This window comes from Chryseobacterium rhizosphaerae (assembly GCF_003385455.1).
Lineage (GTDB): Bacteria > Bacteroidota > Bacteroidia > Flavobacteriales > Weeksellaceae > Chryseobacterium > Chryseobacterium rhizosphaerae.
This window is the reverse complement of the sequence record NZ_QNUF01000004.1, coordinates 115,344-173,014: the sequence shown is the minus strand read 5'-3', so window position 1 is coordinate 173,014 and position 57,671 is coordinate 115,344. Positions and strand designations below refer to the sequence as shown.

At 36.3% G+C, this 57,671-nt stretch carries 52 protein-coding genes and 1 riboswitch (2 of these 53 cut by a window edge); of the genes, 31 read left to right on the top strand and 21 right to left on the bottom strand.

Features of this window, described 5'->3' with window-relative positions; translation table 11 throughout:
• From DRF57_RS05085 to DRF57_RS05055, 7 genes are all read right to left on the bottom strand, one after another.
• Nucleotides 1-563 carry the 5' portion of a phosphoribosylanthranilate isomerase gene (locus DRF57_RS05085; RefSeq protein WP_115917221.1) on the bottom strand. It extends 121 nt beyond the left edge of the window, so the window shows 563 of its 684 coding nt (coding positions 1-563); its start codon is at nt 561-563; the stop codon falls past the left edge of the window.
• Between the two features lie 50 nt (nt 564-613).
• Nucleotides 614-1,393, bottom strand: coding sequence for an indole-3-glycerol phosphate synthase TrpC (trpC, locus tag DRF57_RS05080; RefSeq protein ID WP_115917219.1), 780 nt, complete (start codon nt 1,391-1,393; stop codon nt 614-616).
• A 54-nt stretch (nt 1,394-1,447) separates the two neighbouring features.
• On the bottom strand, nt 1,448-2,434 hold the full coding sequence (gene trpD / locus DRF57_RS05075) for an anthranilate phosphoribosyltransferase (protein WP_115917323.1): 987 nt from the start codon (nt 2,432-2,434) through the stop codon (nt 1,448-1,450).
• Nucleotides 2,435-2,472: 38 nt separating this feature from the next.
• Nucleotides 2,473-3,075 (bottom strand): anthranilate synthase component II, encoded by a 603-nt coding sequence (locus DRF57_RS05070; RefSeq protein ID WP_084086042.1) that lies wholly within the window; start codon nt 3,073-3,075, stop codon nt 2,473-2,475.
• 72 nt (nt 3,076-3,147) lie between these two features.
• Nucleotides 3,148-4,572, bottom strand: a complete 1,425-nt coding sequence (locus DRF57_RS05065; RefSeq protein WP_047485499.1) for an anthranilate synthase component I family protein — start codon at nt 4,570-4,572, stop codon at nt 3,148-3,150.
• A 255-nt stretch (nt 4,573-4,827) separates the two neighbouring features.
• The gene (locus DRF57_RS05060; protein ID WP_084086040.1) at nt 4,828-5,472 is read right to left on the bottom strand and encodes a hypothetical protein; all 645 of its coding nucleotides are present in this window, start codon (nt 5,470-5,472) and stop codon (nt 4,828-4,830) included.
• A 78-nt stretch (nt 5,473-5,550) separates the two neighbouring features.
• Nucleotides 5,551-6,006 carry a cupin domain-containing protein gene (locus tag DRF57_RS05055; protein ID WP_047485496.1) on the bottom strand — a complete coding sequence of 152 codons (456 nt, stop codon included), beginning with the start codon at nt 6,004-6,006 and terminating at the stop codon, nt 5,551-5,553.
• A gap of 191 nt (nt 6,007-6,197) precedes the next feature.
• Here DRF57_RS05055 and DRF57_RS05050 point away from each other — a divergent pair, with 191 nt between their 5' ends.
• The 6 genes from DRF57_RS05050 to DRF57_RS05025 all read left to right on the top strand — a co-directional run bounded on the left by DRF57_RS05050 (nt 6,198) and on the right by DRF57_RS05025 (nt 15,975).
• On the top strand, nt 6,198-6,416 hold the full coding sequence (locus tag DRF57_RS05050) for a hypothetical protein (RefSeq protein ID WP_115917217.1): 219 nt from the start codon (nt 6,198-6,200) through the stop codon (nt 6,414-6,416).
• Entirely contained in the window at nt 6,416-6,790 is a 375-nt protein-coding gene (locus DRF57_RS05045; protein ID WP_047485492.1) for a c-type cytochrome, read from the top strand. The genes DRF57_RS05050 and DRF57_RS05045 overlap by 1 nt, the downstream gene beginning before the upstream one ends.
• Before the next feature lie 3 nt (nt 6,791-6,793).
• Complete coding sequence (rlmF, locus tag DRF57_RS05040; RefSeq protein ID WP_115917215.1) at nt 6,794-7,750, top strand: 23S rRNA (adenine(1618)-N(6))-methyltransferase RlmF; 957 nt, start codon at nt 6,794-6,796, stop codon at nt 7,748-7,750.
• Nucleotides 7,751-8,019: 269 nt separating this feature from the next.
• Nucleotides 8,020-9,717: a lysine--tRNA ligase gene (gene lysS / locus DRF57_RS05035; RefSeq protein WP_047485488.1), complete on the top strand. Its 1,698-nt coding sequence runs from the start codon at nt 8,020-8,022 to the stop codon at nt 9,715-9,717.
• A 292-nt stretch (nt 9,718-10,009) separates the two neighbouring features.
• Entirely contained in the window at nt 10,010-14,539 is a 4,530-nt protein-coding gene (gltB, locus tag DRF57_RS05030; protein WP_047485486.1) for a glutamate synthase large subunit, read from the top strand.
• The gene (locus DRF57_RS05025; protein ID WP_115917213.1) at nt 14,539-15,975 is read left to right on the top strand and encodes a glutamate synthase subunit beta; all 1,437 of its coding nucleotides are present in this window, start codon (nt 14,539-14,541) and stop codon (nt 15,973-15,975) included. The genes gltB and DRF57_RS05025 overlap by 1 nt, the downstream gene beginning before the upstream one ends.
• A 181-nt stretch (nt 15,976-16,156) precedes the next feature.
• Here the strand turns inward: DRF57_RS05025 and DRF57_RS05020 are convergent, their stop codons facing one another.
• Together DRF57_RS05020 and DRF57_RS05015 are read right to left on the bottom strand one after the other, a co-directional pair.
• Nucleotides 16,157-17,161: a cytochrome d ubiquinol oxidase subunit II gene (locus tag DRF57_RS05020; protein ID WP_047485481.1), complete on the bottom strand. Its 1,005-nt coding sequence runs from the start codon at nt 17,159-17,161 to the stop codon at nt 16,157-16,159.
• Nucleotides 17,158-18,501, bottom strand: coding sequence for a cytochrome ubiquinol oxidase subunit I (locus DRF57_RS05015; protein ID WP_047485739.1), 1,344 nt, complete (start codon nt 18,499-18,501; stop codon nt 17,158-17,160). The genes DRF57_RS05020 and DRF57_RS05015 overlap by 4 nt, the downstream gene beginning before the upstream one ends.
• A gap of 233 nt (nt 18,502-18,734) precedes the next feature.
• Between DRF57_RS05015 and gyrB the strand changes: the two genes are divergently transcribed.
• The 6 genes from gyrB to DRF57_RS04985 all read left to right on the top strand — a co-directional run bounded on the left by gyrB (nt 18,735) and on the right by DRF57_RS04985 (nt 27,165).
• Nucleotides 18,735-20,669: a DNA topoisomerase (ATP-hydrolyzing) subunit B gene (gyrB, locus tag DRF57_RS05010; RefSeq protein ID WP_047485479.1), complete on the top strand. Its 1,935-nt coding sequence runs from the start codon at nt 18,735-18,737 to the stop codon at nt 20,667-20,669.
• Between the two features lie 95 nt (nt 20,670-20,764).
• The gene (locus DRF57_RS05005; protein WP_047485477.1) at nt 20,765-21,187 is read left to right on the top strand and encodes a DUF5684 domain-containing protein; all 423 of its coding nucleotides are present in this window, start codon (nt 20,765-20,767) and stop codon (nt 21,185-21,187) included.
• A 319-nt stretch (nt 21,188-21,506) separates the two neighbouring features.
• A complete protein-coding gene (locus tag DRF57_RS05000) occupies nt 21,507-23,399 on the top strand; it encodes a DUF3857 domain-containing protein (RefSeq protein ID WP_115917211.1) in 1,893 nt (630 codons plus the stop codon).
• A gap of 2 nt (nt 23,400-23,401) precedes the next feature.
• Nucleotides 23,402-25,345, top strand: coding sequence for a transglutaminase-like domain-containing protein (locus DRF57_RS04995; RefSeq protein ID WP_115917209.1), 1,944 nt, complete (start codon nt 23,402-23,404; stop codon nt 25,343-25,345).
• Nucleotides 25,346-25,442: 97 nt separating this feature from the next.
• On the top strand, nt 25,443-26,270 hold the full coding sequence (locus tag DRF57_RS04990) for an RsiV family protein (protein ID WP_115917207.1): 828 nt from the start codon (nt 25,443-25,445) through the stop codon (nt 26,268-26,270).
• Nucleotides 26,271-26,274: 4 nt separating this feature from the next.
• On the top strand, nt 26,275-27,165 hold the full coding sequence (locus DRF57_RS04985) for a diacylglycerol/lipid kinase family protein (RefSeq protein WP_373866349.1): 891 nt from the start codon (nt 26,275-26,277) through the stop codon (nt 27,163-27,165).
• Between the two features lie 8 nt (nt 27,166-27,173).
• Here DRF57_RS04985 and DRF57_RS04980 read toward each other — a convergent pair whose 3' ends face one another.
• Nucleotides 27,174-28,454 (bottom strand): dicarboxylate/amino acid:cation symporter, encoded by a 1,281-nt coding sequence (locus DRF57_RS04980; RefSeq protein WP_084086302.1) that lies wholly within the window; start codon nt 28,452-28,454, stop codon nt 27,174-27,176.
• Nucleotides 28,455-28,676: 222 nt separating this feature from the next.
• Nucleotides 28,677-30,365 carry a gamma-glutamyltransferase gene (gene ggt / locus DRF57_RS04975; RefSeq protein ID WP_115917205.1) on the bottom strand — a complete coding sequence of 563 codons (1,689 nt, stop codon included), beginning with the start codon at nt 30,363-30,365 and terminating at the stop codon, nt 28,677-28,679.
• A 621-nt stretch (nt 30,366-30,986) separates the two neighbouring features.
• Between ggt and DRF57_RS04965 the strand changes: the two genes are divergently transcribed.
• Together DRF57_RS04965 and DRF57_RS04960 are read left to right on the top strand one after the other, a co-directional pair.
• Nucleotides 30,987-31,952, top strand: a complete 966-nt coding sequence (locus tag DRF57_RS04965; RefSeq protein ID WP_115917321.1) for an NAD-dependent epimerase/dehydratase family protein — start codon at nt 30,987-30,989, stop codon at nt 31,950-31,952.
• A gap of 84 nt (nt 31,953-32,036) precedes the next feature.
• Nucleotides 32,037-32,789: a polysaccharide deacetylase family protein gene (locus tag DRF57_RS04960; protein ID WP_115917201.1), complete on the top strand. Its 753-nt coding sequence runs from the start codon at nt 32,037-32,039 to the stop codon at nt 32,787-32,789.
• A gap of 163 nt (nt 32,790-32,952) precedes the next feature.
• On the opposite strand, the gene DRF57_RS04955 is transcribed toward DRF57_RS04960, so the two are convergent.
• Nucleotides 32,953-34,158: a metallophosphoesterase gene (locus DRF57_RS04955; protein WP_115917199.1), complete on the bottom strand. Its 1,206-nt coding sequence runs from the start codon at nt 34,156-34,158 to the stop codon at nt 32,953-32,955.
• 74 nt (nt 34,159-34,232) lie between these two features.
• Nucleotides 34,233-35,300: a 3-oxoacyl-ACP synthase III family protein gene (locus DRF57_RS04950; protein ID WP_084086026.1), complete on the bottom strand. Its 1,068-nt coding sequence runs from the start codon at nt 35,298-35,300 to the stop codon at nt 34,233-34,235.
• 101 nt (nt 35,301-35,401) lie between these two features.
• On the opposite strand from DRF57_RS04950, the gene DRF57_RS04945 reads away from it, so the two are divergent.
• From DRF57_RS04945 to DRF57_RS04890, 12 genes are all read left to right on the top strand, one after another.
• A complete protein-coding gene (locus DRF57_RS04945) occupies nt 35,402-35,971 on the top strand; it encodes a hypothetical protein (protein ID WP_084086025.1) in 570 nt (189 codons plus the stop codon).
• 3 nt (nt 35,972-35,974) lie between these two features.
• Nucleotides 35,975-36,706 (top strand): bifunctional demethylmenaquinone methyltransferase/2-methoxy-6-polyprenyl-1,4-benzoquinol methylase UbiE, encoded by a 732-nt coding sequence (gene ubiE / locus DRF57_RS04940; RefSeq protein WP_047485460.1) that lies wholly within the window; start codon nt 35,975-35,977, stop codon nt 36,704-36,706.
• 3 nt (nt 36,707-36,709) lie between these two features.
• On the top strand, nt 36,710-37,492 hold the full coding sequence (porT, locus tag DRF57_RS04935; protein ID WP_047485458.1) for a type IX secretion/gliding motility protein PorT/SprT: 783 nt from the start codon (nt 36,710-36,712) through the stop codon (nt 37,490-37,492).
• A gap of 139 nt (nt 37,493-37,631) precedes the next feature.
• Nucleotides 37,632-37,934 carry a hypothetical protein gene (locus DRF57_RS04930; protein ID WP_047485456.1) on the top strand — a complete coding sequence of 101 codons (303 nt, stop codon included), beginning with the start codon at nt 37,632-37,634 and terminating at the stop codon, nt 37,932-37,934.
• The gene (locus DRF57_RS04925) at nt 37,934-38,221 is read left to right on the top strand and encodes a cell division protein ZapA (protein WP_047485454.1); all 288 of its coding nucleotides are present in this window, start codon (nt 37,934-37,936) and stop codon (nt 38,219-38,221) included. Before DRF57_RS04930 ends, DRF57_RS04925 begins: the two co-directional genes overlap by 1 nt.
• A gap of 230 nt (nt 38,222-38,451) precedes the next feature.
• Nucleotides 38,452-40,017, top strand: a complete 1,566-nt coding sequence (rny, locus tag DRF57_RS04920) for a ribonuclease Y (RefSeq protein ID WP_174772349.1) — start codon at nt 38,452-38,454, stop codon at nt 40,015-40,017.
• Nucleotides 40,018-40,090: 73 nt separating this feature from the next.
• Nucleotides 40,091-41,332 carry an MFS transporter gene (locus DRF57_RS04915; RefSeq protein ID WP_115917195.1) on the top strand — a complete coding sequence of 414 codons (1,242 nt, stop codon included), beginning with the start codon at nt 40,091-40,093 and terminating at the stop codon, nt 41,330-41,332.
• Between the two features lie 162 nt (nt 41,333-41,494).
• Nucleotides 41,495-41,974 (top strand): DUF4280 domain-containing protein, encoded by a 480-nt coding sequence (locus tag DRF57_RS04910; RefSeq protein ID WP_115917193.1) that lies wholly within the window; start codon nt 41,495-41,497, stop codon nt 41,972-41,974.
• A 10-nt stretch (nt 41,975-41,984) separates the two neighbouring features.
• A complete protein-coding gene (locus tag DRF57_RS04905) occupies nt 41,985-44,306 on the top strand; it encodes a T6SS phospholipase effector Tle1-like catalytic domain-containing protein (RefSeq protein ID WP_047485446.1) in 2,322 nt (773 codons plus the stop codon).
• Between the two features lie 48 nt (nt 44,307-44,354).
• The gene (locus DRF57_RS04900) at nt 44,355-45,413 is read left to right on the top strand and encodes a DUF2931 family protein (protein WP_081988906.1); all 1,059 of its coding nucleotides are present in this window, start codon (nt 44,355-44,357) and stop codon (nt 45,411-45,413) included.
• Nucleotides 45,406-46,455 (top strand): DUF2931 family protein, encoded by a 1,050-nt coding sequence (locus tag DRF57_RS04895; protein ID WP_167449347.1) that lies wholly within the window; start codon nt 45,406-45,408, stop codon nt 46,453-46,455. The genes DRF57_RS04900 and DRF57_RS04895 overlap by 8 nt, the downstream gene beginning before the upstream one ends.
• 296 nt (nt 46,456-46,751) lie before the next feature.
• Entirely contained in the window at nt 46,752-46,937 is a 186-nt protein-coding gene (locus DRF57_RS04890; protein ID WP_047485441.1) for a hypothetical protein, read from the top strand.
• A 93-nt stretch (nt 46,938-47,030) separates the two neighbouring features.
• On the opposite strand, the gene DRF57_RS04885 is transcribed toward DRF57_RS04890, so the two are convergent.
• From DRF57_RS04885 to DRF57_RS04865, 5 genes are all read right to left on the bottom strand, one after another.
• Nucleotides 47,031-47,966, bottom strand: coding sequence for a YeiH family protein (locus DRF57_RS04885; protein WP_115917189.1), 936 nt, complete (start codon nt 47,964-47,966; stop codon nt 47,031-47,033).
• A 163-nt stretch (nt 47,967-48,129) separates the two neighbouring features.
• Nucleotides 48,130-49,008 (bottom strand): LysR substrate-binding domain-containing protein, encoded by an 879-nt coding sequence (locus DRF57_RS04880; protein ID WP_115917187.1) that lies wholly within the window; start codon nt 49,006-49,008, stop codon nt 48,130-48,132.
• Nucleotides 49,009-49,166: 158 nt separating this feature from the next.
• On the bottom strand, nt 49,167-50,474 hold the full coding sequence (locus tag DRF57_RS04875; protein WP_174772350.1) for a voltage-gated chloride channel family protein: 1,308 nt from the start codon (nt 50,472-50,474) through the stop codon (nt 49,167-49,169).
• Between the two features lie 30 nt (nt 50,475-50,504).
• Nucleotides 50,505-50,573: riboswitch (Fluoride riboswitch) on the bottom strand.
• A 69-nt stretch (nt 50,574-50,642) separates the two neighbouring features.
• Entirely contained in the window at nt 50,643-51,479 is an 837-nt protein-coding gene (locus tag DRF57_RS04870) for a GLPGLI family protein (RefSeq protein ID WP_115917185.1), read from the bottom strand.
• A gap of 89 nt (nt 51,480-51,568) precedes the next feature.
• A complete protein-coding gene (locus DRF57_RS04865; RefSeq protein ID WP_047485434.1) occupies nt 51,569-52,036 on the bottom strand; it encodes an acyl-CoA thioesterase in 468 nt (155 codons plus the stop codon).
• 120 nt (nt 52,037-52,156) lie between these two features.
• Between DRF57_RS04865 and DRF57_RS04860 the strand changes: the two genes are divergently transcribed.
• The 3 genes from DRF57_RS04860 (at nt 52,157) to DRF57_RS04850 (ending at nt 53,862) form a co-directional block, all read left to right on the top strand.
• Nucleotides 52,157-52,513, top strand: coding sequence for an arsenate reductase family protein (locus DRF57_RS04860; RefSeq protein ID WP_047485432.1), 357 nt, complete (start codon nt 52,157-52,159; stop codon nt 52,511-52,513).
• Between the two features lie 116 nt (nt 52,514-52,629).
• A complete protein-coding gene (locus tag DRF57_RS04855; RefSeq protein WP_047485430.1) occupies nt 52,630-52,818 on the top strand; it encodes a hypothetical protein in 189 nt (62 codons plus the stop codon).
• Between the two features lie 315 nt (nt 52,819-53,133).
• A complete protein-coding gene (locus tag DRF57_RS04850; protein ID WP_143330501.1) occupies nt 53,134-53,862 on the top strand; it encodes a hypothetical protein in 729 nt (242 codons plus the stop codon).
• A gap of 79 nt (nt 53,863-53,941) precedes the next feature.
• Here the strand turns inward: DRF57_RS04850 and gcvT are convergent, their stop codons facing one another.
• From gcvT to idi, 3 genes are read right to left on the bottom strand one after another with little or no spacing between them, the layout of a single operon-like run.
• Nucleotides 53,942-55,018: a glycine cleavage system aminomethyltransferase GcvT gene (gene gcvT / locus DRF57_RS04845; protein ID WP_047485426.1), complete on the bottom strand. Its 1,077-nt coding sequence runs from the start codon at nt 55,016-55,018 to the stop codon at nt 53,942-53,944.
• A 7-nt stretch (nt 55,019-55,025) separates the two neighbouring features.
• Complete coding sequence (locus DRF57_RS04840) at nt 55,026-55,496, bottom strand: hypothetical protein (protein WP_047485424.1); 471 nt, start codon at nt 55,494-55,496, stop codon at nt 55,026-55,028.
• A gap of 2 nt (nt 55,497-55,498) precedes the next feature.
• The gene (gene idi, locus DRF57_RS04835; RefSeq protein ID WP_115917183.1) at nt 55,499-56,014 is read right to left on the bottom strand and encodes an isopentenyl-diphosphate Delta-isomerase; all 516 of its coding nucleotides are present in this window, start codon (nt 56,012-56,014) and stop codon (nt 55,499-55,501) included.
• Between the two features lie 382 nt (nt 56,015-56,396).
• On the opposite strand from idi, the gene DRF57_RS04830 reads away from it, so the two are divergent.
• Together DRF57_RS04830 and DRF57_RS04825 are read left to right on the top strand one after the other, a co-directional pair.
• Complete coding sequence (locus tag DRF57_RS04830; RefSeq protein ID WP_047485420.1) at nt 56,397-56,807, top strand: LNS2 domain-containing protein; 411 nt, start codon at nt 56,397-56,399, stop codon at nt 56,805-56,807.
• An 85-nt stretch (nt 56,808-56,892) separates the two neighbouring features.
• Nucleotides 56,893-57,671 carry the 5' portion of a D-2-hydroxyacid dehydrogenase gene (locus tag DRF57_RS04825; protein ID WP_047485418.1) on the top strand. The gene runs 181 nt beyond the window's last position, so only the first 779 of its 960 coding nucleotides appear in the window; it begins with the start codon at nt 56,893-56,895; the stop codon falls past the right edge of the window.

Here is a 57,671-nt window from a genome sequence, read left to right as displayed (position 1 = left end):
GGTTTTTGATGCAGAAATTTAATATTTTCTATATTTTCTTCCGAAATACCACCACTTAAAAAATAAGGAAGAGGGATTTCAAATGCATTCAATACTGTCCAGTCGAACTGTTTTCCAGTTCCTCCAAAGGCTTTGCTGTCGGTATCAAATAGCAAATAATTGAGAGTGGAGAGTGGAGAATTGATGATCTGCTGTATTTTATTCCTGTTTTCTGCAGCGTCATGACCAATTCTTATGACTTTAATGATTTTAATTTCCGGACTTAATTTTTTTCTCAATTCAATGGTGAAGTCCTGGTTTTCATCGCCGTGAAGCTGAATGTAATTTAAATGGGCTTTCTCAGCTATTTCTACAATTTGATCAATTTCTTCATTCACAAAAACACCTGTTTTTCCTGAATGTTCGATGTTTGCAATATCTTGAAGACCCAGCTGATTCAGCACATATCTCGGGGATTTTTCATAAAATATAAAGCCGAGAAAATCTGCTTTCATACCAATCAGCTCCTGGATCTGTTCAGTTTTTGTTAAGCCACATACTTTGAGGTGAGGGTGCAGGTTCATTCAGTATATATTTTGTTGTTACTCATTTATTCTCAGATTATCAAATAACCTTATTGGCTGATTTCAACGCTGAACTCTTCAAATGCTTTTGCAGGATCAGGATTCTTCATAAAATATTCACCCATCAGGAAGGCGTCAAATCCTTTTTCTTTTAAATAGGTGAAATCTTCAAGGCTGTAAATGCCGCTTTCAGCGACAGATAAAACGTCTTTTGGAAGTAAATTCTTTAACTGTACGGAATGTTGCAAATCAACTTTGAAATCTTTCAAATTTCGGTTATTAATTCCTACCAGATCAATATTTGAATGGAAATGTTTCAACTCTTCCTCAGTGTGAATTTCCAGCAAAACCTCCAGACCAAGATCATGAGCCAATTCTGTGAACTCCTGGACCTGACTGGTTGAAAGACAGGATGCAATCAGCAAAACAACATCCGCTCCAATGCTTTTTGCTTCGTAGAACTGATACTCATCAACCATAAAATCTTTCCTCAAAATAGGGATGTTGATCTGATTTCTTACGGTCAGAATATCACTGAGGTCGCCTCCGAAAAAATCTTTATCTGTAAGGATAGAAATTCCACTCGCCCCGAAATTTTCATAGGCAGAAACTACATGTAAAGGAGAAATGCTATTATTGATAATTCCTTTTGAGGGAGATTGCCTTTTAAATTCAGCAATAATTCCGTTTTTATTTTTTACAGATTCTTTCAGAGAATACGTCTTTCTTCCAAAAAACTCGGCCTCTTTTAAGCGATTAACGGAAATTCCTGATTTTGCAACACCAATCTCTTCTTTTTTCCTTTCAATAATTTTATCCAGTATAGTCATTTTTGTTTTTTTAATAATAGAAATTACAATGGTTCTTAAACTGCTTTATAACTGTTAGCTCATTAAAAGTTCAAAACTCTTCAGTGCTTTTCCGCCTTCCAAACTTTCTTTAGCCAAAAGAAGACAGTCTTCATAAGATCCAAACTTATTGGTATGATGAAGCGATACGGAAGCATTGGCAAGCACTACAGAATTCTGATGTTCTGTACCTTTACCCTCCAGGATATTTCTGAAAATTTTTGCCGTTTCCTGAGTTGTCTCACCCGCCTTAATATCTTCCAGTGTTACCGGATTAAAACCTAAATCTGCTGCAGAGTAGATGCTTTCACCATTTTTAGTGATAATCTTAGTGTCATCAGTCAGGCTGATCTCATCATAACCATCTAATCCGTGAACGAGCATGAAATCACGATCTTCTTTTTGTAGGAGATACTGATATATTCTTGCAATTTCCAGATTGTATACTCCAATGACAGAATATTGAGGTTTGGCAGGATTTACCAAAGGGCCCAGAAGATTGAAAAAAGTTCTCAATCCCAATGATTTTCTCAATAATCCAACAGATTGAAGGGCAGGGTGGAAGTAAGGAGCATGTAAAAAACAGATATTGGCCTTTTCAAGGTCTTCATTCAGCTGATCTGAATTATTTTTAAACTCATATCCAAGTTCTTCCAGTACATTGGATGAGCCTGTAGTGGTTGAAGCACCATAATTTCCATGTTTTGTTACCTTCTGCCCGGCTCCGGCCACTACAAAGCTGGCCAATGTTGATATATTGATTGTGTTTTTTCCGTCACCTCCTGTTCCTACAATATCGATAGTGTCATGGGCTTCTATATGGACAGGAACGGCCATTTGTAAGAGAGCTTCTCTAAACCCCTCCAACTCTTTTAAGGTAATATTACGCATCAGGAAAACGCTGACAAAGGCAGTCACTTCTGCAGCATTGAATTTATTCTGAGCAATTTCAATCATAGTAGCTTTTGCCTCAGATTTTGATAACGTATTATGATTAAAAAGGTATTGTAATATTTCTTTCATTTGGGGCGTTTTTATTGTTGAAGAGATTTCTGTTGTTTTCATTGTAAAAGGAAATTTTTGATGATGGTTTCTCCTTCGGGAGTTAAAATACTTTCCGGGTGAAACTGTACACCATGTACATCATAGGTTTTATGCTGTAAAGCCATGATCATTCCGTCTTTATCTACTGCGGTAATTTCCAGTTCTTCAGGGAAGTTTTCCGGATTCACAGCCCAGCTGTGGTATCTTCCTACTTCCAGACCTGAAGTAATATTCCTGAAAATCAGGGTATTTTCTTTTACTATTTCAGTAGTCGTTGCCACTCCATGAAAAATCTCAGACAGATTGACAAGACTTCCTCCGAAAGCTTCTGCAATAGCCTGCTGGCCAAGGCATACTCCCAAAATGCTTTTCGTAGGAGCATATTCTTTGATGAGATCCAATAGAATTCCCGCTTCTTCCGGAATCCCGGGACCGGGAGAAAGGATTATTTTATCATATGTTCCCACTTCTTCTAAAGTGATCTTATCATTTCTTACCACATCCACCTTTTGATCCAGAATTTTTTCGATGATCTGAACAAGGTTATAAGTGAAGCTGTCGTAATTGTCGAAAACTAAAACTTTAGATTTTGAGTGTTGGTTGTTTATATTGCTATTCATTTTTTTATTTTTTTTTGATTGGCCAATTGTTAGTGAGTAGTTGGGTCAGATATACTGTTTAGTGTATTGGTTTTAACTTTCAACTATCTTTCCCGCCTTTTCTACCGCTTTTTTCAGCGCATTCAATTTATTATTGACTTCCTGTAATTCATTTTCAGGAACAGATTTAGCTACAATTCCGGCTCCGGCCTGGTAATACAGGGTATTGTTCTTGCTTAAAAATGTTCTGATCATAATAGCCTGGTTACAGGTCCCATTCAAGCCAATCATCCCGATACATCCTCCATAATATCCACGGGAATCTTTCTCATACTGATTGATAAGCTGTAAAGCTCTGTGTTTGGGTGCTCCGCTTAAAGTTCCCTGTGGAAAAGTTGCAGAAACCATTTCAAGAGGATTGATGTTCTCCGGTAAATCAGCGGTTACTTCACTTACCATATGAATAACATGGGAGAATAATTGAATTTCTTTAAGTTTGGTAACGGTTACATTTTTTCCAAGCTTTCCAAGGTCATTTCTTGCCAGGTCTACCAGCATGGTATGTTCGGCATTTTCTTTTGGGTCAGCTTTTAATATTTCGATAGATTCCAGGTCCGTTTCAAAATTCCCTGTTCTTTTGGATGTTCCGGCAATCGGATGAATAATGGCCTTATTGTTTTTGATAATCAGTTGACTTTCAGGGCTTGATCCGAATAGTTTGTAATTTCCGTAATCAAAATAGAATAAATAAGGAGAAGGATTGATATTTCTTAGAGCACGATATACATTAAATTCATCACCTTTAAACTTCTGTTCAAACCTTCTGCTTAAAACCAATTGAAATACATCCCCTCTCATGCAGTGCTTTTGAGCCGTTTTTACCAATTCGATATAATCCTCGTTGGTAATATTGGAAGTTTCCTGGCCATTTTTTTCAAAAGGATAAACCGGGGTATTCTGGTTTTTAATAATATTTTCCAAAAAGCGAAGTTCAGATTTTATGCCGTCAATTTGATTTTCAATAATATACATCTCATCATTAAAATGGTTGATGGCAATCACATATTGATACAGTCGGTATCTGAGGATCGGAAGCTCTACTTCAGGGCTTTGCTCCTTCAGATTCACATTTTCAAAAAACTGCACGGCCTCAAAACTTGTATATCCAAAAAGGCTTTGAGCAGTCTGTTCGATAGGGTCATCTGTTTTTTCACATTGGAAAACGGTACGAAAACTTTCAAAGATCTCCGTAATGTCACGCTCCATGATTAATTGTTTTACAGGAGCGGAATTAGGAAGTTTAACTTCAAATTCGTTGAGGTTTTTTACTTCAATTCCTGCAATCGCATTGATGGCAATAAAGGAAAAGTTATTGTCAATACTTTTGGAATCAGAACTTTCCAGAAGGATGGTGTCCCTGAATTTGTCTCTGATTTTAAGATAAATATTCATTGGAGTATGAAGATCTCCTAATGTTTTTTTCGAAACGGTTTTTATTTTGATAGTATCAGTAAACATCTGTAGTTTTATTTTTATGTGAGATTAAGGAATAAAAAAAAGGCTTTAACGGAATCCGTCAAAGCCTATATATTGTATTTTAAATTAATTCTGCTGTATGATTAGCAACATGACAATACCTCCAGACCCGACGAAGAGTTTGAAAGCCACCACCAAATATTGTTGCTCATATTTAACATGAGACAAATGTAGAAATTTTTTTAATACAAAAAATAAAAAATTTTAAAAAAATAAAAAAATAAGTATTACATTTTATTATTCCACCTGTTCAAGCTCTTGTTTGAGTTCTTTTAACTTTGTTTCGTAAGTTTCATCATCATAATCGTTTAGGTAGTTTTCCAATGCTGAAATGTACTCCCGGATAAAATCTTTGTTGGTTCTGTCTGCTTCATATTTGATCTTTGCAGAATTGACCGGAGCAAGCTTTGAATATTTAACAGCCATCTGTCCTTCTATGGATTGATTATAAAGAATAACTATATTTTTTTCATATCCGGGGATATATTTTACCGGAAAGGGTTCTTCCATTCTTGGAATTCTGATGGCATTTTCAATAGGGTAGATGGAAGCCGAAGTTGTAGAAAAAAAAGTGGAGACATATTTTCCATCCTGTTTCTTTACAATAGCTTCGTAATCATGGATATACATGTCATTTAGCGTAGAATTGGTTTCCTTATCAGAAGTGATAATAGCTGTACTTTCCACACCATATTTATGTAAGAACCAGGCATTCAGAAACTGTCCGCCAAATCCGTTTAGAATGGCCAAAGGAAGAATAGGAGCAAGAAACCATGCTTTTCTTGTCAAATATGAAAGTAACCCAAAGAATAAAATGATAATGATCACAGTATAAAAACCGTGATGACTGGTAAAAAACAGAATTTTTGATAGTAGAATCATAGCTTAAATTTACTATTATCTTTTTAATATCAATTTAGAATAAATATTAAATTTCAAAAATTCTGTTCAAAAAATCATTTAATTCACCGGTTCTGATAAAGAAAGATCTGTGGTTCCACTATAGAAAACAATTAAGGTGGCCCCTTTTTCTCCGGTTTTACCTCTATGGGCGATATTGACCATTTCGGGAACAGCCTGTCCTTGTCTGATCCATTGGGTTTTGCCGTCTTCTTTTCTCTCAATCTGAATTTCTCCTTTTTCTATATACGCTGCATTGATAACAGGATGTTTATGCCAGTTCAAAGCTTTATGGGGAGGAACTGAAATTCTGAGAACGGATATTTCCGGCTGGCCATTCGGATAATTGGGATATGGTGTCCCATCCCATGATTTTGTGGTTTTTAAAAGAGATACAGATTCTATTTCATCGGAATATTCTGATTTCTGATCATCGTGTGATGAATTGTCACAAGATGAGGCGAGGGAAGTTAGCACTACAAATAAGGTTGTAATTAATACATTTTTTCTAATCATAATAATATTGTATTGGGTTTCAATGGTTGGTGTAACAAAAATACTAACGAAATTTAAATATCTCTGGAAAATGAATTATTTTCTAGCTGCTGATTTCAAATACTTGGTTTTTAAAAAATATGTTCAAAGAAAACATTTGTCATAAGTTTAAAACTTTATTTTTTATATTTTTGCTTCCAAATTAGAAAAAAATGAAAAAAGTATTAGCTATCGCATTTATCGGAGGGTTATTAGTAGTAAACTGTTCAAAAAAGACAGATCACTCATTACAGGACAGCAACACTATGCTTCCGGAACCTGAAGTAACAACTGTAGTAGATTCTACGGCTAAGACTGCTGCTCCGGCTGCTGCAACTCCTGCTACACCTGCTCCTGAAGCTGCTAAAACAGACTCTACAGCAAAGAAATAATGAAAAAAATATTTTTGGCAGGAGCCTTAGGTTTTTTAGCCTTTTCCTGTTCTAAAAAAGAAAATACAGCAGATGTGGCTGCATCTTCTGAGACCGCTGTTGTTTCAGAACCTGCAAAATCTAATCTTTCAGGTGATCAGATCATCGAAACATTGGACTGTTCAGGATGCCACTCTGTTAGCGAGAGAATGATAGGACCTTCATATCAGGAAATAGCGGGTAAATATTCTGAAAAGGATATGGAAATGCTTGCTTCTAAGATTATAGAAGGCGGAAGTGGTGTTTGGGGAGGTGTCCCTATGGCTGCCCATCCACAGGTATCTAAAGAAGATGCCAAAAAGATGGTGGAGTATATTTTAAGTCAGAAGAAATAAAATATGTCTACTGAAAAATCCAGTTTGCACACAAGAAATCTGCATCGTAATCCTTATGATTTTGATCAGCTCATTTCTTGTGTGCCGGAACTGAAGCAGTATGTTTTTGTTAATGCTTATCAGACGGTAACCATTAATTTTAGTATTCCTCAGGCAGTTAAGCTGCTCAATAAAGCATTACTGTTGCACTTTTATAAGGTTAAAAACTGGGATATTCCTGACACTAACCTATGTCCGCCTATTCCGGGACGAGCAGATTATGTACATTATATTGCAGATCTGTTGGCGGAACAACACCATGAAGTTCCTACCGGCGCTTCTGTAAAAGGTTTAGATATAGGAGTGGGAGCAAATCTTGTTTATCCTTTGATCAGCCATAGATCTTATGGATGGACCATGACAGGAACGGATATCAGTGAAGATTCCTTAGCTAGTGCTCAGCTTATTTTAGATCAAAACCCTGATCTTTCACCGGCTATTCAGTTAAAACATCAAAAAAACTCCGAACATATATTTAAAAATATCATTACTACCGGAGAACGTTTTGCATTTTCAATGTGTAATCCTCCCTTCCATGATTCTCAGGAATCTGCCATGAAGGGAAATATAAGAAAAACAAAAAACCTTAACCGTTCCAGGAACCAGAAGCCATTACTTAATTTTGGAGGCCAGCAGACAGAATTATGGTGTGAAGGGGGCGAACTTGCCTTTATTACAAAAATGATTAACGAGAGCTTGTTGTATTCCTCACAGGTTCTTTGGTTTACATGCCTTGTTTCTAAAAAAGATAATCTTTATAAACTTAGTTCGCTTTTAAAAAAGATAAAAGTGGTGGAGTTCAAGATCATTGATATGGCTCAGGGACAGAAAATAAGCAGAATACTGGCCTGGACATTTATTCCCAAACAGAATCGTAAAGACTGGTTGAAAATCTCAGAGGTCAATTTGCGGTGTAACTGATCCATTCACGACAAAGCAAATTTACTGAGAAGGAGCAATGTTCAGAATTGGATTTCTATACCATTGTAAAGAGATTGGTAATCCAGTTACCATCTCAAGTCTCAAAGTCTCATATCTCCAAGTCTCTTGTCTCCTGTCTTTACTCTTATGTCCTCGTATCTTAGTTGCAAAATTTACCATTCATCCTTACAATTTGAAAAATTTCTTAAAAAGCGATTGATGGTCACCTCAAAAATGACTAAATTTGTACGCTTTTAGAAAAATAAGAAATGCAATTATCAGAACAAGAAATCATTAGAAGAGAAAAGCTGAACAAGCTTACTGAAATGGGGATTAATGCGTTCCCAGCGGAGGAGTATACTATTACAGATACGACAGAATCTATAAAACAGGATTTTTCTGAGAATAAACAGGTGAAGATCGCTGGTAGATTAATGTCCCGCAGAATTCAGGGGAAGGCTTCTTTTGCTGAGTTGCAGGACTCTAAGGGTAAGATCCAGGTATATTTTAACAGAGATGAGATCTGTCCGGGAGAAGATAAAGAATTATATAACGAAGTTTACAAGCACCTTTTGGATATCGGTGATATTATCGGTATTGAGGGTACTTTGTTTACGACTCAGGTAGGAGAGATGACCGTTTTAGTGAAAAACTTTACCCTTCTTACTAAGGCTTTGCGTCCTCTTCCTCAGGCTAAAACTGATGATAACGGAGTGGTGCACGATGGATTTACAGATCCTGAATTAAGATACAGACAGCGTTATGTAGATTTAACAGTAAATCCACAGGTGAAAGAAATTTTCGTGAAGAGAACAAAATTGTTCAATGCGATGAGAACTTTCTTTAATGATGCCGGATACTTTGAAGTGGAAACTCCTATTTTACAGTCTATTCCTGGAGGAGCAGCAGCAAAACCGTTTATCACGCATCATAATGCTTTAGATATTCCATTATATTTAAGAATTGCCAATGAGTTGTATCTGAAAAGATTGATCGTAGGTGGTTTTGACGGAGTATATGAGTTCTCCAAAAACTTTAGAAATGAAGGGATGGACAGAACGCACAACCCGGAGTTTACCGCAATGGAGATCTATGTGGCCTATAAAGACTACAACTGGATGATGGATTTCACGGAGAAATTATTGGAATTCTGTGCTATCCAGGTAAACGGAACTACAACAGCTACTTTTGGAGAGCATAATGTAGATTTCAAAGCTCCTTATCCAAGAGTTTCAATGACAGAAGCTATTCTGAAATTTACAGGTTTTGATATCACCGGAAAAACTGAGCAGGAATTATATGATTTCGCAAAGTCTATCGGTATTGAGGTGAATGAAACAATGGGTAAAGGAAAATTAATCGACGAGATTTTTGGTGAAAAATGTGAAGGAAACTTCATTCAGCCAACATTCATTACAGATTATCCTATTGAAATGTCTCCATTGACTAAAAAACACAGAAGTAAAGAAGGTTTAACGGAGCGTTTTGAATTAATGGTATGTGGTAAAGAAATCGCAAACGCTTATTCAGAGCTTAATGATCCTATTGATCAGAGAGAGCGTTTTGAATCTCAAATGGCCTTGTCTGAAAGAGGTGATGATGAAGCGATGTTTATTGACCAGGATTTCTTAAGAGCTCTTGAATATGGTATGCCGCCAACTTCAGGATTAGGAATTGGGATGGACAGATTGATTATGTTCTTAACGAATAATGCTTCTATCCAGGAAGTTCTATTCTTCCCTCAGATGAGACCGGAGAAAACCGTTCCTCAAATTGAATTAGGAGAAGATGAAAAAGTAATTCTTGAAATTCTGAATTCTCAGGAAGATGCAATTGCTTTGGCAGAAGTAAAAGAAAGAAGCCAATTATCAGGGAAGAAGTGGGATAAAGCTTCTAAGACTTTGACCAAGAACAACCTTGTGAAAGTTGATAAGATTGATGAAGTTCTTTTGATGAAACTGGTATAGGTTTTATCGAAATAAATAATAAAAACCGGTGCAGAATAAGTCTGTACCGGTTTCTTTTTTTTACTAAAGATTACTTAGTTTTATTATTAATTGATTGGAATTTATAGATTAATATTTTGTATTTCTATTGTTTAATATCTATGTATTTGTTGTGTTTGTGATATTATGTTTATTTATTGTTTTATTTTATTATGTAAAATTATGCTTTGAATATATTTTATTGAAATAAATGTAATTTATATTCTTTAGAATTGTTCTTTTCATTACATTTGATATGAAAATGAATATGTAGATGAATACAACACGAAAAAAAAATCCAGATAATTTTACAAAAAACCAGGGTCTTTATGAGCCTGAATTTGAATTTGATTCCTGCGGAGTTGGTTTTGTAGCGAATATCAAAGGAGTAAAAAGTTATAAGATTGTAAGTGATGCCATTACCATGCTGGAGAACATGGAGCATCGCGGTGCTACCGGATATGAAAGTAATACCGGGGATGGTGCAGGGATACAAATCCAGATCCCTCATGAGCTTTTATATGATGAGGCATTAAACGTTGGGATAGATTTACCAGAATCTGGATATTATGGTGTTGGAATGTTATTTTTTTCTCAGAATAATTTTATTCGGGAAGAATGTAAAGAGGTCATCGCACAATCTGCAGAAAAGCTGCATCTTAAAATATTAGGATATCGCCCTGTTCCGGTGAGTAATATTGATCTTGGTGATTTGGCGAAAAGTGTAGAACCCGTGATGGAGATGCTTTTTATTGAGCGTCCTTTTGATCTGGATACTGAAAAAGATTTTGAGAGAAAGTTATTTATTTTTAAAAATTATATTTCTCATCAGATGATCAGTATTACCAATAATGATCCTATTGGATTTTATGTGGCTTCTTTCTCCTGTAAAAAACTTATTTATAAAGGCCAATTGAGAAGTATTCAGGTTCGGAATTATTTTAAAGACCTTACCAATCCCAAAATTCGTTCTGCATTTGGAATGGTACATTCCCGTTTTGCTACCAATACTTCTCCCACATGGAGCTTGGCACAGCCATTTAGATTTTTAGCGCATAATGGCGAAATAAATACTTTAGGCGGAAATCTTAATTGGTTGAGATCTTCTGAAAAAATGTTCCAAAGCCCTTTTTTTACCCCTCAGGAAATGGATATGCTTCTCCCTTTAACAAAACCGGGACAATCAGACTCTTCATATCTCGATAATATGGTGGAGCTGTTGTATCATTCGGGGCGGTCGCTTCCTCATACAATGATGATGCTGATTCCTGAAGCATGGGATGGACATGAGCAGATGGAGCACTACAAAAAAGATTTCTATGAGTTTCATGCCTGCTTGATGGAGCCCTGGGATGGACCCGCTTCCATTTCCTTTACAGATGGTGATATGATAGGAGCTACTTTGGATAGAAACGGACTTCGTCCTTCACGATATTGTATTACATCGGATGATTTGGTGATTATGGCATCCGAATCAGGAGCACTGTCTGTGGATCCTCAAAAGATAATTAAAAGAGGTCATCTTCAGCCGGGCAAAATGTTTCTTGTAGACATGAAAAAAGGAACAATCATCAGTGATGATGAATTGAAAAAAGAAATATGTACCTCAAAACCCTACCGGGAATGGTTGGATAGTATGAGGATTAATATCACCGAATTACCCAACCCTAAAATTCGGTTCAATAAACTTCAGACAGAAGATATTTTTAAGTATCAGAAGGCATTTGGATATTCCAGAGAAGATTTGGACGGAGTGATTAAAGAAATGGCTTCTCATGGTAAAGAACCGATTGGGTCAATGGGATTTGATGTTCCGTTAGCTGTGCTGAGTGAGAAACCACAGCATTTGAGTTCATATTTCAAACAGTTATTTGCCCAGGTAACCAATCCACCGATAGACCCGATAAGGGAAAAACTGGTCATGTCTTTGACTACCATTATCGGAGGAAATGGAAATCTTTTAGAAGAAGATAAAAACTTTGCACATTCTATCAAACTGGAAAATCCTGTTATTAACAATAATCAGCTTGAAAAATTAAGAAGTGTTGATACCGGCAGATTTCAAGCCAAAACTATTTATACTTATTTCAATGCGAGAGGAAAGGAAGGTGAATTGAAAAAAGCAATCGACAGGATTTGCAGGTATGCGGTAGATGCAGTAGATGATGGATTTGAAGTAATAATACTTTCAGATCGGTCACTGGATTCTCAGCATGCATCTATTCCTTCACTACTGGCATGCTCAGCAGTACACCATCATTTGATCAGAAAAGGAATCCGGAGGAAGATCGGTTTGGTAATGGAGGTTGGAGATGTTTGGGAGGTTCATCACTTTGCAACACTATTAGGGTTTGGAGCAACGGCAATTAACCCTTATCTGGCATTGGCAAGTATCAGACAAATGTTTGATGAAGGGGCATTTGAAGAGGAAGACTTAGTAAAGCTAAGAGATAATTATAAAAAAGCGGTAGGAGATGGACTTTTAAAGATATTTTCTAAAATGGGAGTTTCCACTTTACAATCCTACCATGGGGCACAAATTTTTGAAATTATAGGGTTGAATAAATTGGTGGTCAATACATGCTTTACAGGAGCTGTTTCCAGAATTGAAGGCATTGGATTTGATGAAATCGCGAAAGAAGCTTTGCTAAAACATCAGGACGCATTTAAGGAGGATATGGAAAGCTCTTTACTGGATACAGGAGGTATTTACCAGTGGAGAAGTAATAATGAGTATCATCAGTTTAATCCACAATCTATTCACTTACTTCAACAGTCTGCCTGGAACAATGACTATGATGTTTTTAAAAAATATTCAAGACTTGTCAATCAGCAAATGGGTAAAGCAACTCTACTGAGAGGTTTACTGGAATTTAAAAATGACAGAGAGTCCATCCCGCTGGAAGAAGTTGAACCCATAGAAAGCATAATGAAGCGTTTCGCAACAGGAGCGATGTCTTTTGGGTCTATTTCTTGGGAGGCACATACCACATTGGCAATTGCAATGAATAGGATAGGGGCAAAAAGTAATACGGGAGAAGGAGGAGAAGATGAGGCCAGATATGCACCTGAGAAGAATGGAGATAACTTGCGTTCTTCCATTAAACAGGTAGCTTCCGGAAGGTTTGGGGTTACTGCCAGATACCTTGCAGAAGCAGACGAAATTCAAATAAAGATGGCTCAGGGTGCTAAACCTGGAGAAGGCGGGCAATTGTCGGGTGATAAAGTGGATTCGTGGATTGGTAAAACGAGACACTCGACACCTGGTGTTGGGCTGATTTCTCCACCACCACATCATGATATTTATTCTATTGAAGATTTGGCCCAGCTTATTTTTGATTTAAAAAATGCCAATCGCCATGCCCGGTTATCGGTAAAGTTGGTTTCAAAAGCAGGAGTAGGAACTATAGCTTCGGGGGTTGCCAAGGCAAAAGCAGATCATATTCTGATTTCAGGATATGACGGAGGTACAGGAGCATCACCTTTAGGCTCAATCCGCCATACCGGGTTACCTTGGGAGCTTGGATTGGCCGAAACCCATCAGACTCTGATTAAAAATAAATTGAGACAGAGGGTTACTCTGCAGGTTGACGGACAGATGAAAACAGGACGTGATTTGGCTATAGCTACTTTGTTGGGGGCAGAAGAATGGGGAATTGCTACTTCTGCGCTCATTGTTGAAGGCTGTATACTGATGAGGAAATGTCATTTGAATACTTGCCCTGTTGGGATTGCCACTCAAAAAGAAGAATTAAGAAAAAAATTCAAGGGAAAAGCTGAACATCTGGTGAATTATTTTAGATTTCTTGCGATGGAAGTTCGTGAGATTATGGCTAATTTAGGTTTCAGGACCATTGATGAAATGGTAGGCCAGTCTCAATGTCTTGAAAGAAAAACAAATACTACCTTCTGGAAACATCAGGGGATAGACCTAAGCAGGGTTCTTTATAAAATAAAAACCGATTTGCCGGTAATTAAATCTGAAGACCAGGATGCGGGATTGGGGAATTCTATTTCCTGGAAAATGGTTGAAGCTGCTCAATACGCTCTTCAAAATAATACATCAATGGAGGCCGGATTTGATATAAAGAATACGGATCGTACTGTAGGGACTATTCTTTCCCATGAATTAACCAAAATTTATAAGTCTGAGGGAATGAATGAAAATTCATTATTATTTAATTTTAAAGGAACCGCAGGACAAAGTTTTGGAGCATTTTGTAATAAAGGAATTACCATGCGTTTAGAAGGAGATGCCAATGACTATTTAGGGAAAGGGCTTTCTGGTGCTCAGCTGATGATTTTCCCTCATAAAGAGGCTATTATTCATGCCAACGAAAATAGCATTGTTGGAAATGTTGCTTTATATGGAGCCACCTCAGGAAAGGTGTTTATCAGTGGCATGGCAGGAGAACGTTTTGCTGTTCGGAACTCCGGAGCTACTGCAGTTGTAGAAGGAATTGGTGATCATGGATGTGAGTATATGACCGGAGGAAAAGTTATTGTCCTGGGTGGGGTCGGAAGAAATTTTGGCGCAGGAATGAGCGGAGGTATTGCTTACGTCTGGGATGTAAATAAAACGCTGGAATATCATTTTAATCCTGATATGGCGGATCTGGAATCTATTACAGAGGAGGATAAAGGATTGATCTTTAATCTGATCAAAGAACATTCTGAAAATACAGGAAGTACATTAGCAGAATATATCATAAGCGATTGGGATAACAGCTGTAAGCATTTTACGAAAGTGTATCCGAGAGAATATAAGAAAGTGATTGAAAACCAGATAAATGATATTACGTAATGGGGAAGATAGATGGATTTTTATTATATGATAGGGAACTTCCCTCTAAACTGGATGTTGAAAAGAGACTTAAGGATTATAAAGAATTTATCCAGAAACCTTCTGATCAGCAGTTGAATTGTCAATCGGCAAGATGTATGGATTGCGGGGTTCCATTTTGCCAGAATGGTTGCCCTCTGGGAAATCTTATTCCTGAGTTTAATGAAGCTGTGTATAAAAAGCAATGGCAAAAAGCGTATCAGATTTTAATATCTACAAATAATTTTCCTGAGTTTACCGGAAGAATTTGTCCCGCTCCCTGCGAAAGTGCATGTGTGTTGGGAATTAATGACAAGGCCGTTACCATTGAAGAAATAGAAAAGAATATTGTAGAAATGGCTTTTGAGCAAGGTTTTGCCAAGCCAAGACTTCCCAAGCTGAAGACAGATAAAAAAGTTGCTGTCGTAGGTTCCGGACCTGCCGGATTGGCGGCAGCTTATCAATTGAACCAGATGGGATATATGACTACGGTTTTTGAAAGAGATCCTGAAATAGGAGGATTATTAAGATTTGGAATACCAGATTTTAAGTTGGATAAAAATATTGTAGAACGCAGAGTTCAATGGATGAAAGAAGAAGGGATTGAGTTTTGTACGGGAATTAATGTTGGTGTTAATTATGCTGTAGAAGAACTGAACCGTAATTTTGATGCAATTGTATTGGCAACGGGAAGTACTGTTCCCAAAGACCTGGTGATTCCCAACCGGGATGCAAAAGGTATTTATTTCGCTATGGATTTTCTTAAACAGAGTAATAAAAAAGTAAGCGGGATTCCTTTTGAGGAAGAAGAAATTAATACAAAAGGAAAAAAAGTAGTGGTCATAGGAGGTGGAGATACAGGGTCTGACTGTATAGGCACTTCTAACCGTCAGGGAGCAGAAGTGGTATATCAGATTTATTATAAACCTATGCAGCCAACAGAAAGGGATGAAACGATGCCGTGGCCCAGTTATCCGGCTCTACTACAGATTACTTCCTCCCATGAAGAAGGATGTGACCGTATGTGGTCTGTGAATTCAAAAGAATTTGTGAAAGATGAAAACGGAACCCTAAAGGGAATTCGCCTGGTGGAAGCAGAATGGACAAAAGATTCTGATGAAGGAAAATGGAACTTATATACAGAAAAACCAGCCTCTGAATTTGTACTCGAATGCGATATTATTTTTATTGCCTTAGGATATACCCATGTTGAGCATAAAGGACTGGTTGAAGCATTAGACATCCACCTGGATCCCAAAGGGAACTTAATCGGAAATAATAAAGAATACAAAACCAATCAAGATAAAATTTTTACCTGTGGTGATGCCAGAAAAGGACAAAGCCTTGTAGTATGGGCTATTGCGGAAGGCAGACAATGCGCAGAGAAAATTAATGAATTTTTTAAAAATAAATCCTGAATTAACCTGAATTCTGAGTAAGCCCTTTTCAGAGAAGATAGCTGAATAAGAGTGTTATCATGGGATGGAAACCTGAAGTTCAATTTTATTTATGTTTTATGATAAAAATACTTACAATATAAACTTCAGGCTTCGAATATCTTATTCTTATCCGGAACTCAGGTTGAATTATATCCGGAACTTATTTTCTTAAACGACTGAATGAAAACATCAGGTAAAATAAGAATGGCAGGATAAATAAGGAACCAAGCACCAGCGCCCATCCTAATGCCGCAATTGTTTTGGCTGGAGCTGCAGTGGCGAAAAGGGAAAGATGCTGTCCGTTTGCCAATAAAATAATATCAGGATTATGCTGATAGGTTGCTGCTACAAGGATCATTACCATTTGAAAGCCAGCTAAAGCACGTACAGGAAGTAATTTCTGACGGTTCATAGCGCGAAGGATAAGCAGGAGAGCAATAGTAGCAAAAGCTATAGACATGATCCCCAAAGGTTTTGAGAATACCCATATTACAAGCGGAATATTCGAAATATAAGCTGTGAAAAACACAAGAATTCCGGTAATAACTACAAAGATCATGGTTTGTTTGGATTTTCTGATCATCAGAAGCAGATCTGCTTTATCCCTAGTCTCCCTTAATGAAAAGATGGAAGCAAGGTAAGCACACAGCGCTACCGTAAATAATCCTACAGAAACCCCAAACCAGTTCAGCCAGCTGAAAATATAAAGATCCTGGAAAGTGGTAGCGTTAGGATCGATAGATTGCGAAACCGTAGCCGCAGCTATTAACCCCAGGAAAAAAGGTGTTAAAAGGCTGGCATAGTAAAATATCTGGGTGTACAAAACCTGCCAGTTATCTTTCACGGCATCATAATGCCTGAATGTAAAAGCTGTTCCCCTTGCAATAATTCCTAAAAGCATCAATACTAAAGGAATGTGTAGATACGTAGACATGGTCGTATAGATTTCAGGAAACCCTACAAAAAGAATCACAATGGCGATGATAAGCCACATATGATTTGCCTCCCAAACGGGAGCAATAGATTCATACATGATTTCGTGGGTTTTATGACGGGCTTTTTTATTGGTGAAAAGCTCTACAATACCCGCTCCGAAATCCGCGCCCCCCAGAATAATATAAAGACAGATGGAAAGCCATAGAAAGCCTATAACAATGTAAATCATGATTTTTTGTTTTTTTCGTTAAACTTTGGGTCCGTAGGGTCATAAATTTTAGGTACCATTTGTATCTGTCTTTTTAAAAGGAAAATAAGAATCAGTGATAATGATACGAAAATAGCAGTGAAAAAATAGAAAGAATATTGTATTCCGGGCATTGGTGTTACAGCATCTATGGTCCTCATGACTCCATAAATAATCCAGGGCTGACGACCTACTTCAGTGACTGTCCATCCTGCTTCCAGGGCAATATATCCGAAAGGGGTGGCAATTAAAAATGTTTTTAACAACCAGGTTTTTTTCAGCCATTCTTTTTTGAAGAATAAAGCATATAAGTAGATTACTCCAATACAGATCATAATCACTCCAAAGAAGATCATAATCTGAAATGCATAATGGGTAACAGCTATTGGTGGCCATTCATCTTTTGGAAAATCTTTAAGACCTTTTACTTCAGCATTGAAATCATTGCTCACCAGAAAGCTTAGCACTTTTGGAATTTTTACCGCATATTTTATTTCTTCCTTTTCTTCATCCGGAATTCCACCGATCACAAAGGCTGCTCCCTTTTCTGTTTCAAAATGAGCTTCCATAGCTGCCAATTTAATAGGCTGTCTTTCCGCTACAGATTTTGCAGCAATATCACCGCTTAAAGGGGCTCCAAAAGCACCTATAAGAGCAAATCCAACAGCGATTTTAAAAGCTTTGGTATGAAATTCCACATTCCTTTTCTTAATAATCAATAAAGCATGTACACCGGCTACAGCAAATCCTGTTGCACAAAAAGCAGCAACCGTCATATGGAGAGCCTGGGGAAACCAGGCATCGTTAAACATCGCTTTGATGGGATCAATATTCAGATACTGCCCGTTAATATAATCGAAGCCGGTAGGAGAGTTCATCCAGGCATTGGCTGCAACTACCAGAATTCCGGAAGCCAGCCCGCTTATTCCTACAAGGAAGCCACAAAACCAATGAAACCATTTATTAAATCTTTCCCATCCATATAAAAAGAAACCGATCGCAATAGCTTCAATAAAAAATGCGGTTCCCTCTAAGGAAAACGGCATTCCGAAAATAGGGCCTGCATGCTTCATGAATCCCGGCCACAGAAGTCCCAGTTCAAAGGAAAGCATGGTCCCGGAAACAGCACCTGTAGCAAATAATATGGCTACCCCTTTACTCCAGGCTTTGGTAAGACCTTTATATACTTCATTATTTGTTTTTAAATATTTCCAGTGGGCAAAGGCCATTAAAAAAGGCATTACCATACCCACACAGGAAAAAATGATATGGAAGCCCAGAGATAGAGCCATCTGGGCACGTGCAGCAATAAAATCATCCATAATATCAACTTTTGAATACATAAATTTACGTATAAATTATGGATGTTAAGTATGATTTAAAACAGCCAATAATTCAGGAATACCATGTAATTTTGAATCTTTTATAAATCCACTCTTATTTAAGTTTTCCCTAAGAAAAGTCTACATTTTTTGACACATTTTAACTTTCATAATTCGAAAAAAATCACGATATTTGTAAGTCTTTGCATATAGCAAGATTTTTAATATTTAATATGAGTCAGAAACAATATACAGCTAGTAGTATTCAGGCATTAGAAGGAATGGAGCACGTTCGTATGCGTCCTTCAATGTACATTGGTGATGTAGGGACAAGAGGTCTTCACCATTTGGTTTATGAAGTAGTAGATAACTCTATTGATGAAGCGTTGGCAGGATACTGCGATACGATCTTTGTGGCCATTAAAGAAGGAAACGGAATTGAAGTAAGTGATAATGGTAGAGGTATTCCGGTTGATTTTCACGAAAAAGAACAGAAATCCGCTCTTGAAGTTGTAATGACAAAAATCGGAGCCGGAGGTAAGTTTGATAAAGATTCTTATAAGGTTTCAGGAGGACTTCATGGAGTAGGGGTATCGTGTGTGAATGCACTTTCCAACGAAATGATAACTACCGTTTACAGAGACGGAAATGTTTATCAGCAAGTTTATTCCAAAGGAAAAGCTCAAACAGGAGTAGAAGAAATTGGTAACAGTGACAAAAGAGGAACAAAACAGTTTTTCCAGCCGGATGATACTATTTTCACGGAATTAGTTTATAACTACGATACGTTAGCAAGCCGTTTAAGAGAACTTTCTTACCTTAATAAAGGGATTACCATTACACTTACCGACGAAAGAGAGGTAATGGAAGATGGTTCTTTTAAAACTGAAATTTTTCATTCTGAAGGAGGTCTGAAGGAATTTGTTGCCTATATTGACGGAAGCCGTGAATCTATTATGGAGCACGTTATTTTCATGGAAGGTGAAAGAGATGATATTCCGGTTGAAGTAGCAATGCGTTACAATACATCTTTCAACGAAAACTTACACTCTTACGTTAATAATATTAATACTCATGAAGGAGGTACCCACCTTGCTGGTTTCAGAAGAGCTTTAACAAGAACTCTTAAGAAATATGCAGATGAATTGGGACTTCCGGCAAAGGAGAAAGTAGAAATTACTGGTGATGACTTCCGTGAAGGATTGACAGCTGTAATTTCTGTAAAAGTAATGGAACCTCAGTTTGAAGGACAGACCAAAACAAAATTAGGAAATTCTGAAGTTTCTGGAGCTGTTGATAAGATTGTAGGGGAGATGCTTACTAATTTCTTGGAAGAGAATCCTAATGAAGCGAAGATAATTGTTCAAAAAGTTGTTCTGGCTGCAAAAGCAAGACAGGCGGCTAAGAAAGCCCGTGAAATGGTTCAGAGAAAATCTCCTATGGGAGGTTCTGGTCTTCCGGGAAAACTATCTGACTGTTCATCAAAAGATCCGGCTGAATCTGAGATCTTCCTTGTAGAGGGAGATTCCGCAGGAGGTACAGCTAAACAAGGGCGAGACAGACACTTCCAGGCTATTCTTCCGTTAAGAGGTAAAATTCTGAACGTTGAGAAGTCTATGCTTCATAAAGTATATGATAATGAAGAAATCAGAAATATCTATACAGCTCTTGGAGTTTCTGTAGGAACAGAAGAAGACAGCAAGGCATTGAATATGGCTAAGCTAAGATACCATAAGGTCGTAATCATGACCGATGCTGATATTGATGGATCTCACATTTCTACCCTGATTCTTACGTTCTTCTTCAGATATATGAAAGAACTTATTGAAAACGGATATATTTATATTGCTCAGCCACCTTTATATCTATTAAAAAGAGGAAACAAAAAAATGTATGCTTATAACGAAAAAGAACGTGAAGAGTTTACATTGGAGATGTCTCCGGACGGAAAAGGAGTAGAAGTACAACGTTACAAAGGTCTTGGAGAGATGAATCCTGAACAGCTTTGGGAGACTACTCTGAACCCTGAGCACAGAATTCTGAAGCAGGTAACTATTGATAATGCTGTAGAAGCAGACAGTGTTTTCTCAATGTTGATGGGAGATGAAGTTCCACCAAGAAGAGAGTTTATTGAGAAAAATGCTAAGTATGCAAAAATTGATGCATAAGCGTATTTAAAGAATACATGTAAAATATACAAGAAAAGCTTCTAATTATTTAGAAGCTTTTTCTATATTTGAAGAAACCAATAAAAAATAATAATATGTTAACTCTTTTACAAACAGACCCTTATGAAGGGGTAGATGCGGTGTCCGGAGCAGCGGCAGCAGGATTAGGAATCGGAACATTGTTCATGAGCTTACTGGTCTATATATTCTATGGATACTGCATGTACAAAATCTTTCAGAAAGCAGGAAGAGAAGATGCATGGGCTGCATTTATTCCTATTTACAATATCATTGTTTTACTGGATATTGTAAAGAAACCTATTTGGTGGATCATTTTATTTTGTATTCCTTTTGTGAATCTTTTTGCAAGTTGGGTAGTCAACGAAAGATTAGCGAAGGGTTTTGCAAAAGAGACCCCTTTATACACCCTTTTGTTGTTTTTCTTGGGATTTATTTTTATCCCGGTGCTGGGTCTTGGAAGTGATTCTTATGATAGCAAAAGAATTCCTAACGACTAACGATAAAGAGAAAATAAAAATAGAGACTTCAGAAATGGAGTCTTTTTTTATGATTATATATTAGCTTCGCATTTTTTTGCAAAATAAAACATGAAAAGTATAATAAAAAGTTAAATTCGGTTGATACAAGTATATTCTTAGTGAGACAGCTGTAAAAATCAATAAATGTCTTTTGATTATTCACAAGTGTCTTATATATAGTGATATAAAGGTATTTTTTATTTGAAATAATTAAATACTTCACCGGATGGAGCAGTTTTTTTAAATAAAAATTTAACAGTTATTAAGATTTTCTTATGTTTGCATAATTTTAATAACCATGATGAAAATATTCTTGATTGGAGCATTATCTGCCGCTTCAATGTATTTTGCTCAGACATATCCTGTTTCTGCAATTCCCGAAACCTTAAAGAAAAATGCGAATATTGTTGTCCGAAAAGATTTTACAACGGTTCAGATTAATAAAATTGATGAGATAAAATATCAATATAATAAAGTAACAACTGTTTTAAATAAAGATGGAGATAATAAAGCTGTAGCCTATATTTCTTATGATAAAGGAAACAGTATTTCTGATGTAAAGGTGACCATCTATGATGATTCCGGAAAGAAAATAAAAAGTTATTCCAAATCTGATTTCGGTGATTTTGCCAATAACAATCAAGGTGTATTTTACTCTGATAATAGGGTTTTGGTTTTTAATTATACACCGATTCAATATCCATACACTATAGACTTCTCTTATCAGATTTCTGATAAGAATACCATTTTCATTCCTGATTTCGTTCCATTTTTCTCTACCAATACCTCACTGGAGGAAGGAGAACTTAAAATAATCAATACATCAGGAATTGAACTTCGAACTAAAATCTATCCTTCTATATATAACTATGCTTCTGTTGTAGAAAACGGAAGTGGTAATGAAAAGACCTATTCTTATAAGAATGTTTCGGCAATTGATGATGTTTCATTGATTCCGCAGCCTGTGAAGATTTTACCTAAGGTAAGTTTTGCGTTGGCAAAATTTAATCTGGCGGGTAAACAGGGGTCTTTAAATAATTGGACAGATTTCGGAACGTGGTATTACAATAATCTGGTAGAGCCTGTTGCCGTTTCTACCCCTGCGATCAAAGCAGAAATAGCAGCCCTGAAACTGGAAGGTTCGGTAGAAGATAAAGTAAAGAAAATTTATCAGTATATGCAGACCAAAACCCGATATATCTTTGTGGGATTAGGAATTGGAGGATGGCTTCCTATGCTGCCTGAAGAAGTAGATAAGAAAGGATACGGAGATTGTAAAGGTCTTACCAACTATATGAAGATTTTATTGGATGAAGCAGGAATTCCTTCACATTATTGTGTGATCAATTCCAGTCCTTCCCAAGTGTCTTTTGATCCTGAATTTCCAAAAATGGGAGGGAATCATGCTATTTTAATGGTTCCTACCGAAAAGGGAAATATATGGCTTGAAAATACATCACAGCAAATTGCATTTAATCATTTAGGGTATAGTACAACAGACAGAAATGTGCTTTCTGTGAAGAAAAACGGGATAGAACTGATTAATACACCCGTATACACTGCTGATCAAAATAAAGAAAAACAAGTCCTGAAGGTAAAAGTAGGAGAGGATAACAGCATTTCAGGAGAGGGTAACTTCTATTATACAGGAAGTCAGTATGATTATACTTTAGGCTTTACCGGACTTAATCCCAAAGAAAAAAATGATGCGCTGAGAAATTCGTTAGATGTTTTAAACTTTGAGAAAGTTGAAATGAAAAACTTTGTCAACGATAAGGATAAAGCTTTTATAACCTATGATATAGATTTCAAGGCCAATAATTTTGCAAAAAAAGCAGGAAACAGTCTTATATTCAGAGCTGTTCCTATTTATAATAATACTATTTACAAAACTGAAGAAAGCCGTGAGCTTCCTTTTGAAATCAGACAAGCTTTTGAAGACGAGTATGAAATTAATTTTACCATTCCTAAGGGGTATAAAATTGATGAGGCTCCGGAAGACATCAATTTAAAATCTGAATTTGGGTATTATAATTTAAGCTTTGTTAAAAATGGAGAAGAAATTAAAGTAAAAAGAAAAGTACAGGTTAATAAAGGAATGTACACAAAAGAAAAATACAATGAATATGTAGGCTTCAGAAAAAAAATACTAAACATGGATAATTCAAAAATTTTAATTACAAAAATATAAAGATGAAGAAAATCATACTGCTGATTGTTTGTTCAGCTAATATTGTGGTTTTAGCTCAAAAACATGAGTTTTTAAACGCTCCGAAATTTAATGATGCAGATTTATCAAAGACAAAATCTTTATTAGACGAAAATGCACCTGCTGAAATTTTATACAGATCTGTTCACTTCATGATTGATACAAGCACAGGTCTGCTACACAAGAAATTTTTTTATAGGGTAAAAATTTATAACAAAGACAAAGCTGAGGAATGGTTAAATCTTGAGGTTCCTATTTATAGCTATGGCGGTGGTAAAGACCAGGAAGAGTCCTTGTATAAAATGAAGGCATTAACCTATAATCTGGAGAATGGAAAGGTGGTTCCTGTAAAAGTGGAGAATAGCTCTAAATATAAAAGTAAAGAAAGCAAATCTGTGACAGTAAACAAATTTGCCTTTCCAAATGTCAAAGATGGATCAATCTTAGAGTATCAATATGAAATACTATCTCCGGGTTTGTTTGCTATTCCTGAAATACTAATTGAATCTGATACTCCTTCACTGTATACAGAATACGTTTTGGATACACCTTATACTATAGACTATAATATCAACTATACGGGTGATCTAGCGCCAAAATACAGAGAAGTAGAGCCCCGAACATTGTACGGAGCTCAATATAAAACCTATAGATTTGGTTTTGAAAATGTAAAAGGCTTTAAAAATGAAAAATTTGTAAGAAACAGCAGGAATTTCCGTACAAAAGTGAGTACTGAACTTAACTCTACGAATTTCCGTGAGCTTAAACTCTACTCTTCTTCATGGGAGCAAATCAGAAAAAGACTTTATGAAAATAGTTATTTTGGAAGCGAGCTGAAAAAATCAAAGCTTGCCAAAGATAATATGCCGGCTGGGATTTCAGAAATGAAGAGCAGTGATCTTGATAAAGCGAATGCAATATTTAAACATGTTCAAAAAAACTTTACCTGGAATAAAGAGAAAGGAGTTTATACTGAAGATGGAATTAAAAAACTTTTAGATACTAAAACCGGGAATGCTGCAGAAATTAATCTTTATCTGGTAATGCTTCTTCGTGAAGCTGGAATTAAAGCGGATCCACTTGTAATTTCTACTGTTGATAACGGATGGGTAAATTTAATATCACCCAATATATCAAATATGAACTTTGTATTGGCTGCTATTGAAACAGCAGGAGGGCTTCATATTTATGATGCAACTTCAAAACAGTCTTCTGTGGATCAGCTTCCTTTAAGAGATTGGAATCAGTATGGTATTCTGATGACGAATGATAAAATTGTACAGATTCAGATGGTCAACAATAAATTAAGTAATACCTATCTTACTGTGGATGCTAAAATTAACGAGGATGGAAGTGTTTCCGGGACGTATTCTGATAAAGATACCGGGACTTTTGCTATGTATGTTAAGGATGCTTATGATGAGAATCCCGATAAATATAAAAAACAGTATAAAGAAAATTTTTCTGTAGATTTTACTGGAATTGATTCAAAAGTATTAGAGAACGGGGAATTTGAGAGTACCATGAAATTCGAATCTACAGATATGGTAGACCGGGTAGGTAAAAAAATAATTATCAACCCCATGCTGTTTTTGAATAGGAATTCTAACGATTTTGATCAGACGGAAGCTCGGAAACATCCTATAGATTTTGGATCGGGTTCTACAAAAGTGAAAAAAGTTATCCTGGAAATCCCTCAAGGATATACTATTGAAGAGATTCCTCAAACTAAGAAAATTGTTACAGAGGATAAAGAAATAGAATACAGCTATGTAGTGGAACAAAAAGGGAATAAGCTGGAGGTAACAGCTACCACTAAAGTAGCCAGTCCGGATTATCCAAAAGAATATTACCCGGCTTTCAAGCAAATTTGGGGAGTTGCCTCAAAACATGAAAATCAGGTGATTAGTTTAGTGAAGAAATCATAAGTATTTGATTTTTAATGTGTATCAACACTATCGATAATATTTTTTTAAAACCATTCAGCTTTTGAATGGTTTTTGTATTAGTATCAAAAAATTAATTATGAAAAATACGATTACTGTTTTGGCACTATCTTCATTCTTTGTTTTTACGGCCTGTAAGAAAAATGAATCAACAGGACCGGCTGCCGAAAAGTCAGACTACAAAGAATCCGGAAAACTGATAGTAGATTCTGTTAAAGTGAGTGATTCTACAAAAATCACAGACTCTTTAAAGGTAAAATATACTTCAAAATTGCTGGTCTTCCCGGAATTGAAAGATAAAACCTTATTAGACAGTATTTATTTCCAGAATAAAGATATTAAAGATTTTTCCAAAACCGGGCTTCAGACTTATTTGGAAAATGAGAAAATAGGATATTTCTCTTCTGTAAAAAATGACAATAAAGACTGGCTTTCAGATATCACCTATGCTCAGGATTGGTATACCAGCTCTTACATGAATCTCATATCCAATACCAATGGATATATGCATATTCAGTATGTAGGAAGCGGTTATGAGGGCGGGGCTCATGATAATTACGGATTTGCTGAAAGGGTTTTTGATCTTAAGAAGAATAAAAAACTTGAGCTAAAGGACATCACCTCAATGCCAAAGGCTAAAATTGAAGCTATTCTGATGAAGAATATCAATAATATTAATAGTGGAACATCAGATGCTGAAGGAGAAGTTAAAAATTCCGAAATGCTGCTGGTGGAAAAAATTCCGGCGAACAATAATTTCTATTTTGATCAGAAAAACCTTTATTTTCATTACAGCCCGTACGAAATTGCCGCTTTTGCAGCAGGAGATATCACCATTCCTATCTCTTGGGAAGAATTAGGCGTGACATTGAATGCAGAATTTAAAGAAAGAATGAAAATTAAATAAATAAATGCTTCCGGTTCAGGAAGCATTGTTTATTTTTGCGGTAATGGAAAAAGTAGCTTTTATCATCAACCCTTTTTCGGCCAAAAAAAATTATCAGCCGTTTCTGAATGAACTTAAAGCAAAGGTTGGAAATCCTTTGTATTACGTCTCTGAATCTATTCCGGGAACAGATGAGTTTATTAAAACTCATTTTGATCATATCGATATTTTTGTGGCAATTGGGGGGGATGGAACTATTTCTACCGTAGCTAAAAATCTTATTTCTACAGATAAGATCCTGGCTATTTTTCCGGCAGGCTCCGGAAATGGATTCTCCAATGAAACGCGCTTCAGTAAAAATCTGGATGGACTTTTAGAGAAAATAAAAGCAAAGCAATCCAGAAAAATCGATACATTTACGGTTAATGACAGGCTTTCTATCAATGTTTCAGGAACAGGTTTTGATGGAAAAGTGGTTAAAGAGTTTGAGAAAACAAGCCGTGGATTCAAAAATTATATTAAAGTTTCCCTGAAAACATTCTTCAATTATAAACCAATCAAAGTGAAATTTTTTGGCGAAGAGTATCAGCAGTACAATGGCAGATATCTTATGCTGAATATTGCCAATACCCGTCAGTTTGGTAATAATGCCTATATTGCTCCAAAAGCAAGTAAAAGCGACGGTTTGGTTGATATGGTTTTGGTGAAGAAATTTCCTCTGACCTATTCTGCATTGTTTGCTTTCAGAATGTTTACCAAAAGACTAAAGGACGATGAATATGTTACCTATCTTCCGGTTTCTGAAATTTCATTCGAGGTGAATACCAAAAACTGGCATCTTGATGGTGAGTTTAATAAAATAGAATCACCCATCCATGTTAAAGTACAGCCTGCAAGCCTTAATATCCTGGTGTAAAGACCTGTTCAGACTTCAAGTTTTTTCTCAATTTCCTGTGGATGATCGAGGCAGTATTGTAGCTGTTTTTTATCAAGCTGCTTTTCCCAGTTAGCAACAACTACTGTAGCCACAGAGTTTCCTATAACATTGGTTAATGCTCTGCATTCACTCATGAATTTGTCTATTCCCAAAATTAATGTCATTCCGGCTAAAGGAACTTCAGGAACTACGGCCAATGTAGCAGCCAGTGTAACAAATCCGGCACCTGTAACTCCGGCAGCACCTTTAGAACTCAACATGGCGATCAGCAGAAGCATGAGCTGTTTTTCAAGAGGAAGATGGATGTTCAATGCCTGAGCTATAAAAAGTGAAGCCAATGTCATATAAATATTGGTTCCGTCCAGGTTAAAAGAATAACCGGTGGGAACTACTAAACCTACAATAGCTTTTGAACAGCCTGCTTTTTCAAGTTTTTCCATAAGACCCGGAAGAGCCGATTCGGAAGAGCTTGTACCTAATACAAGAAGAAGCTCTTCTTTAAGATAATACAAGAGTTTGAAAATGCTAAACCCATTGTACCATGCAACAGCGCCCAAAACAATGACCACAAAAAGAATAGATGTGATATAGAATGTGGCTACCAGGAAAATAAGGTTCAACACAGAATGAAGTCCATATTTTCCAATCGTAAAAGCCATAGCACCAAAGGCTCCGATAGGGGCAAGCTTCATAAGCATATGGACAATCTTAAAAACAGGAGTAGACAAATCCTGAAGAAAATCAGTTACTTTCTTACTTTTTTCTTTAGTCAGTACCAAAGCAACACCCATTAAAATTGCCACAAGGAGAACCTGAAGTATATTATCACCCACTAAAGGACTGAAAAGAGTATCCGGAATGATATTCATGATGAAACTGGTAAGTGTAGAATCATGAGCTCTTTCTTTATATTGTGAAATATCTCCTGAAAGGGTAGCCGGATCAATGTTTAAACCATGACCGGGCTGTAAAAGGTTACCCACTATTAGCCCAATGATGAGTGCTAAAGTTGAGAACGTAAAAAAATAGATCATTGCCTTTATTGCAATTCTCCCTACTTTTTTAAGATCGGTCATATGCGCAATTCCCAGGGTCAGGGTAATGAAAATAACCGGAGCAATAATCATTTTTACCAGCTTAATAAAACCATCGCCTAATGGTTTCATTTTTTCTCCCAGCTCAGGATAATATCTTCCGAGAAGAATACCTGCAATAATGGCTATAATAACCTGAAAATAAAGCTGCTGATAAAATTGTTTTGCTTTCAATAGAAGTGGTTTTAGAAGGGCGAAATTATGAATTTTTTCCAAAAACATGATGAATATCATTAAAGTTTTAAAAAAAATACAGGATATCACGTAGTGAGGGGAGTATTTGTCTTTATGTGCCGACCTCTGGTAAATAAAGGATTGTATTGTAAAGTTTCAATAAAAAATCCTGCTTTAAAATAATTAAAACAGGATTTTTTATGTGAGTAAAGTTATTTTTAATTATTCAGTAGCAACAGAGTCGTCGCCACGGCCATCTGCTACAGCGTGAATACTACCATTGTCATCAAGAACAATCATTTCTGTTTTTCCGATTTGTTTTATTTTTTCAATAACATAATTCTTGCTTTTCAGCTCGGAAATAGTGCTTTCAGGAAAGTTATTTTCCACTGTTATAACTTCCGGAAGCCACTGGTGATGAAACTTGGGTGAATTCACGGACATATTGGCGTTTAATTTAAAATCAACAACGTTGACAATAGATTGATATACGGAAGTAGGAATGGTTGTTCCTCCAGGCGTTCCCACCACCATATAAGGTTTTCCGTTCTTCAGCAAAATAGTAGGTGTCATAGAAGAAAGCATTCTTTTATTAGACTGGATGGCATTGGCTTCTCCGCCTACAGCTCCAAACATATTGGGTACACCTGGCTTGATGGAGAAATCGTCCATTTCATTATTGAGGAAGAATCCTGCCCCTGAAACCAGTACTTTGCTTCCGTAATATCCGTTAAGGGTAGTGGTTACAGAAGCTGCATTTCCGTCTTTGTCCAGTACAGAAATATGGGTAGTCTGGGTAGACTCTTTCGGTTGTTCTATAATTTTACCCACTTCAGCACTAGGTGTGGCTTTATCAAAACTGAAACTTTTCCATCTTTCTTTTAAATAGGCATCAGAGATCAGATAAGCCGTTTTATCCTGGATGAAATCAGGATCACCCATATACTCAGCCCTATCTGCAAAAGCCCTTCTTTCAGCCTCAGTCATAATCTGAACAGCTTTTGTAGAATTCTGCTGGTATTTTTCAAGATTTTCAAAACTCGCCATTCTCAACATCTGAGCCAGCAGTAAACCTCCACTTGAGGGTAAAGGCATGGATACTACATTATTTCCCTTATATTCAAATTCTAAAGCTTTTCTTTCTGCAACTTTATAACTTCTAAGATCTTCCAGAGTAATGATTCCATTACCTCTTTTCATTTCAGCCACCAAAAGATCCGCTGTTTTTCCTTCATAAAAACCTTTTGCCCCTAATTTTTGGATAAGCTTTAAAGTCTCTGCCAATTCTTTCTGCACTAAAATATCACCGGCTTTCCAGGGAGTGTCTTTTACAAAAATAATAGAGGACTTGTTATGCTTTTGAAATTTCTCTTTATTGTTATTCAGCATATCGGCTTCCTTTTCTGTAATGGTAAAACCTTGTTCTGCCAGATCAATGGCAGGTTGTATGATTTTTTCCATAGGAAGTTTACAATACTTTAAGGTAGCGAAAAAACCAGCTACACTCCCCGGAATACCCACTGCAAGTCTTCCGTTTTGAGACAGATCAGTATCTGCTTTACCTTTTTTATCGAGATACATATCCCGGGAAGCTTTTTTGGGAGCCGTTTCCCTATAATCTAATGTGAATTTTTCACCATTATTTTTTACGCCCACCAAAAATCCACCACCACCGATATTTCCTGCCTGAGGGTATACAACTGCCAATGCATACTGTGTCGCCGTAATAGCATCATAGGCGTTTCCTCCCATTTTTAGAATTTTTGCCCCTGCTTCACTGGCTAAAGGATGAGCAGAGACTACTACACCCTTCTTTTTTACCTGTACTTCTTTTACGATACTGATATCTGTAAACTGGGCCCAGCTTAATGGACTTGCTAACAGGACCGAAACAATTAAAAACTTCTTCATATGATTTTCTTTATAACAAAAATATAGTTTTTTTGTAAATCATTGCCGATGCTGGTCTCATGAAATGTATTTTTAATTTTTTCACCTGACCTGGCATTTGGTTTAGCTTATTTGGTATCTATTCTTAAAAATCCATAACTGATGGTTTTGTCCCTGCTGTTGATACCCAGGTCAAAGGTATAGAAGGTGTAATTTCTCACAGGTTGGAAATCTCCGAAAAGGTTACTTTGAATTCTGAATTAGCCGCAACGGTATCCAAAACCAATAGAGTGGGAGATATTCATGGTTCGGATATTCTGGATTCAAGTTGGTCGGGTGAACCGCTATATTCTAAAACCAGTTGCGTCTATTTAGAAGAGGCAGAGGGAAAAGGGCTAGAAGTTACTGGTTGATGCTGCTGATCTGTAAATGTTTAAAAGCTAATGAAATAAGTTTCAGTCATTTTTTTTATATTCTTAATAACCGCTTCCTTTCTTAATTATAATATAGAAATGCCTTATCCTGAGTTCAGTATATAAATAATTTTCTATAACAATCCATGGGTGTATTTTTAAATACACCTTTTTTATTATGGTTAACATGTTTTTTTTACTTTTGTACCATTCTAAAAAAAATCTAAAAATGGAATCCTATACGGAAAGAATACTGATTACGGGTGCTTTGGGACAAATCGGCACCGAACTGACGAATAGACTTGTTGAAATCCACGGAGCAGAAAATGTAGTTGCTTCAGGACTGGACAGATGGCAAGAAGGAATTACCGCTGCGGGACACTATGAAAGAATGGATGTTACCAATACGCAATTGGTGAGACAGGTAGTGAAAGATTATGATATCACTACAGTGTATCACCTGGCTTCGCTTTTATCCGGAACTTCAGAAAAGCAGCCTATTTTTGCATGGAAACTGAATTTGGAACCTCTGCTGCATTTTTGTGAAATGGCAAAGGAGGGGCTTCTTAAAAAGATCTTCTGGCCAAGTTCTATCGCTGTGTTTGGAAAAGGAATTCCAAAAGAGAATGTAGCGCAGGATGTTGTTTTGAATCCAACTACAGTTTATGGGATTTCTAAAATGGCGGGAGAGAAATGGTGTGAGTATTATTTTGATAAATATGGGGTGGATGTAAGAAGCATCAGGTATCCCGGATTAATTTCCTGGAAGACTCCTGCAGGTGGAGGAACAACAGATTATGCTGTTGAGATTTTCTATAAGGCAATAGAGGAGAGGAAGTATACAAGCTTCATTTCTGAGAACACCGGAATGCCGATGTTGTATATGGATGATGCGATCAACGCCACACTAAAATTAATGGAAGCTCCAAAAGAAAGTCTGACGGTTCGTTCTTCTTATAACTTGGGTGGAATGTCATTTACTCCAAAAGAATTGGCGGAGGAAATTGCAAAAGAAATTCCGGATTTTACCATCGATTATCAACCCGATTTCAGACAGGCAATTGCAGATTCATGGCCGGTTTCAATTGATGATTCAGTGGCTAAAAAAGACTGGGGGCTGACGTATGATTTCGGAATTTCTGAAATGTCAAAAGACATGATCAAGAATCTGAAAGTAAAATTAGCTAAGGATTAATAATGTAAAGTAATACTTTAATTAAAAATTGCTTTAACTTCTGATTTTTAATATATTATAACTTTTATATAAAATTTAATTTAAATGATATTATTAACTTTTAACATGGTAAATATTGATGCTGACCCAAAAGAAGGGTTTCAAATTACCGATGAAGAAAGACTGAAAATCACAGAAGATAACACCAAAGCAATTCTTAGAATTTTAGATATTCATGATATTAAAGCCAGTTTTTTTGTAGAGGTTTCTCTCTCCGGAAAACTGCAGAATCTTATAAAAGCAATTTCATCCAAAGGGCATGAAATTGCTTTTTATAATAAAGACTCCAACCTTACAGAAATTGAAAATGCCAAGAAAGAAATTCAGGATCTTTTGGAAAAACAGATCAGAGGAATTCGTCAGAAGGAGGTAAAAGTACCTCAGGAAAATTTGAAATTATTGGAGTTTAATTATGTCTCCAATATCGATAATGCAGATATACTTTTCCCTTTCAAACGTCTCAAAAGAGATACGGAAATTACAGAAGAGGATGGCTTAAGTATTATCCCGGAAAGCATCTCTCCCTACAGTCAGCTCCCATACAATGATTTTGTATTTCAGATTCTACCCATGAAGTATTATCAGAATATGGTTTTAGAGACCCTGCAGAATGAAGAGTTTGTACTGATTTATCTGAACTCGTGGCAGTTTACAGATTTTAAAAAATACCGTTTTGATATTCCCTTTTACAGAAGCTTGTTTTCGGGCAAAAAAATGGAGGACAAATTAGATGCCCTCCTTACTTTTATCAACGAGAAAGAACTTGCCGTTTCCCGTATGAAAGATTATATTTTTTAGGTTGCAGGTTGCAGATGATAGGTAGTGGAGGTTAGGTAATAGAGGTTAGGAATCCTTTTTCCATTTGATTTCTCTTACTCTAAACTTTGAGCTTCGAACGCTGCTTCTGCATGCTCAAACCTTTTTTGCTCTCAAACGCTCCAGCTCTCTCACTTCATTCCCACTAACTCAATTCAAAAAGAGTGATCTCAGGCAGTACGCCCACTCTTCCCGGATATCCAAGCACTCCAAAGCCCCTGTTGACATACAGGAATTTACCTTCACTTTCATATAAATCTGCCCATTTTGGATAACGGTACTGAACCGGTGACCATTTTATATTCTTTAGATCCAACCCAAACTGCATCCCATGTGTATGTCCTGAAAGGGTCAGGTGGATGTCTGCGGGGTGTTTTTTTACCACATAATCAAAATGGGTAGGGTCATGGCTCATTAAAATCTTTGTAGCGGATTCCGGAACTCCTTTTAAAGCGTCATCGATCTTTCCGAACTGTGGAAATGGTTTCAGTCCCCAGTTTTCAACGCCCAGGATGTACAATTTTTCTCCGTTTTTTTCAATAACCCTGTTTTCATTTCTCAGCATATCAAAACCTGCCTGCTTCTCATAGTCGATCAGCGTATCAAGATTTTTCTTTTTGGCATCCGGAGAAGTCCAGCTTACGTAATCACCGTAATCATGGTTTCCAAGGACTGCAAACTTGCCGTCTTTAGCCTTTATTTTTGAAAAAAGAGGAATGAAAGGTTTGAATTCATCAGCTACATTATTCACCATGTCTCCTGTGAATAAAACCAAATCGGGCTTCTGTTCATTGATAAGATCTACTGCATGCTTCAATTTGTCCGGATCAGAGAAACTTCCGCTATGAACATCAGAAATCTGAATGATCTTATATCCTTTGAAGCTCTTTGGAAGATTGGCGAACTTTACCTTAACTCTTCTTACGGTATGGCGATACTTGCCAAAAGTAATTCCATCTATGAAAAGGGCTGAGAGAACACCTCCCATTCCCAGACCTACAAGACTCAGAAATTTCCTTCTTTCCGGGAAGAATGTTTCCTTAGAGCCTATCATATTTACAAAGTAGCCCCCTATTCTGAATAAATCATCAATTAATAAAAATAAAACCACGAAAATTTTCGGAAAGATAAATATCAAAAATAATGAAATCATAATTTGAGGTCTTATCGTACTGCGGTCCGATCTCTGATAATGAGTTACTTCATAAGCGAAAACTCCATAAATAAGTAACGATATTACCCAATATCCAGTTCGTAACCAAAAATTATCGGTCAGAGTTCTTATGGCCTGATAGATGTAAATTTCCAGAAACAGGAAAATTCCGGCAATGATTAAAAAGTTCTTTTGCATAAGTCTGTTTTCAAAAAAAGCACAAAAGAAGACTTCCTTTGTGCTTTTTATATTTTTATGTTAAAAATTATCTTTTAAGGAAATCTGTAAACGAGAGCATTGATGTTCATTCCGGCACCTACCGAAGTCATCACAACATTCCCATTCTCTTTAAACGATTGACCATCCATTTTTCCTTTAATTATTAAATCATACATGGTTGGAATGGTTGCTACAGAGGTATTTCCAAAATCCTGAATTGTCATTGGAGAGATCGAATGATCATATTCTTTGATGTCATAAAGCCTGTGAAGTCTTTCAATCATAGCATAATCCATTTTGGCATTGGCCTGGTGGATAAGGATTTTATCTATATCTTCAATAGAAAGTCCTGCATCTGTAATTGTATCTTTAATCGCAACAGGTACATTTTTAAGAGCGTACTCGTAGATTTTTCTTCCCAGCATTCTTACATAAAGACGTCTTTGATCTACTTCTTTGTTGATAGAGGGTGCATTCTCAAGATAATTTAATTCAGGGCCATTGTCACAGATTGTATTGTGGGCAATAATTCCTACATTTTCGTTATCGGTAGCTTTTACCACGACTGCTCCGGCACCGTCAGCGAAGATCATTCTGTTTCTGTCGTGTGGATCTGTAACACGGCTTAGGGTTTCTCCTCCGATTACTAAAATGGTTTTTGCAACTTTAGCTTTAATTAAATTATCTGCTAAAATCATTGCTTCTACCCATCCCGGGCACCCGAAAAGCATATCGTATGTTACGCATTTTCTGTTTTTTATGCCTAGTTTATTCTTTACTCTTGCAGCCATAGTAGGCATGAAATCAGCATATCCATTCTCGGTAACCTCTCCAAAATTGCTCGCGTAAATAATATAATCCAGTTCTTCGCCGTCTACTTTTGCGTCTTCAAGGGCAATTTTTGCGGCTTCATAACCGATCTGTGAATTGGAAAGACCGTCCTCAATGAATCTCCTGTTTTCTATTTCTGTAATTTCTACAAACTTCGCAATAGTTTCTTCCACAGGCTTTTCTATCTTTACCCCATCCTCTGTGTAGAACTCAGAATTCATGAAGTAATCTCTACCAATAACTCTGTTCGGAATGTAAGATCCAGAGCCAATAATGATCGTATTCGGCATTCGTTTATATGATTTTTTTAAAGATGCAAAGTTAATAATTAATATTAATAACGGAGAATTAAAAATATTATTAAATTTGCAAAAATTGTACTTTACAATCTATGAAAAACAATCCGTCCTTAAAAGGCTTACTCATTGCAGCTGTGGCGTTTATCGTTGCCTTTGGGATCTACTTCCTTTTTTTAGCTAAGAAGAATTATTATGTTGTAGATAATCCTACCCCCAATACGTATTACTTTAAAATCAATAACGGTTCTGAAGGAATCATCTCAGCGGGGCAGTATGTGCATGTGGATTTGAATAAGGGAAAAAACTCTATTCAGGTTTTCGATCAGAATAAAAAAATGCTTTACGATTCAGCATTTGAAGTAAACAAACTTCGTGGTTTGATTAACATTTCCCACCAGGATTATTATGTTAACGATCAGTACTACGGATATAACCTTAAAAAAGATTCGTTACTTTTAGCGCTTGATAAGACTAAAATTGACGGAAAAGATTATTTCGGAGGAGCAAAGCGCTTCAATAAGCTTTACACTGAAGATTTTTATTACAATGTGGATGAAGATTACGATAAAGTGATCAAAAATATCCAGAAAGTGGAATCAAGATCCAAAATCTTCAGAAAGCAGGATTACCTAAATTATTATAAAGAATATTACAAGTTTTAAGTTTTGACAAAAGATATCACCAAAGTTACTCCCTACAATTCAGAGGCTACTAAGAAGAGCCAGGTAGAGGATATGTTCGACAATATTGCACCGAAGTACGACCTTTTAAACCGTGTTTTATCCATGAAAATTGATGTTTTATGGAGAAATAAACTGGTAAAATGGATGAAAAATGATAACCCGCAGGAAGTGCTGGATGTGGCTACAGGAACGGGAGATCTGGCTATTACCATCGAAAAAGGAACCGGCTCAAAAGTAGTTGGTTTAGATTTATCACAACAAATGCTGAATGTTGGCGTTATTAAAATAAAAAAACTTAAATTAGACGGCAAAATTTCCATGCAAAAAGGAGATGCAGAAAATTTACCTTTCGAGGACAATAGATTTGATGCTGTTTCCGTTGCATTTGGAGTAAGGAATTTTGAAAATCTTACCAAAGGTTTAGCAGAGTTAAGAAGAGTAGTTAAGGATAACAAAAGTGTTTATATACTGGAGTTTTCAAAGGTTGAGGGGTTGATGGGACCACTGTATATGTTTTATTTTAAAAATATATTACCTGCCATTGGCAGAATGGTTTCCAAAGATAATAGGGCATACACATACCTTCCGGATTCTGTAAATGCTTTTCCTTTCGGGGAGAAGATGAAGCAAATTCTTTTAGATACGGGATTTAAGAAAGTAGAATATAAAAAACTAAGTTTAGGTATAGCCACAATTTATAAAGCAACAAAGTAACCTATGAATAAATTTTTATTAAGAGCACTGGTTTTAGCCTCAGTAAATGTTGCCGTTTTTGCAGACGCGCAATTTAGAACCCGAAACAGAATGGACAAGTTGGAAGACTTCGACGAGCAGAAATTCAGTTGGGGTTTTTATTTGAACGGGAATAGACTGGACTACCGCATCGTATTGCACCCAAGATATGGGATGAACGATAATCAGAATCTTGTAACTTCTAAAGAAAGCTACAGTTTCGGTGCCGGGCTTATTGCAAAATGGAGACTGAACGACTATCTGGACGTGAGAATAGAACCAGGTTTACAGTTTGCACAAAGACAGTTGACTTTTAATACTCAATCTAATGACATCTATGCAGGTGGATCTTTAACCAATCCTCCTTTCATGCCGTTCCCTTTACAGGATAAAGATAAAGTGAGAGAAATCAAATCTACGTTGATTGATGTTCCCGTGCTTTTGGAACTTCATGGGCAAAGATGGTACAATTCAAGGCCTTACGTTGCAGCTGGGGTAAACTATATTGTAAATCTTCAGTCTAATGCAGCTTCTACGGATGATAATATGCAAGGGATTTTCAGATCTACCACGCACAACTTTGCATGGTCTGCTGAAATGGGAATCCAGTTTTATTTCAACAAATTTAAACTGACTCCTGCCATTAGAGGAACATTTTTCATGAATAACGAAAAAGTAGCTGATAATGCCAATACACCTCCTTACTGGGCGTCCGCAGTTTCTACATTACAGACAAGAGCAATCATGTTTGTTCTGAAATTTGAATAAGAAAAATTCATATTAAAAATACAAAGGAGGTGCTTTAGCATCTCCTTTTTTGTGGGTATACCAAAATATAAGGCTTTTTATTTTTGTTAGTGTTATTATTTTTTTATTTTTGCTTCTAGTTAGAATATACAAACCTGAAATGCTTCAAGATTTAGAAAACAATTTTTCAGAATTAGAAAAAAAGATTTTGGCTCTACAAAAGAATTATAAAAATCTTACTGAAAGTTTATCAGAACTAAGTGTTGAGCATGAAGAACTGAAAGTGAAATATGATGAGGAAAGACGAAGAAATCAGGTATTAGCAGAAGAACAAAAAAATATAAAACTTTATTCAGCAATATCAGGAAATCCTGAACACAATAGGTTAATGAAAAATCATATCAACAGATTGGTGAAAGAAATAGATTTCTGTATTGCACAGCTTCAAAACAGTGGATTATAATGGAGGTAAGGAGAATAACCGTAAACATTGCAGGAAGAGTATATCCGCTGAACGTACCCGCAGCAGAAGAAGAAACGTTGCGTAAAGTAGGGAAGCAGATAGAGAATATGATTAAAGATTTTGAACAAAACTTTGACGTAAGAGATAAACAGGATGCTTTAGCCATGTGTGCCCTTAAACTGGGAACCAATGCAGAAGTAGTTTCTGTTAACTACGAAAAAAATATTAATTCTACCAACGAGAGGTTAGCACAGATTAATCAATCGTTGAATGAAATCGGGAAATAGATTTTTTTTCCTGAAAAAGACTGCCTACAATAATTCTAACACATTAAAGGTAAACTCAACGCTAAGCAATTGCCGAACGAATGTCCATTAAATGGCGTGCCGGATTCCCGGATTACAGATAGTGGAAATCAGTTCAAATCGTGTTGATTAGGAGTTTACTCTCAATCCCTGGATTATTGTGGGCTTTTTTTATTGAAAAATATAAATACAATTAAAACTCAATATAAATTATGATAGAAGTTATAGTCGGCGTTGTTTGTTTAGTAATCGGGGCTGTCGTTGGAATGTTTTTTTCCAAAAGCTCACTGAATACTAAAGCAAAATTCATCATCGATGATGCCAATAAAAATGCCGAAAACCTTATAGAAAAAGCTAATGTACAAGCTGAATCCATAAAGAAAGAAAAGAACCTTCAGGCAAAAGAAAAATTCCTGGAATTGAAGTCTCAGCATGATGCTGACATTCAGTCTCGAGAAAAGAAAATGCAGGAAGTAGAAAAAAGAACAAAAGACAAAGAACACAAACTGAATGACGAACTTAGCAAGGTAGGAAAACTTGAAAAAGACTTAGATAAGCAGATTGCTGATTATTCTAAGAAAAATGAAGTTTTAGAAAGAAAACAACAGGAATTGGATACTGCTACCGCTAAAAAGGTTGAAGTTCTTGAAAAAATTTCTAATTATACCGCAGATGAAGCCAAAGCAGAATTGGTAGAAACCATGAAAGCTGAAGCTAAAACCAGAGCTCAGGCTCACGTTCAGGGTATTATGGAAGAAGCTCAGCTGAATGCTAAGAATGAAGCCAGAAAGATTGTTATTCAGACGATTCAGAGAATCGGAACAGAACAGGCTATCGAAAACTCAGTATCAGTTTTCAATATTGAATCTGATGAGGTAAAAGGTAGAATTATCGGTAGAGAGGGTAGAAATATCCGTGCTTTGGAAGCGATTACAGGAGTAGAAATTATTGTTGATGATACTCCGGAAGCCATTCTTCTTTCATGTTTTGATCCTGTAAGAAGAGAAATCGCAAGACTATCACTTCACAGATTGGTTACAGATGGTAGAATCCACCCTGCAAGAATTGAAGAAGTAGTAGAAAAAACAAGAAAACAAATTGAAGAGGAGATCATTGAAGTAGGAAAAAGAACGATTATTGATTTGGGAATCCATGGATTACACCCTGAATTGATTAAAATTGTGGGGAGAATGAAGTACCGTTCTTCTTACGGACAAAACCTGTTACAGCACTCAAGAGAGGTAGCGAACATTGCTGCAACTATGGCTGCTGAGCTGGGATTAAATGTAAAATTAGCTAAGAGAGCTGGTCTGTTACACGATATCGGTAAAGTGCCTGAGCAGGAGTCTGAACTTCCTCACGCTTTATTAGGAATGCAATGGGCTGAGAAATATGGTGAAAACTCGGAAGTAGTGAATGCTATTGGTGCTCACCACGACGAGATTGAAATGAAATCATTATTATCTCCGATCATTCAGGTAGCCGATGCTATTTCAGGAGCAAGACCGGGAGCAAGAAGACAGGTATTGGAATCTTATATCCAGAGACTGAAAGACCTTGAATCTGCTGCATTAAGCTTTGACGGAGTGTCCAGTGCTTATGCAATCCAGGCAGGTAGAGAGCTAAGAGTAATGGTAGAAAGCGGAAAAGTAAATGACGAAATTGCTTCTCAGCTATCTTACGATATCTCTGAAAAGATCCAGAACGAACTTACTTATCCAGGTCAGGTAAAAGTAACAGTAATCAGAGAAACGAGAGCTGTGAATATTGCAAGATAATAATCAGATTAAGATATTATATAAAAACCTTTCAAGAAATTGAAAGGTTTTTTATTTTTATCAAAATTTAAAAATGCAAGAACTGTCCCTGTCTTCAAAAATGAAGTACATTTTCTCTATTCCCGTTATTATTTCTGCCCTAGGCTATTTTGTAGATATCTATGACCTCCTTTTATTTGGGATTGTAAGGATTCCCAGCCTGAAGGCTTTAGGACTCAATCCTGATGCTGACGGTACTTTTATTCTGAACTGCCAGATGGTAGGACTTCTGATTGGAGGCGTCTTCTGGGGTATTTTTGGAGATAAAAAAGGACGGCTTTCTGTACTTTTCGGCTCTATTCTGGTGTATTCCATAGCAAATATAGCATGTGGTTTTCTGCCTTATTTTCCAAAAGAACATTTAGTGTATCAATATGCCGGATTAAGGTTCATTGCGGGGATTGGTCTCGCCGGAGAGCTTGGAGCCGGAATTACCCTTGTTTCTGAAAGCCTGCCGAAGAGTTTGCGGGCATTTGGGACATCCGTTGTTGCCGGATTTGGATTAATGGGTGCGGTAGTCGCTCAGCTGACCGTAGAATTATCAGGGGGATGGAATATCTCTTACATCATTGGTGGAGTTATGGGAATCCTGTTATTAGTGCTTAGAATAAGCGTCTCAGAATCCGGAATTTATAAAAATATTGAACATAAAAGTGTCTCCAAAGGAGATTTCCTTTCTTTCTTTACCCATAAAGACCGTTTGATAAGGTATTTAAAATGCATTGCCGTAGGCTTGCCCACGTGGTATTGCATAGGTATTCTGGCGGTTTTAGCCAATCAGTTTGCTCCTGAATTTGGAATTAAGGATCTTAATCCCGGAAAAGCAATCATGTGGGCTTATGTAGGGATTTCTGTCGGTGATCTGATGAGTGGTTTTATTTCTCATGCATTAAAATCCCGTAAAATGGCCATATTTTATATGTTGATTTTCACTCTGATTGGAGCCGCAATTATGTTGTTTGGAAATACCAATACTGAAACAAAATATTATCTGTTTTGCATATGGCTGGGCCTTGGAACGGGGTATTGGGCAATGTTTGTGACATTGGCCGCAGAACAGTTCGGAACCAATATCCGAAATACAGCAACCACTACGGTTCCGAATATGGTAAGAGGGTTGGTTCCTGTCATGATTCTGGCTTTTGATTCTCTGAAAGCTTATTTTTCTGTAATTGGGAGTGCAGCTATAGTAGGAGTGATTGTATTTGGACTTGCCTTTTATTCTGCACTTACGATCTCAGAAACCCATGATAAAGATCTTGAATTCATAGAATAGAATTGAAACCCGGATCAAGAGAACTTTAGTAAGTCTGTTTTACCTGGTCTTTCAGCTTGAATAATGCTTTATTTTTTTTCCCTATAAAGAGATTTAATATTTGAAAATGTTTGTGTACTTACAGAAAATTAGTAAATTGTAAGTATAAAAAACACACACACAATGAGCGAAAAACATCTCGTATGCCAGGGGGCGGTATGCCAATGCCGGTTTGGTACTACTCCTGATACACTTAAGGTAAAAACCCAAAGCAAAAGATACATCAACGACAAAGACGGAGCAGAAAAACTGATGGCTACTCATGTGGATATCGGATCTACTTTTGAGAAGAATACCTTCGGAAATTGTGCTAAAATGAATAATAATCCCTGTACTCCTACGGTTACAGGCTGGGAAGGTTATTATGAAAACATTACCCTAGCAGATAATAATGGAAAAGCCTTGTTGGAAGATAGTAAGGCTGTATGTGCCATCAGCGGAATAGCCAGTATAGAAATTATATTTCATGGGCAAACCGTTGAAGCTTCCGAACAGAATGTGAAAAATGCAGATCCCGAGGTACTTGCAGAGCTCTTTCCATTTATAAACCTGTATCGTGATGAGGAAGAAACAGACGAAGATGATACTTTTATAACCCTGTAATTAATTGGATATGAAAATTATAGGGGAAACAAGGCCATTGACGAATACAGTCTGTCAGTATTCTATATTGAATATTACGGCAAAGGTGACGGTAAAAGAATGGAAGATAGAATATAACGGCAAAATCCTTGGCAGCAATACAAAAGGCATTTTTAAATTTGCGGTAAATCTGGCTGAAAAAACGGTAAAACTCATCGCTGTAGTAGTACAGAACGGAAAAGAGGTGAACTACTCGATTAATCTCTATATTCTGGCTGGAAAGCCGCAACTCCTTTCCATGGAATGGCAGGATTCCGGAGGGAGACCCGTGGGAACAAGGAAAATAGGTTATCTGGATAAAGTACAACTGGCTGTAAGAACCCTTAATATTCCTAAGGGAGATAGACTGAAGGTTTCTGTATATGAAGATGATGTAACAGGAGACCGCTCTATGGGTACGTATACAACTTCCGGAGTGGATGATAAAGGCAGAGCCTATCTTTATTTCAATAACATAAGTCTTTATCAGGCTAAGCTTAACAAAATAGACTATGTAAATGAAAGTGAACACGAGTACTATGTAAAGGTTGAATACAAAAATCATATAAGCCATATCGAGGAAAAGATACAGCTTGTGGTAGAAAATGAACTCAAAACGCATATCGATACGCCCAAAGCCACTAATATGCCTGTAGTGGTGGGTAAACCGGAATCGGTTGCCAAACTAAAAAAAGACCATGTGAATTTTACATTTGGCGTTTTCCTGGATGGTACATTGAATAATATGTATAATACAGAACTAAGGCAAAAAGTGACTGAGAAAGAAGGAGTAAAGAATGTTGAGGGATCAAAAGCAAGTGCTGCGGAAGCACAAAATATTTATAGGAAAAAAGGGGGTGCTGTAGATGGAGATCCATCCAAAGGGGAAACCAGTTTTGAGAACGATCTTTCTAATCCGGCTATTTTATTTAAAAATTATAAGAAAAGCAAAGCAGATAAAATATTTAGAATTTATACGGAAGGAATGGGAACCAATACAGCACCTAAACATTATGGAGATGCTTTGGAGGTTGATGATTATAAAGGGGATGATCTGATGATGGGACCTGCTTTTGGAATGGGATCAGCCGGAATTATGGATAGGGTGAGAAAATCAATACGGAACGTTAAAACAGAGATCTTTAAAAACATTCTTAAAAATAAAGAATTCGTAGGAACTCTTACTTTTGATGTTTTTGGGTTTAGTCGTGGAGCAGCGGCAGCAAGGCATTTTGTTCACGTGGTGACACAGGGAAGCTATAAGGCTCATACAAAAGCATGGAAGGAAGGGTTTATTGTAAAGGATAAGTTTGGGTACAATCTGGCTGAGTCTTATGCTAATGGGGTGATGCCTGCCTTTGGCTACCTGGGACAATTACTTTCCGAAGCCGGATTGATGGATGAGCAGACAAAAGTGCAGATAAGGTTTGTGGGAATTTATGATACTGTACCTCATCATGGACTGTTTCAGTCGAATGACAGCAAGGATCTTGGGCTGAATGATGTGAACAAAGCAGACTATGTGGTCCATATGGTAGCCGCGGATGAACACCGGGCGAATTTCAGTCTGGTCGATATTTCTTCCGTACCCAAAACGTCACCAGACAGTGGAAAAAAAGGAGGAATTGAATTATACTATCCGGGAGTACATTGTGATGTAGGAGGTGCTTATGTAGAAGGGTGGACTGATAACCCCAAAAGAATTGATGCCACTATTGTGAAAGACTCATTATATTCCCTTTCTGAAGAACTTATCAGGCAGGGGTGGTTTCTGCCGGGGGAGCTCAGTATTAAAAAAGATCCCTTTTATAGACTTAGTGTTAACAATTACAGACTGGAAGGAGAAAGAAAATTAAGCAATCAGTATAGTTTTATTCCGTTGCATCTGATGGTAGAGTTTTGCATTAAGAAATGCATACCAGTTAAGGAAAGTGGAGTTACAGATGACTATAAATTTCAGGATAATTGGATTCCTGGTAATATTGCATTTTTAGAAGGAATTAAAGAGAAGTTAAAAAAGTATACCTTTAATGGGGGAAGTCCTTTGGCGTTCATAGAACCTGAGATATATAAAGAACCTCCGGTAATACATGCCACAGGTGACCGACAGTCGGTATTTGAGTGGCAGCAACGCCAGTTGGAAGGCCAGCAACGTAATAATGTAGAAGCCCATAAAAAGAACAGAGAAATTAAATTTCTAAGAAATCATTACCTGCATTGGAATGCTACATATGGCCAGTCAGGATCTGACCTTATTTCTCAGAAAAATTATCCTAATATTGTCAATGGTAAGCGAAAAAGGAAAATATATTAATGAAACCTGATGATGGTCAGGAACAAAAAACCGTAAGAAAATTAGCACATGAAAATATATATTCTAAGCCTGTTTTGCAGTGTATTTCTGCTTCAGGCATGCAGAAAAAATGATATACTAAAGATGAAAACCAGTCAAAAAGAAAAGTTTCCTTATATGGTAACAATGACGGCGCCTGATGAATATCCTGTAGAAGTACATATAGGAGTATTAACCGATGATAAAAAAGAATTGATTTGTGGAGTTCCCAAAACAGGAGTAGAAGATGGAGGCTGGCAATATGATGGAGATGCTGGAGGGCAGGGAGGGAGTACGATTCCGTCACATCTGGATCTTACCTATGTGAGTTATGCAGAAAAGAAGTTCTGGCGGGTGGATGCTGATCTGCCTAAGGAGAAAATGCTTCAGTTATTTCGCGAGGGTTTTATGGTACAGGGTAATCCGGATGATAAAGGTGAATTTCCCTGGGAGGAAAGTACTTATGATGAACTTACCATAGGAGCTGCTCCGGGGGGAGTGGTAGTGGTTTGGTTGTCAGGAAACCATCATAAGAGGGAGGTTTGTCGTTTACAGGCTAAAGAAACTTCTGTCAATAAAGATGAGTTTAGGCCTCATCCGCAATATGATGAAACTCAAGAACAGTTTTTTAATAAAAAATATTCAATAAACATTTCTGACAGTACTCAACAAAAGATTAAGGAAAAAGGGATTCCTTTTGGGATATGGGATCAATACAGAGAAAAATATAAGTATCGTTTTGTATTACGACCTTATGATGAGAAAGATAAAATTACGGGATTGTACCGTATTAACTATAATGGTGAGTCTGAATTCTTAATGGATACCCAATCAGCAGAAACATATAAACAGGACGGAATTCCTTATGATGTTAATTTTTTTTTCACCCAATATAATGCAGAGATTATTTTTAATGATGAGGAAATGCTGAGAGCTTTTGATGAACTGAAAAAATCACATCCTGATCAACCGATAGATGTTGTCCTGATTCCAGGCTTTATGTATAATGATTTTAAGGTAGTTGCTCAATGCAAGGATAAAAAGATAATCCTTGAAAAGATTAAAGTAAAAAGAGTCTGGGGTGGATAAAAATACAATGAAAATAGCCGTATTTATTTTTTTGAGCCTATTGAGCTGGGAAGGCTGTACCAAAAACAGCCAAAAAGAAAAGTTTCCTTATATGGTGACGATGACGGCTCCCAAAGAATATCCTGTAGAAGTACATATAGGAGTATTAACCGATGATAAAAAAAAATTGATCTGTGGAGTGCCAAAATCAGGTGTAGTAAATACAAGATGGGTGTACGATGGTAAGAATGGTGGTCAAGGAGGCAATACAGTTCCCTCTCATCTTAATCTTACCTATGTAAGTTATGCGGAGAAGAAGTTCTGGCGGGTGGATGCTGATCTTCCTAAGGAAAAAATACTTCAGTTATTTCGAGAAGGTTTTATGATACAAGGTAATCCGGATGATAAAGGTGAATTTCCCTGGGAAGAGAGTACTTATGATGAACTTACCATAGGAGCCGCTCCGGGCGGTGTGATAGTGGTCTGGTTGTCAGGCAACCATCATCGCAGAGAGGTTTGCCGTTTGCAGGCCAAAGAAACTTTTGTCAATAAAGATGAGTTTATGAGAAGAATTGATCCTAAGGAAACTCAGGAACAGTTCTATGAATTATCATATAAAATATTAGTTCCTGACAGTACTAAACAGAAGATCAAAGAAAATGGTATTCCTTTTGGGATATGGGATCAATACAGAGAGAAATACAAGTATCGTTTTGTATTACGACCTTATGATGAACAAGATAAGATTAGAAGAATTTACCGTATTAATTATGATGGAGAGTCTGGCTTTCTAATGGATGCTAAAGCAGTTGAAACATACAGGCAGGATGGAATTCCTTATAATGTGGAATTTTCATTTACAAAATATTATACTGAGGTTTTTTTTGATGATATGGAAATGCTTGATATTTTCAAGAAATTAAAAACAAAATATCCGGATAAGCCAATAGATATTATAATCACACCAACTTTTATGTATAATGAGATGAAGCTGTCTGTACAATGTGAAAGCGAAGAAATCCCTCTTAAAAAATATAAAGTAAAAGGAGTCTGGGGTGGATAAAAATACAATTAAAATAGCCGTATTTATTTTTTTGAGCCTGTTGATTTTGGGAAAGCTGTACCAAAACCAGTCAAAAAGAAAAACTGTTGTATATACTATATTGATAACGTCTTGGATTAAAGTAATATTTATATCTGTTTAATAATTGGCAAAGTGTGATTTCTGATTTTTAATATATTAATTAATTTTAAATCAATGTATTAGTTAGAAATATATTAAATTATGTTGCGAATAATTAATATTTGTTTAACTTTGGGAGGCAACTAAATTATATTGTTTAATCAAAATCAAATCACATGAACATTATTAAAAATGCTAAAAAATTAAGAAAAGAAGATCTGAAGAATATTACAGGTGGTATTGGAGGTTCCGGAATTGGAACTCCAGATGCTTCACTTTGCGGATGCAGTTGTACGGGAGCTGTAACAGGCCCTAAATACTGTGTTGAGCTAATTGGATGCCCACAGGTGATGACTTGCTAACCGATTGGTTATTTAAGATACTATTCAACTGAAATAAACATTTCCACATTTAACAGGCGGGACCCTTTTGATTTCAAAAGGGTCCCGCTGCTTTTACTGAATAATATAAAGAAGGCTGCCTATACTGATGGTGATCCAAAGAAGTACCGCCGTCACTAAAGGTTTAATCCCTATTGTTTTCAATGTTTGAATAGAAAGACTGGAGCCTATAAAAAATAATGTCAGATTCAATCCTGATTTTGCAAAGGTGGTGATCTCACTGCTGAAACGGTCCATAAAAGGAAAATAAGTATTCAACAGAATAGCAAGGATGAAATACCCGATAAACCAGGGGATTTTTATTTTTGATTCTTTATTTTTAAAGATAAACATCGTGATCAGGGAAACGGGAATGATCCACAATGCTCTTGCCAGCTTTACAGTGGTTGCAATTTTTAAAGCTTCATCGCCATATTTACTGGCGGCACCTACTACAGAACTGGTATCATGGATTCCCACGGCACACCAAAGACCAAACTGTTCCTGAGAGAGATGAAGCAGATGTCCAATAGCCGGGTATACGAATAAAGCAATAGAATTCAATGTGAAAACAATAGCTAAAGCCAGGGAAATCTGTTTTGTGCTGGGTTTAATAATAGGAGAAATAGCTGCAATAGCACTCCCACCACAAATGGCGGTTCCTGCAGAAATAAGATAGGATAACGGTCTTTCAAGTTTGAATAATCTTCCTAAAAAATATCCTAAAATCATCACGGTTAGAATACTCACTACTGTTAACACTAACCCTGTTTTTCCTGCATGTAAAGCTTCATCCAGTTTTAATCCAAATCCCAGGCCTACAATGGAAATTTGCAATAGCAGATGAATGTATTGATGAAGATGTTTTTCAAAAGGGTTTCCGATAAAAACAGCCAGTAAAAATCCTAACGCCAGAGCTATAGGAGAGGAGATCAGTGGAGTAAGGCATAATACAGCCAGTATGATAAAAACGATTTTGCGTATTGTTTCATGTTGAATGAAATCTTTCATATTGCGAACTTTAAATTATGTTTCAAAATTCGGCAATATAGTATTACAAAGTAAATCGTATTTTGTTATCTTGAATAACTATAGGTTATAACTTAAATGATTCCCCAAAGGACATTCTACATTGTACATTATACTTTATACTTTATACATTGTACTTTATACATTATAATTCCGTAAACCTTAAAAAAAGCTCTATCAGCTCAGATTGTTCCCCTTTTGGAAGGATGAAGTGAAAATCCCTTTCAATACTGAAATTTTTAATGTCTACGACAGTTAAGATATTGTTTTTCAGTTCGGTAAGGATCGTGCTGATGGAGAGAAAAGCCATACAATCTGAATGGAGGAGGTAGTTTTTGATACTTTCGCTGCTTCCCAGTTGAATAACAGTATTTAATTCATTGATATTGACTCCGTTATCTCGAAGTCTGTTTTGAATGAATTCAAGTGTTCCTGAGCCTTGTTCTCTAAAAATCAAATTGATAGAGTACAGATCTTTTATATTCAATGTTTTGTGGGCCAATGAATGATTGGTTTTTGCAGCCAGCACAATTTCATCAGCTTTAAAAGATTTATAATCAAAGTAAGAAGATTGGGATTCTCCTTCAATAATGCCAAGATCTATTTTTTCATCTTTTAAAAGAGCAGAGATAGCTTCAGTATTCCCCGTAAGAAGTTCAATCTTAATATCTTTATAATAAGCATTGAATTTTGCTAAAATTTCGGGAAGGATATACTGGGCAACGGTAGTACTTGCTCCAATGATCAGTTTTCCTTTGTGCTGCTGATTGACCTGGCTGATTTCAAATTCAAGATCCCGATAAAGTCCTCTGATCTTTTCAGCATATTCATACAGGATCTTTCCGTTTTGTGTCAGTTGTATAGAAGTTCCTTTACGGTCAAATAGTTTTGCAGACAGTTGATTTTCAATTTCTTTGATGTGTTTTGTAACAGCCGGTTGAGAAATATGAAGCTCCTCCGAAGCTTTGGTAAAGCTTAGTCTTGAAGCCACAGTATGAAAAACTTTTAACCTGTAATCGAACATGCTGCAAAGGTAAGAATTATACTTATAAGTTAAGAAATAGCAGCTGTTATTTGAGTTTTAGTGTCTGAGAGTTTTCGCGGACAGTATAACAGTATTATTTTAGTACACCATACACTATACACTATACATTATACATTTTACATTACACAAACAGTCTCCTATAAAAAGTCCGAAATAGATTTATCCTGTTGGCTTTCATATCTTCTGTTTTTAGCAGCTCCTATTTTTTGTTTACTGTAAATACTGCTATGCCCCGAAAGAAGATAAGAAACAATACAGGCAATCGCCACATACACACCGGATTCAGCTCCGAACAATTCAATTCCCATTAGCATACAGGCAAGAGGGGTATTGGTGGCTCCGGCAAATACAGCTACGAAGCCCATTCCTGCCAATAATCCAAATGGAAGCGGGATAAATAGAGATAAAGCGCTTCCCAGTGTGGCTCCTATGAAGAACAGTGGAGTGACCTCACCTCCTTTGAATCCTGCGGAGAGGGTAACGATCGTAAAGATCATTTTCAAGGCAAAATCATATAAGGGAAGCTGTTGTTGAAAAGACTCTACAATGACAGGAACACCGAGTCCGATATATCTTGTGCTACCCAGCGCAAAAACAGCCAAAGCTATTATGATACCTCCGGCTACCGGGCGAAATGGCGGATACTGAATTCTTGATTTGAAAAAAGCTCCTGCCCAATGGATTATTCTGCTAAAGCCTGCAGCACAGATTCCGAAAGCTATTCCAGCCAGAATACTGTATAAAATGGGCAAAAATTCTAATTTAGGAATAAAATCAATATGATAATGAGTATGCTTAACGTTCCATAAATTGGTTGTCCAGTCTGCCAGTATAGCTGAAGCAAAAGCTGGAAAAATAGCATTGTAACGTATCTTTCCGATAAGAAATACTTCAAGTCCAAAGACCGCACCAGCTAACGGGGTTCCAAAAACAGACCCAAAACCTGCAGCAATGGCAGCAATCAGTAATACTCTTCTTTCATTTCGATCAAGTTTAAAAGGCTTGCTAAGTTGATCCGCAAGAGCCGCAGCCATCTGAAGAGCGGTCCCTTCACGGCCGGCAGAACCTCCGAATAAATGAGTGACCATTGTTCCAAGATAAACAAAGGGAGCCATTTTAAAAGGGATAACTTCTTTCGGATCCAGAATATTATCGATCAGAATATTATTTCCTGCTTCAACATCTTTCCCCCAATAATAATATAAAAGCCCAATCAGAAAACCGGCAACAGGGAGTAGAGCGATTATCCAAAGATGGTTTTCCCTAAAACGGGTGGCCCATTCCAATGACAGTAAAAATCCTGCTGAAGCGGTTCCTGCCAAAATACCGATAATAATACTGATCAACAGCCATTTTAAAATATAGGGCAGTGCCGGAAATTTCCTGAAGAAAAGATGGGTGTGAAAAACTGCTTTTTTAGCAAGTGTTCTTTGATTTTTTGACATAATAATCCTGATCAGTTATTGTTAATAATCTTTCAATCAGGCGTCATCAGCTTTTGTGGAGCGGTTGGGGGAAGGAAGAACACCATTTCCTTTTTGATGATACAAATATAAAAAGAAGAATCTGTTTTTCAAAAAAACTGAAAAGAATTAAAGAAGTTTTAAATTTTATTATTCTTTATAATGAACAGCTTTATCAATTTCAAGAGGATTGTTGTACCTTCTAATCACTTCCTGCATACTTTTGGTCTGAGTATTGAGTTCATCAACACTATGGATCTCTTTTCCATTAATATTAATCTTTAAATCACTATTTGTTTTGCTGAAAGTATTTCTTTCAAAAGCAAAAGGATCATTGTAAAACTCTATCATTAGCTTATGCTTTTGTTTTTCGTTGATAGGGACTGCTTTATTTCCAAAGTTGGATTCTACAAAGTTTTCAGTGGAATAGGAATCTGGAAGTACCTGGCTTCTGACAAGAGTATAGATGAAATTTTTCCCTGCATCGGAGAGCTCAAAAATTAAGCCTGGAAGTCCGCGAAACTTAAATGGGCCTTCATTAAAAGGAATATCCTTACAAAACCATGCCGTCCAGCTTCTTCCCCCGAATCTTGTACTTGCTTTTTGCAAAATATAATTTTCAGATTTTTTAATTTCATCAGAAATAGTCCAATTGATTTTATCCGTTGTTTTAAAAGAATAATACCCTTGTTTGATATTGATGTAATTTTCATTATCAAAAGAGTTGATTCTCCTTTTTATCACTTGGCCGGACATGTCTGTATAGTCAGAATTCATTCCGAATTTTTTATTCAAAGAATCCGTAATGGCCAGATTTTGCCCATAAAACTTCACTTCTTTGGAGCCAATATCCAGGATCATATTCAGTTTTTCAAGCCCATTTTCTGTAGAATCCATCTTGTATTGCATTTCATAGATAAATCGATGTATCTGGGACGGGCATAAAATGATAAGCAGTAAAGCAGATAATGTGAAAATATTTCTCATACTATGTATATTAAAAATGATGTTGTATGATATTAATCTAAATAGCAAATTTTTTATACTTGCTCATTATCTAGCTTTTTATCCCGTATTCACAGAAAAGGTTTCATCTCATCCTCAATCTGTGTTCTCAGTTCCATCAGGCGCTTGGCATACTTCTCCTGTTGTTTCTCCTCTTCGGTTTCAGGAATCCATTTGGGAACAGGGAGTTTTTTTCCGTTTTCATCCACCGCAACAAAGACAATGATACAATGGGTCTTTTTTTCAAATGTCGGCTGTTTCAGATTTCGTGAAAAAACATTGATCGAGATATGCATGCTGGAAGTTCCGGTAAAGATGACCTGAGCATCTACTTTTACTACCTCACCTATTTTAATAGGGTCATAAAAACGAATGCCACCCACATACACTGTTACGGAGTAATTTCCGCTCCAGGTAGTAGCACATGCATAACCAGCCTGATCAATCCATTTCATAACGCTTCCGCCATGTACGTTTCCTCCGTAATTAACATCCGAAGGCTCTGAAATAAACTGAAATGTAATAGGTTTGTTCTGCATCTTTATAAAATTTGAATAAAGTTATTTAATAATTTTCAAATTTTTAGATTAAATCCTACTTTTGAAAGACTAAATTCTTACAGACGAGAATTTTTATTAATTTAAGATTCGTAAACAACAATGAAAAAAGTATTTCATCTCAATACCTGCGATACCTGCAGAAAAATATTAGCACAGTTTGACCTTACAGGCTGGGAGCTTCGAGAGATCAAAAAAGAACCGATTACAGAAGAAGAGCTTGCAGAGATGCATAAGAAAACGAAGTCTTATGAAGCATTGTTCAGCAAAAAGTCTACTCAGATCAAATTGAGAGGGCTGGATGTGAAGTCTTTAACTGAAAAAGATTATAAGGAACTGTTGCTGGATCATTATACATTCTTAAAAAGACCGGTTTTCCTTACTGATAAAGAAATTTTTGTAGGGAATGATAAGAAAAATGTGGAAGCTTTGCATGAGTTCTTTGGAACCCATGCATAAAAATACCGTCTGTTTCCCTTTGCTGAAGAAGTAATTTTCTTATCCATATTTTGTGATTTATTTTTAAACACTTAATTATTAAATACTTATCTTTATGATAACTAAAAAATAAAATCATGAAAACAAGTTTTTTAAAAATGAAAAGCCTTAACAGATCAGCATTAAAGAAGATTGATGGAGGAGCAAGACCTCTTATTGTTAACTGCTATACCTTATGTGGACCAGCAGGGGGTGTCATTTCCAATACACCGGGAGTAGGTGACGCCTGTAGCCCGGACAGAAAGATTTGCTGTATTTGCTATTAAAAAAAAGAGGTTGTAGAAAATACAACCTCTTTTTTTTAATGAATTTGAAAGTAAATAGAAGTTTCTATCAGTAGGGTGATTAAAAAAAATTATCCATTATGATTTTTTATATTATTTTTTATTTGTGTTTTATTATTTTATTGTGATTTTTTATATTGATAATTTGAATTTGATTCATAATTGATTTGTTTTCGATTGTTAATTGGTTGTTTTATTAGGAAGTTCGTAAATTAGTGACCGCGAGACATTGAATTTCTTGGCTCCCTTAAAAAACACATTCATTCTTTTACAATAAAATAATTAAAACAGATTATGATGGAAAAACAATTCAATCCCGTAATTAAAGCGGTACAAAGCTTAAGGAAACTTTCTTTGGATATTAAGACCACAAATAAAGAAATTCAAACAAGTGATGATGAAATAAGACGGAAAATTGAAGACTGCGGAAAGCTAATTACCACTACAAATGATAGTATGGTTATTAACTTATGGATAAGAGAAAAATCCAAACTGGTAGAAAATTCTAATGCTTTGCTTAAGGTTTTGGAAAAAATTGAAGAAAAATTTAAAGAAAAAGATGCTTCAAGTTTGGTCGGAATCTGGGAAACCCACGAAGAATATAAAAATTTGGTGTTGGACAATTTTGTGACACTGGAAAGAATGGGGAATACCATTTTTATGGATGACAATCTTGAAAAATGGGAAGGTATCTGGAAAGATATAAAGACCTCTTTAAACAAAATATTGTCAATATCTGAAACCTATCATCTCAAGCTAAAAATGATGGAAACACTGGAACCTGATGAGATTGATACCTTAACAGAGGACATTCTTAATCATATCCCGTGGAATTACTCTGACGAAGATGCCTATCAGTACGAACAGGAATATCTGGTTGCCTATGGCGAAATAAAAGAATTACAGTCTAAGAAGAAAAATCTATGGGATAAAATCTTACATGTTTTAGCTGGAGGAATAGAGGAGACCCCGGCTCATAGAGTGCAGATGAGAAGATGGATGGATGGGGAAGGAGATAATGTATAATCCGGTATCCACCTGTCTGAAAAATAATTGATAAAAAAAACCGCAGCTTTATTAAACTGCGGTTTTTTGTGTATTGATATTATACAAAAGGAGCTTTCACTACTTTTGCAGGAATATTTTTATTTCTTACCTGAATAAAGATCTCAGAACCTAATTTGAAATGAGGCTTGTCTACATAAGCAAGACCTAAACCGATCTTTTTCATTGGAGACTGTGTTCCTGAAGTTACTTTTCCAATTACATTGCCTTCTGCATCTACTACAGGGTAATCATGTCTTGGAACCCCTTTATCCTGTAATTCGAATCCAACTAACTTTCTTGTAACCCCCTCTTCTTTTTGTTTTGCAAAAATATCTTTGGAAACAAAATCTTTGTCAAATTTTGTGATCCATCCTAAGCCTGCTTCAATAGGAGAAGTGGTATCATCAATATCGTTTCCGTACAGACAGAATCCTTTCTCTAATCGTAAAGTGTCTCTGGAAGCTAATCCACATGGGATAATTCCTTCAGCTTCACCTGCTTTTATAATTTCATCCCAAAGCTGTTTTGCGCTTTCATTCTTAAAATAGATCTCAAAACCTCCGCTTCCGGTATATCCTGTGTTTGAAATAATGATATCGTTTACGCCAGCCACACTTCCTACTGTAAAATGGTAGTAAGGGATTTCAGAAAGATTAACTTCTGTAAGCTTCTGAAGGATTTCCGTAGCTTTAGGTCCCTGAATTGCCAATAATGACATCTCATCAGACGCATTGGTCATTGTAGCTCCGAAAGTATTGTATTTTGAAATATGATTCCAGTCTTTATCTATATTTGAAGCATTGACAACCACGAAATATTTATCATCTTCCATTTTGTAAACGATAAGATCATCCACAACACCCCCATCTTCGTTAGGAAGACATGAATATTGAGCTTTTCCGTTTTCCAAAGCATCTACATTATTGGTTGTTACCCACTGTAAAAGGTCTTTTGAACCGGGACCTTCGATGAAAAATTGTCCCATGTGGGAAACATCAAATAATCCTGCTTTTTCTCTTACTGCAAAATGCTCTTCCGTTACTCCTGAATATTGAACAGGCATTTCAAAACCTGCAAAAGGTACGATTTTAGCTCCTAAAGAAACATGAGTGTCGTACAAGGCTGTTTTCTTCATATTTAATTTATTTCTTTATTTTAAAACTGTTGAAAGTTTCATTAAAAAGGGTCATATAATTTCCGTTCCAGAATTTCTGACCACAGTTGATTGTTACCAGATATAGATCTTTGTCTTTTTGAAAAGCTCTGGTAGTCCAGAAAAGCTTCTCTTTTTCATCAAAATATTCGTAGAAATATTCTGTGTATCCTTTTTTACTCTTATTTTGCTTTATTTTATTCTCAGAATCTTCTGATTTATACAATGCCAGGATAAATTTTTTCATTTCTTCTTTTGGAAGACCCAGATCGTGATATTCAGAAATGGTAATAGCTCCGATTTCGCTGGTAGGAAAAATGTTGACAATATCACTGTCATTGGTAGATTTCCAGCCTTCAGGAACATTAATAGAATAATTGGGACTGTCGTAAACATTTGCTTTTTGTGCAAAAAGTAGACTTCCAAAAAATAAAGCAGATACAAGCAATATTCTTTTCATCTTTAAAAATGGTGTTTGTATTCTTCAAGAATGATCTTAAACCATTCTGTAAAATTTTCAGGAGTTTCAGCAATTTCTTTATCCAGATCTTCCGCGGATATAAATCTTATTTCTTCCACTTCATCTTTATTCAAATTAAAATCAGATTCAGACTCATGGTTTCCTACGAACACATGATCAAGTTCATGCTCCCAAAGACCTCCGCCTACATCAGCTTTATAGATAAAATTGAATTTTTCTGAAAGTTCTGTTTCAATACCCAATTCTTCATTCAGCCTGCGTTTTGCGGCCTCCAGATAGGTTTCTTCCTTTCTGGGATGTGAACACACTGCATTGGTCCATTGATTGGGGGAGTGGTATTTTCCCGAAGCTCTTTTTTGAAGAAGCATTTCTCCTTTACTGTTAAATAGAAAAACAGAAAAAGCACGGTGTAATAAGCCATTGATATGAGCCTGTTGTTTTTCCATCAGACCCAAAACTTCATCTTTAGAATTTACTAAAACTACTAATTCTTCCATTTCTACAAATGTAAGCGTAATAAATGTATTTTGGAAATTTTTAGATAAACATCATGCGTTTGTAATGAAATTGAGAAGTAAAGGGACAGGATCAGGCTTGAAAAAAGAATAAAACAGCGGTTTCAAGCTTTTATATAAAAAGTCTAATTCGGACTCTGGTGTTTTAAAATGAACTTTAACCTTATTTCGTATCTAAATACTATATTTCCTGTGTAAAATGAATTTCTGAAACGAAAATTTTTAATCATAAATGGTAAAATGACGAATAAAATATTTATATTATTCATTAAATAACGCTTTTTGTAGTAAATTTTTAACATAAACTAAGATTCATGTGCTTGATAGTTGTAAAAACCCTAACTTTGTTACTTAATGTTAACCGATGGAATTAGAATACATAGAGCACATAAGTCCTATTCTTAAGGATGGAGTAAAAAATTACTTAATTGATATTGACGGAACCATTACAGATGATGTTCCTAATGAAGAACCGGAAAGAATGGTTACCTGTGAGCCTTACCCGGATGCATTGGCAACAGTAAACAAATGGTATGACGAAGGACACCAGATTTGTTTTTTTACTTCAAGAACAGAAAATCTTAAACAAATTACCATTGATTGGCTGGATAAACACGGCTTCAAGTACCACAGTGTACTCTGCGGAAAACCAAGAGGCGGAAATTATCACTGGATAGATAATCACTTGGTAAGAGCAACGAGATACAAAGGCAGATTTACGGATTTGGTAGAGAAGCAAGTGACGATCGAAGTATTCAAAGAAGACGGAGAATAAAAAAATAATTCAAAGATTTAAAGATTAAATGAGAGCCTATCTCTTTAATTTTTAAATCTTTTTAATTTTAAATATAGTTGTATTTATGAAAGTTTTAGCAAACGACGGCCTGGATCAATCAGGAATTGATGCATTAGCAGAAAAAGGCTTTGAAGTTATTACAGCAAAAGTTCCACAGGAGTTTTTGGTGGATTACATTAATGAGCATAAGATCCGTACTTTATTGGTACGAAGCGCAACTCAGGTAAGGAAAGATATTATTGACGGTTGTCCTTCCATTGAAATTATAGGAAGAGGAGGAGTTGGTATGGATAATATTGATGTAGCATATGCTAGAGAAAAAGGAATCCATGTGATCAATACTCCATCTGCGTCCTCAGAATCAGTGGCTGAGCTTGTTTTTGCACATTTGTTCTCAGGAGCAAGATTCCTTCAGGATTCCAACAGAAAAATGCCTTTAGTAGGAGATACAGAATTTGCAGGACTTAAAAAAGCATATGCTGCCGGTATTGAACTGAGAGGAAAAACAATCGGAATTGTAGGAATGGGAAGAATAGGACAGGAAGTTGCTAGAATTGCTTTAGGTCTTGGTATGAGAGTCGTTGCAGCTGATAATAATGTAGGAAAAGCCAGTATTAAGGTGAAGTTTTACAATAACCAGTTTATCAATGTAGATATAGAAACAGAACCTTTACAGGATGTCCTGAAACATTCAGATTTTATTACTTTGCATGTGCCTGCTCAGAAAGACGGATATATGATAGGTAAGAATGAGTTTGAAATCATGAAAAACGGGGTTGCTGTTGTTAACTGTTCCAGAGGTGGAGTGATTGATGAAGCAGCATTAATTGAAGCATTGGATTC

Bases quoted from the DNA above. Each gene is read 5' to 3' on its own strand.
- DRF57_RS05025 (WP_115917213.1), top strand. From the start codon at position 14,539: ATGGGGAAGATAGATGGATTTTTATTATATGATAGGGAACTTCCCTCT.
- DRF57_RS04885 (WP_115917189.1), bottom strand. From the start codon at position 47,966: ATGAAAGATTTCATTCAACATGAAACAATACGCAAAATCGTTTTTATC.
- DRF57_RS04950 (WP_084086026.1), bottom strand. From the start codon at position 35,300: ATGCCGAATACGATCATTATTGGCTCTGGATCTTACATTCCGAACAGA.
- gyrB (WP_047485479.1), top strand. From the start codon at position 18,735: ATGAGTCAGAAACAATATACAGCTAGTAGTATTCAGGCATTAGAAGGA.
- rny (WP_174772349.1), top strand. From the start codon at position 38,452: ATGATAGAAGTTATAGTCGGCGTTGTTTGTTTAGTAATCGGGGCTGTC.
- DRF57_RS04925 (WP_047485454.1), top strand. From the start codon at position 37,934: ATGGAGGTAAGGAGAATAACCGTAAACATTGCAGGAAGAGTATATCCG.
- DRF57_RS05055 (WP_047485496.1), bottom strand. From the start codon at position 6,006: ATGATTAGAAAAAATGTATTAATTACAACCTTATTTGTAGTGCTAACT.
- DRF57_RS04945 (WP_084086025.1), top strand. From the start codon at position 35,402: ATGAAAAACAATCCGTCCTTAAAAGGCTTACTCATTGCAGCTGTGGCG.
- DRF57_RS04955 (WP_115917199.1), bottom strand. From the start codon at position 34,158: ATGCAAAAGAACTTTTTAATCATTGCCGGAATTTTCCTGTTTCTGGAA.
- DRF57_RS04960 (WP_115917201.1), top strand. From the start codon at position 32,037: ATGATATTATTAACTTTTAACATGGTAAATATTGATGCTGACCCAAAA.
- DRF57_RS04850 (WP_143330501.1), top strand. From the start codon at position 53,134: ATGGAAAAACAATTCAATCCCGTAATTAAAGCGGTACAAAGCTTAAGG.
- DRF57_RS04880 (WP_115917187.1), bottom strand. From the start codon at position 49,008: ATGTTCGATTACAGGTTAAAAGTTTTTCATACTGTGGCTTCAAGACTA.
- porT (WP_047485458.1), top strand. From the start codon at position 36,710: ATGAATAAATTTTTATTAAGAGCACTGGTTTTAGCCTCAGTAAATGTT.
- DRF57_RS05065 (WP_047485499.1), bottom strand. From the start codon at position 4,572: ATGTTTACTGATACTATCAAAATAAAAACCGTTTCGAAAAAAACATTA.
- DRF57_RS04910 (WP_115917193.1), top strand. From the start codon at position 41,495: ATGAGCGAAAAACATCTCGTATGCCAGGGGGCGGTATGCCAATGCCGG.
- DRF57_RS04860 (WP_047485432.1), top strand. From the start codon at position 52,157: ATGAAAAAAGTATTTCATCTCAATACCTGCGATACCTGCAGAAAAATA.
- DRF57_RS04995 (WP_115917209.1), top strand. From the start codon at position 23,402: ATGAAGAAAATCATACTGCTGATTGTTTGTTCAGCTAATATTGTGGTT.
- DRF57_RS04855 (WP_047485430.1), top strand. From the start codon at position 52,630: ATGAAAACAAGTTTTTTAAAAATGAAAAGCCTTAACAGATCAGCATTA.
- DRF57_RS04990 (WP_115917207.1), top strand. From the start codon at position 25,443: ATGAAAAATACGATTACTGTTTTGGCACTATCTTCATTCTTTGTTTTT.
- gltB (WP_047485486.1), top strand. From the start codon at position 10,010: ATGAATACAACACGAAAAAAAAATCCAGATAATTTTACAAAAAACCAG.
- DRF57_RS04905 (WP_047485446.1), top strand. From the start codon at position 41,985: ATGAAAATTATAGGGGAAACAAGGCCATTGACGAATACAGTCTGTCAG.
- trpC (WP_115917219.1), bottom strand. From the start codon at position 1,393: ATGACTATACTGGATAAAATTATTGAAAGGAAAAAAGAAGAGATTGGT.
- DRF57_RS04900 (WP_081988906.1), top strand. From the start codon at position 44,355: ATGAAAATATATATTCTAAGCCTGTTTTGCAGTGTATTTCTGCTTCAG.
- DRF57_RS04870 (WP_115917185.1), bottom strand. From the start codon at position 51,479: ATGAGAAATATTTTCACATTATCTGCTTTACTGCTTATCATTTTATGC.
- DRF57_RS04890 (WP_047485441.1), top strand. From the start codon at position 46,752: ATGAACATTATTAAAAATGCTAAAAAATTAAGAAAAGAAGATCTGAAG.
- DRF57_RS05015 (WP_047485739.1), bottom strand. From the start codon at position 18,501: ATGGATGATTTTATTGCTGCACGTGCCCAGATGGCTCTATCTCTGGGC.
- DRF57_RS05060 (WP_084086040.1), bottom strand. From the start codon at position 5,472: ATGATTCTACTATCAAAAATTCTGTTTTTTACCAGTCATCACGGTTTT.
- DRF57_RS05050 (WP_115917217.1), top strand. From the start codon at position 6,198: ATGAAAAAAGTATTAGCTATCGCATTTATCGGAGGGTTATTAGTAGTA.
- DRF57_RS04930 (WP_047485456.1), top strand. From the start codon at position 37,632: ATGCTTCAAGATTTAGAAAACAATTTTTCAGAATTAGAAAAAAAGATT.
- DRF57_RS04865 (WP_047485434.1), bottom strand. From the start codon at position 52,036: ATGCAGAACAAACCTATTACATTTCAGTTTATTTCAGAGCCTTCGGAT.
- lysS (WP_047485488.1), top strand. From the start codon at position 8,020: ATGCAATTATCAGAACAAGAAATCATTAGAAGAGAAAAGCTGAACAAG.
- DRF57_RS05005 (WP_047485477.1), top strand. From the start codon at position 20,765: ATGTTAACTCTTTTACAAACAGACCCTTATGAAGGGGTAGATGCGGTG.
- DRF57_RS04875 (WP_174772350.1), bottom strand. From the start codon at position 50,474: ATGTCAAAAAATCAAAGAACACTTGCTAAAAAAGCAGTTTTTCACACC.
- DRF57_RS04915 (WP_115917195.1), top strand. From the start codon at position 40,091: ATGCAAGAACTGTCCCTGTCTTCAAAAATGAAGTACATTTTCTCTATT.
- DRF57_RS05020 (WP_047485481.1), bottom strand. From the start codon at position 17,161: ATGATTTACATTGTTATAGGCTTTCTATGGCTTTCCATCTGTCTTTAT.
- DRF57_RS04840 (WP_047485424.1), bottom strand. From the start codon at position 55,496: ATGAAAAGAATATTGCTTGTATCTGCTTTATTTTTTGGAAGTCTACTT.
- DRF57_RS05045 (WP_047485492.1), top strand. From the start codon at position 6,416: ATGAAAAAAATATTTTTGGCAGGAGCCTTAGGTTTTTTAGCCTTTTCC.
- DRF57_RS04830 (WP_047485420.1), top strand. From the start codon at position 56,397: ATGGAATTAGAATACATAGAGCACATAAGTCCTATTCTTAAGGATGGA.
- ggt (WP_115917205.1), bottom strand. From the start codon at position 30,365: ATGAAGAAGTTTTTAATTGTTTCGGTCCTGTTAGCAAGTCCATTAAGC.
- DRF57_RS05000 (WP_115917211.1), top strand. From the start codon at position 21,507: ATGATGAAAATATTCTTGATTGGAGCATTATCTGCCGCTTCAATGTAT.
- trpD (WP_115917323.1), bottom strand. From the start codon at position 2,434: ATGAAAGAAATATTACAATACCTTTTTAATCATAATACGTTATCAAAA.
- DRF57_RS05070 (WP_084086042.1), bottom strand. From the start codon at position 3,075: ATGAATAGCAATATAAACAACCAACACTCAAAATCTAAAGTTTTAGTT.
- DRF57_RS04965 (WP_115917321.1), top strand. From the start codon at position 30,987: ATGGAATCCTATACGGAAAGAATACTGATTACGGGTGCTTTGGGACAA.
- gcvT (WP_047485426.1), bottom strand. From the start codon at position 55,018: ATGAAGAAAACAGCCTTGTACGACACTCATGTTTCTTTAGGAGCTAAA.
- idi (WP_115917183.1), bottom strand. From the start codon at position 56,014: ATGGAAGAATTAGTAGTTTTAGTAAATTCTAAAGATGAAGTTTTGGGT.
- DRF57_RS04985 (WP_373866349.1), top strand. From the start codon at position 26,275: ATGCTTCCGGTTCAGGAAGCATTGTTTATTTTTGCGGTAATGGAAAAA.
- rlmF (WP_115917215.1), top strand. From the start codon at position 6,794: ATGTCTACTGAAAAATCCAGTTTGCACACAAGAAATCTGCATCGTAAT.